The sequence below is a fragment of the Streptomyces sp. A1277 genome, assembly GCF_004795015.1.
GTDB lineage: Bacteria > Actinomycetota > Actinomycetes > Streptomycetales > Streptomycetaceae > Streptomyces.
Window position 1 is genome coordinate 1 of record NZ_SSBI01000046.1, and the last position, 57671, is coordinate 57671.

The following is a 57671-nucleotide window of genomic DNA, read 5'->3' on the forward strand; positions in this document are numbered from 1 at the left end:
GATCTGGCTGGCCGCCCGGCTCGACGGCCGGGCGGCCAGCCGGCGCAGCACCTCAGGCACCGGGCCCGGGCGGGCCGCCGCCGTCGCCAGGGCCTGCTGGGCGCGGGTCACCCGGCGCAGCTCGCGCTCCCGTGCGGCGGCCATCAGCCCCCACACCGCCCGCGCGATCGCGGTGAACGGGGTCCCGGGCGGGACCTCGACCAGCGCCATCCCGTGCCGGTCGCACGCCGCGACCAGCTCCGGCGGCACCGCCTCGTGGACCGGCCGCACCCCGAAACCGAGCGCCGCCGCCCCCGCCTCCACCAGCCGGGCCACGTACGCGTCCGGGTCCGTGAGCAGCACCCCGGCGCTCAGCAGCAGCTCCCCGCCGAGCAGGTACGGGTACGGGTCGGCCATCTCCGAGGCGTGCACCCACAGCAGCTCCGCCTCGCCCGGGCCCGCGATCAGCCGCAGCCCCAGCTCCTCGCGGGCCAGCAGCTCGGCCAGCGGCACGGGCGGGGCCGGGGGAGGGGACGGGGCAGCGGGGAAGGCCGGCATGGATGGTTCGTCCGTTCCTCGGGGCCTGAGTGGAGGAAACGTACACTTCAGTGCGGGCCCCGGGCCACCTAGCGTCGCCCTGGCACCCCGCACACCGAAGGAAAGGCCCCCACCATGAGCAGCAACGACACGCCGCGCGGCCCCGTCGACTCCTCCCGCGTCCCGCGGTACGCCGGGCCCGCGACGTTCGCGCGGCTGCCCCGCCTGGACGAGGTCGGCACGGCGGACGTCGCCGTCGTCGGGGTGCCCTTCGACTCGGGCGTCTCCTACCGGCCCGGCGCCCGCTTCGGCGGCAACGCGATCCGGGAGGCGTCGCGGCTGCTGCGCCCCTACAACCCGGCGCAGGACGCCTCGCCGTTCGCCCTCGCGCAGGTCGCCGACGCCGGGGACATCGCGGCCAACCCGTTCAACATCGAGGAGGCCGTGGAGACCGTCGAGGCCGCCGCCGACGAGCTGCTGTCCACGGGGGCCCGGCTGATGACCCTCGGCGGGGACCACACCATCGCGCTGCCGCTGCTGCGTTCCGTCGCCAAGAAGCACGGCCCGGTCGCCCTGCTCCACTTCGACGCCCACCTCGACACCTGGGACACCTACTTCGGGGCCGCCTACACGCACGGCACCCCGTTCCGCCGGGCCGTCGAGGAGGGCGTCCTCGACACCTCGGCGCTCTCCCACGTCGGCACCCGCGGCCCGCTGTACGGGAAGCAGGACCTCACCGACGACGCCAAGATGGGCTTCGGGATCGTCACCTCCGCCGATGTCATGCGGCGCGGCGCCGACGAGGTCGCCGACCAGCTGCGGCAGCGCATCGGGGACCGGCCGCTGTACATCTCCATCGACATCGACGTGCTGGACCCGGCGCACGCCCCCGGCACCGGCACCCCCGAGGCCGGCGGCCTCACCTCCCGCGAGCTGCTGGAGATCGTGCGCGGCCTGTCCTCCTGCCACCTGGTCTCCGCCGACCTGGTCGAGGTGGCCCCCGCGTACGATCACGCGGAGATCACCTCCGTCGCCGCCTCGCACACCGCGTACGAGCTGACGACGATCATGACCCGGCAGATCGCGGAGGCCCGGCACCAGTGAGTCACGACCACCACGACGAGCGGCCACCGCTCACCCCGGCGCAGATCGAGGCCGCGCTGAACCCCCCGCCCGGGCGGACCGGCGGCGACCTCGTCGTCGAGACGCTGCGGGGGCTGGGCGCGACCACCGTGTTCGGGCTGCCGGGACAGCACGTGCTGGCCCTGTTCGACGCGCTGCGCCGCTCGTCGCTGGAGTACGTGGGCCTGCGCGTCGAGAACAACGCGGGCTTCGCCGCCGACGCCTACGGGCGCATCACCGGCGAGGTCGCCCCGCTGTTCCTGTCGACCGGGCCGGGCGCCCTGACCTCGCTCGCCGCGCTCCAGGAGGCGGCGGCCGCGTCGGCGCCCGTGCTCGCGGTGTCCAGCCAGATCCCGGTCCGGGGGCTGGGCGGCGGCCGCCACGGCCATCTGCACGAACTGCGCGACCAGCAGGCGTCGTTCCGGGACGTGGTGAAGTCCGTCCACACCGTGCGGACCGCCTCGCAGATCCCGTCCGCGATCGGCGCCGCCTGGGAGTCCGCGCTGACGGCCCCGCACGGCCCCGTCTGGGTCGAGATCCCGCAGGACGTCCTGGAGGCCGCCACGGCGCTGCCCGTCGTCTCCGGCCTGGACGCCACCCCGCGCGCACTGCACGCCCGCCCCGAACTCATCGCCGTGGCCGCCGATCTGCTGTCGCGGGCCGAGCGCCCGGCGATCATCGCGGGCGGCGGGGTCGTACGGTCCGACGCGTCCGGCAAGCTGCGCGCGCTCGCCGAGCGGCTGGACGCCCCGGTCGTCACCACGTACGGCGGCAAGGGCGCCTTTCCCTGGGAGCACCCGCTCTCGCTGCGGTCCTGGGTGGAGGACCGGCACACCACCGACTTCCTGGAGGACGCCGACGTCCTGCTCGTCGTCGGCTCCGGACTCGGCGAACTCTCCTCCAACTACTACACGTTCGCCCCGCGCGGCCGGGTCGTCCAGATCGAGGCCGACGCCGGGAAGCTGGAGGCCAACCACCCGGCGCTCGGCATCCACGCCGACGCCCGCGACGCGCTCGCCGACCTCATCGAAGCGGTCGCCCCGCGCCGGGACCCGGCCGCCGCCGAGCGCGTCGCCGGGGTCCTCGCCCGCGTCCGGGACCGGATCGCCGGCCAGGGGCGCGACCTGGAACAGCACCTCCTGGCCGGCATCCGCACCGCCCTGCCCGACGCGTCGCCCAGCTTCTGGGACATGACGATCCTCGGCTACTGGGCCTGGGCCGCCTTCGACGCGCGCCGCCCGAACACCATGCACTCGGCCCAGGGCGCCGGAGGTCTCGGCTACGCGTTCCCGGCGGCGCTCGGCGCGGCGGTGGCCGACCCGGCCCGGCCGGTCCTCGCGGTCTCCGGCGACGGCGGCGCGATGTACTCGATCGCCGAACTGGCCACCGCCCGCCAGTACGGCCTGCCGGTCACCTGGCTGATCGTGGACGACGGCGGCTACGGCATCCTGCGCGAATACCTCACCGGCGCCTTCGGCGAGACCACCGCGACGGAACTGGCCCGCCCGGACTTCGTCGCCCTCGCCGAGTCCTTCGGCGTCCCGGCGGTCCTTACGAGCCCCGAGACGCTCGCCGCCGACCTGGCCGAGGCGTTCGCACGGCCGGGCCCCTCGGTCGTCGTACTCCCGGCCCTGCTGAAGATGTTCGAGCCGACCCACCTGTAGGACCCCCGCCACCCCGGTGCGTACAACCTTCCGGCCGCCCGTGAGTCATCTCTACGGGCCGGCCGGGGGGCCGCCCGCAGGAACCGTTCAGGGGGAACGCACCATGACCACATCCCGTATATCCGGGCGCGCCCGCGCCGCGCTCTGTGCCGCAGTCGCCACCGGGGTCCTCGCACCCGTGGCCCTCGGCGCGGCGCCCGCCTCGGCCGCCACCGCGCAGGTGAGCTGCACCTCCGGCCGGGCCGGGCTCGCGGCCAAGCTGTCGAAGGACATCACCGCCGCGCTCAAGGGCCGCAAGTCGACCGTGGCCGTCGCGCTCTACGACCGCACCACCAAGACCACCTGCACGCTGCGCGCCACCTCCAAGTACGACTCCGCGAGCGTCGTGAAGGCGACCGTGCTGGCCACGCTGCTGTGGGACAACGCCAAGCACAACCGCTACCTCACCCAGCGCGAGACCGACCTCAGCACCAAGATGATCACCAAGTCCGACAACGACGCGACCACCAGCCTGTGGAAGCAGCTCGGCGTCGCCAAGGTCAACGCCTTCCTGAAGGCGGCCGGGATGACCCACACCGTGCCCGGCTCCGGCGGCTACTGGGGCCTGACCCAGATCACCGCCCAGGACGAGCAGCGGCTGCTGACCCTGCTCACCTCGAAGAACTCCGTGCTCAGCGACAGAGCCCGCTCCTACGAACTCGGGCTGATGCACAAGGTCGTCTCCTCGCAGCGCTGGGGCACCCCGGCCGGCGCCCTGACCGGGACCACCGTCCAGGTCAAGAACGGCTGGCTGCAGCGCGCCACCCACGGCTGGCGGGTGCACAGCATCGGCGCCTTCACCGGCAACGGCCACGACTACGCGCTGACCGTCCTCACCCAGGACAACAAGACGATGAACGACGGCGTCAACACCATCCAGGCCGTCGCCCGGGCCGTCCACAAGGACCTCAACCCGCGCATCATGAAGGCGAGGGTCTTCACCGTGCCCGCCGCCCCGCAGGAGGCCGTCCCGCCGGTCCCGGAGGCCCCGGCCGGCCGGATGCTCACCGCCAAGCCGCGGTAGGCGCCGCCACCCCGGGACCTACGACCAAGGTCCCGTATTTGTTGACGCGGGATGAAATCCGCAGCCCACCGTGTTGGTGCCTTCCGTCGGATCAGGTCGAACGGGAGGCACCGGGTGGCGGACGCACGGGAGACGGAACGCGGGCAGCGGGGCGGCTGGGCGCGCAGACTGAGCGGCTACGCCTGGCGCTATCGGCGCAACGTCCTGCTGGCGCTCGGCTCCTCGCTCGGGGGCATGGCCGTGATGGCCCTCGTCCCGCTCGTCACCAAGGTGATCATCGACGACGTGGTCGTCGGCCACACCCGCTCCCTGGCCGTCTGGACCGGACTGCTGATCGCGGCGGCCGCCCTCGTCTACGCCTTCACCTACATCCGCCGCTACTACGGCGGCCGGCTCGCCCTCGACGTCCAGCACGACCTGCGGACCGGCATGTACGGGACGATCAGCCGGCTCGACGGCAAGCGCCAGGACGAACTGTCCACCGGGCAGGTCGTCGGACGCGCCACCAGCGACCTCCAGCTGATCCAGAGTCTGCTCTTCATGCTCCCGATGACCATCGGGAACGTCCTGCTCTTCCTGATCTCCCTGGTCATCATGGCGTGGCTGTCGCCGCTGCTGACCCTCGTCGCCGTCGCCGTCGCCCCCGCCCTCTGGTACATCGCCCGCCGCTCCCGCACCCGGCTCTTCCCCGCCACCTGGTACGCCCAGTCGCAGGCCGCCGCCGTCGCCGGGGTCGTCGACGGGGCCGTCTCCGGCGTCCGCGTCGTCAAGGGCTTCGGGCAGGAGGACCAGGAGACCGGCAAACTGCGCGAGGTCGGGCGCAAGCTGTTCGCCGGCCGGCTGCGCACCATCCGGCTCAACTCGCGCTACACCCCCGCCCTCCAGGCCGTCCCCGCCCTCGGCCAGGTCGCGATGCTGGCCCTCGGCGGCTGGCTCGCCACCCGGGGCGAGATCACCCTCGGCACGTTCGTCGCGTTCTCCACGTACCTCGCCCAGCTCGTCGGCCCGGTCCGGATGCTCGCCATGGTCCTCACCGTCGGCCAGCAGGCCCGCGCCGGCGTGGAACGCGTACTCGAACTCATCGACACCGAGCCGTACCTGACGAACGGCACCAAGGAGCTGCCCGCCGACGCCCCGGCGAGCGTTGAGTTCGAGGACGTGCGCTTCGGCTACGCCGGCGACGAGGACCTTGGAGGCGGAGCCGAGACGCGGCGCCCGGTCCTCGACGGCTTCTCGCTGACCATCGAGCCCGGCGAGACCGTCGCCGTCGTCGGCGCGTCCGGCAGCGGCAAGTCCACCGTCTCGCTGCTGCTGCCCCGCTTCTACGACGTCTCGCACGGCGCGGTCCTCGTCGGCGGCCACGACGTGCGTGAACTGACCCTCGACTCGCTGCGGGCCGCCATCGGACTCGTCCCCGAGGACAGCTTCCTGTTCTCCGACACCGTCCGCGCCAACATCGCCTACGGCCTCCCCGACGCCACCGACGAGCAGATCGCACAGGCCGCCCGCTCCGCCCAGGCCGACCGCTTCATCGCCGAGCTGCCGAACGGCTACGACACCAAGGTCGGCGAACACGGACTCACCCTCTCCGGCGGCCAGCGCCAGCGCATCGCCCTCGCCCGCGCCATCCTCACCGACCCCCGCCTGCTCCTCCTGGACGACGCCACCTCCGCCGTGGACGCCCGCGTCGAGCACGAGATCCACGAGGCCCTGCGCCAGGTGATGGCCGGCCGCACCACCCTGCTGATCGCCCACCGCCGCTCCACCCTGAACCTCGCCGACCGCATCGCCGTCCTGGACGACGGCCGCCTCGCCGACCTCGGCACCCACGAGGAGCTGGAGCGCCGCTGCGCGCTCTACCGGCGCCTGCTCACCGACCCGGACGAGCTCGGCACCACCTCACCAGGCCACCGGCCGGCCCCCGCGGCCGAAGACCCCGGACAGGAGCGCGCGCTCCTGGAGGAGATCGACGCCGAGTTCGACGCCGAGCGCGGCATCACCCCCGAACTGTGGGTCCGCAACGGCGAGGAGCGGAGCACCGACGCGGCCGGCATGCCCGCGACGCCCGAACTGCTCGCCCAGGTCGACGCCCTGCCCCCGGCGGACGACACCCCGGACGTGGACGAGGCCCGTGCCGTCCACGCCGAGGACTCCTACGGGCTGCGCAGGCTGCTGCGCGGCTTCGGGCTGCCGCTGCTGGTGAGCCTCGGCCTGGTGGCCGTGGACGCCGGGGCGGGGCTGCTGCTCCCGGTCCTGATCAGGAACGGCATCGACGACGGCGTCACCAAGCTGGCGCTGGGCGCGGTCTGGGCGGCGTCCGCCGTCGCCCTGGCCGTCGTCCTCGTGCAGTGGGCGGCCCAGATCGGCGAGACCCGCATGACCGGCCGCACCGGCGAGCGGGTGCTCTACTCGCTGCGGCTGAAGATCTTCGCGCAGCTCCAGCGCCTCGGCCTGGACTACTACGAGCGCGAGCTGACCGGCCGCATCATGACCCGGATGACGACGGACGTGGACGCGCTGTCCACGTTCCTCCAGACCGGCCTGGTCACCGCCTTCGTCTCCGTCGTCACCTTCTTCGGCATCATGGTCGCGCTGCTGGTCCTCGACGTGGAACTGGCCCTCGTCGTCTTCGCGACCCTGCCGGTCCTCGTCGTCGGGACCGTCTTCTTCCGCCGCAAGAGCGTCAAGGCGTACGAGCTGGCCCGCGAACGGATCAGCGTCGTCAACGCCGACCTCCAGGAGTCGGTCGCCGGGCTCAGGATCGTGCAGGCGTTCCGGCGCGAGCGGGACGGTGCCGACCGGTTCGCCGCCCGCAGCGACGAGTACCGCCAGGCCCGGGTCCGGGGCCAGTGGCTGATCTCGGTCTACTTCCCGTTCGTCCAGCTGCTGTCATCCGTGGCCGCGGCCGCCGTGCTGATCGTCGGCGCGGGCCGGATCGACAACGGCACGCTCACCACCGGCGCGCTGGTCGCCTACCTGCTCTACATCGACCTGTTCTTCGCCCCCGTCCAGCAGCTCTCCCAGGTCTTCGACGGCTACCAGCAGGCCGCCGTCTCCCTCGGCCGCATCCAGGAACTCCTCCAGGAACCGGCGTCCACCGCCGACCGGGGCGAGGCACGGGAGGTGGAGTCGCTGCGCGGCGAGATCGCCTTCGAGGACGTGTCGTTCGCGTACGGCGGCGAGGAGGCCGCGCTCAGCGGCGTCGACCTGCGCATCCCGGCCGGGCAGACCGTCGCGTTCGTCGGCGAGACCGGGGCCGGCAAGTCCACCCTGGTCAAGCTCGTCGCCCGGTTCTACGACCCGACGAGCGGCCGGGTCACGGCGGACGGCACCGACCTGCGCGACCTCGACCGCACCGCGTACCGGCACCGGCTCGGGGTCGTACCGCAGGAGGCGTACCTCTTCTCCGGGACGGTCCGGGACGCCATCGCCTACGGGCGGCCGGACGCCACCGACGCGCAGGTGGAGGCGGCGGCCCGGGCGGTCGGCGCACACGACATGATCGCCACCCTGGACGGCGGCTACCTCCACGAGGTCGCCGAGCGGGGCCGCAACCTCTCGGCCGGGCAGCGCCAGCTGATCGCGCTCGCCCGCGCCGAACTGGTCGACCCCGACGTCCTGCTGCTGGACGAGGCCACCGCATCCCTCGACCTCGCCAGCGAGGCCCAGGTCAACCGGGCCACCGACCGGCTCGCGGGGAGGCGCACCACCCTCGTCGTCGCCCACCGCCTGACCACCGCCGCGCGCGCCGACCGGGTCGTGGTGATGGACCACGGCCAGGTCGTGGAGGACGGCACGCACGACGAACTCCTCGCCCGCGACGGTCACTACGCGGCGCTGTGGCGCACCTTCATAGGGGAGGACGAGCCGGCGGGCGTGTGAACCGCCGGGCCTCTACTCCCTGATGCCGGAGATCTTCCCGGTCGCCAGGTCCGAACGCACGGACAGATAGGTGTACGTGGGGTTCGCCGGGGACCCCCAGGTGAGGCGGACCACGGACCAGGTGTGTCCGGCGCCGCTGTCGCCCGCGGTGACCCGGTAGGCGGCCGGGACGTCCTGGGCGCGCAGCACACCGTCGGCGTGGTTGGCCGCCTCCCAGTCGTCCAGCTCGGCGCTCAGGGCGGGCGTGAGGTAGAAGCCGCGGAGCGCGGCGGCGAGGGAGCCGCCGTCCTCGGCGGCCACGGCGTCGGTGTACGCGCCGTAGAAGTGGTCGACCAGCCGGGATTCCTGGGTGGCGACCTCGTCGTGGACCGCCGCCGCGGTGGCCTCGCGCGGGGCCGCCGCGGCGGCCGGCACGGCGACGGCCGCGGCCAGGAGCGCGGAGGCGAGCAGCGTACGGCCGACGGCGCGCCGGGCGCGGGGGCGCCGGGCGGAGCTGATGCGGGTCATGGCGGTTCCTGCCTTTCGTGGCGGTCTGTCCTGTCCGGCTCCATGGTGGGGCGCTTCGGCCGGCGGGGAGACCGAGCACGCCGGGTGCAACCTCCGGATGGCCTCCGGCGTCGTAGGGAGGTACACGCATGTGCGTCCAGGTGTCGGGTAGGGGCGCGATTGTTCGATGAGGCGATGGGGCTGCTGTGACCAGAGGGACCGAAGGACATGCCTGGGGCGTGCGGCGCGGGGCCTGCCGCCGCTTCGTGGCCCTGTCCCTGGCGACCGCCTTCGCACTGGTTCTCGGTGGGGCGGTGGCGGGCAGCGCGGACGCCGCGTCGGCCTGCGTGGGCCGGCCCCGTAAGACGGTGAAGTTCGCGACGGGCGAGCTGCGCGTGTACAAGTCGCGGGCCTATGCCTGCGCCACGGCCGTCGCCGCCAAGCCGGGCAAGCGCCGCTCCATGTCCGTGACCATCCAGCCGCGCGGCGGCCACCCCGTCACCGACAGCGGCAGCTTCACGCAGTTGGCGGGCCCGGTGACGGTGCACGCGCTGAACCGTTGCGTGCGGGTCTCCGGCTCGGTCGAGGGCAAGGGCGGCCGCACGAGCTGGATCCTGTGCTGACCGAGTGACATGTTCCGGGCCCCGGCGACGGGGTCTGGTGTCCCCGGTGCCGCCCCGCTAGGTTCACCGCGTCAGCTGTGAACCATGGGGTGTCTCGCGGGCCCGGTCGTGCTCGGCGGGACGCCTCCCAAGGGGAGGACGCGCATGCGCAAGGCGCTCAGAGGAATCCTGTCGCTCGCGGTGCTCATCGGCACGGTGAGTGCGACGGGTGCCTCCGCCGGGGCGGCCACCGCCGCCGAACCGGCCGCGCTCCGTACCGCCGTCGGCGACAGCGGAACGAGCACGGACATCAAGGACCGCATCCTGGCCATCCCGGGCATGAGTCTCATCGAGGAGAAGCCCTACGCGGGCTACCGCTACTTCGTCCTCGACTACACCCAGCCGGTCGACCACCGCCACCCGTCCAAGGGAACGTTCCAGCAGCGCATCACCCTGCTGCACAAGGACACCTCCCGCCCCACGGTCTTCTACACCGGCGGCTACAACGTCTCCACCAACCCCAGCCGTTCGGAGCCGACCCGGATCGTCGACGGCAACCAGGTCTCCCTGGAGTACCGTTTCTTCACCCCGTCGCGCCCCTCGCCCGCCGACTGGTCCAAGCTCGACATCCGGCAGGCCGCCGACGACCAGCACCGGGTGTTCACCGCGCTCAAGCGGATCTACTCCAAGAACTGGCTGACCACCGGCGGCTCCAAGGGCGGCATGACCGCCACGTACTACGAGCGCTTCCACCCGAAGGACATGGACGGCGTCGTCGCCTACGTCGCCCCCAACGACGTGGTCGACAACGAGGACTCGGCCTACGACCGGTTCTTCGCGAAGGTCGGCACCAAGGAGTGCCGCGACAAGCTGAACGGCGTGCAGCGCGAGGCACTGATCCGCCGCGCGCCGCTGGAGAAGAAGTACGCGCGGTACGCCGCCGACAACGGCTACACCTTCGACACCGTCGGCACTCTCGACAAGGCTTACGAGGCCGTCGTCATGGACTACATCTGGGCGTTCTGGCAGTACAGCCTGCTCGCCGACTGCGACTCGGTCCCGGCCGACGCCGAGCACGCGACCGACCAGGCGATCTGGGACTCGGTGGACTCCATCTCCGGCTTCTCCGCCTACGCCGACCAGGGCCTGGCCAACTACACGCCGTACTACTACCAGGCGGGCACCCAGCTCGGTTCGCCCGACATCGAACAGCCCTGGCTCGGCAAGCTGAGCCGCTACGGATACCAGCCGCCGCGCACCTTCGTGCCGCGTTCCATCCCGATGAAGTTCCAGCCCTCGGCGATGCGCGACGTCGACACCTGGGTCAGGCACCACGCCACGCACATGCTGTACGTATACGGCGAGAACGACCCGTGGGGCGCGGAGCGCTTCCGGCTCGGGGCGGGCGCCCGTGACAGCTACGTCTTCACCGTGCCCGGCGGGAACCACGGCTCGAACGTCGCGGGTCTCGTCCCGTCCGAGAACGCCACCGCCACCGCGGCGATCCTGCGCTGGGCGGGCGTCGCCCCGGCCGCCGTCCAGCAGGACGAGTCGAAGGCGAGGCCGCTCGCGAAGTTCGACGCGCGGCTCGACGACAAGGACCTGACGACCGAGCACCGGCTCGGCTTCCGGCGTCCGTAACGCGATCCCGACCCGGCGGCCGTACGACAACGGCCGCCGGGTCGGGGCGCCTCAGTACTTCAGCCCGTAGCCCACCGGGTACAGCACCTTCGCGGGGTCGTCCGCGCGCGGCACCGGCACCGGCAGCTTCCCCTCCGGCCGCGCCCGGCCCGCGATCACCCGGGCCGCCGCGCGCAGTTCGACGTCGGTCCAGGAGTACGCGGCCAGGTGCGCCGCATGCCCGGTGCCCGCCAGTTGCGCGATGTCGTACGGGTTGCGGATGGCGAGGGTGATCACCGGGACGCCCGTCGCGGCCAGCGCGCCGACCAGCGTCCGCTGCGAACTGGCCGCCGAGACGTTGTAAGTCCCCACGACCACCGCGTCCTTGCCCCGCGCCGCCGCCACCGCCGCGTCGATGGACGCCTGGGTGGGCGCGGTGCCGGTGGACAGGGCGGTCGCCTGGTACCCCAGCTCGTTGAAGGCATCCGCCAGCGTGGTCGTCGGCGGGCCCGTCGTGCCCGAGGGGGAGGCCGGGTCGGCGCCCACCACCAGCAGCTTCCGGTGCGAGCGGCGCGACAGCGGCAGCAGCCGGCCCTCGTTGGCCAGCAGGGTGGTGGTGTGCTCGGCGATCCGGTCGGCGGCGGCCAGGTGCGCCCGGGTGCCGACCGTACGGTCCACCCCGCGTCCGGTGACGAACGGCCGGTCGAAGAGCCCCAGCTTCGTCTTCAGGCGCAGGATGCGCAGGATCGATTCGTCGAGCCGGGCCTCGCTGACCTCGCCGCTCTTGACGGCCGCCAGCAGAGCGTTCCAGGAGACGTCCAGGCTCGGCGGGTTGAGCAGTTGGTCGACGCCCGCCCGGAGGGCCAGGACCGGCACCCGGTCGTCCCCGTACTTCGTCCGCACGCCCTCCATGCCCAGCGAGTCGGTGACCACGACGCCGTCGTAGCCCAGCTCCTCGCGCAGGATGCCGGTGAGGATCGGCCGGGACAGGGTCGCCGGGTCCTCGGACGGGTCGAGCGCGGGCACCACGATGTGCGCCGTCATGATCGAGTCGATGCCGGCGGCGATGGCGGCCCGGAACGGCGGCGCGTCCAGCTCCGCCCACTGCTCCCGGGTGTGGCCGATGACCGGCAGGCCGGTGTGGCTGTCGGTGCTCGTGTCGCCGTGGCCGGGGAAGTGCTTGGCCGTGGAGGCGATCCCGGCGCTCTGGTACCCCTTCACCTGCGCGGCGACCATCGCGGCCACGGACTGCGGGTCCGAGCCGAAGGACCGTACGCCGATCACCGGGTTGGCCGGGTTCACGTTGACGTCCGCGTCGGGCGCGTAGTTCTGGTTGATGCCGATCGCGGCCAGTTCGGCGCCCGCGATCCGCCCGGCCTCCCGGGCGTCGGAGCGCGAACCGCCCGCGCCCAGCGCCATCGCGCCCGGCATCAGCGTGGCGGGTTCGCCGACGCGGCAGACGATGCCGTGTTCCTGGTCGGTGGAGATCAGCAGCGGCAGGGGCGTCGGGCCCGCGAGGCCGGCGCGCTGGATGCCGTTGGAGAGGTCGGCGATCTGGTGCGGGTCGCGGGTGTTGTGCGCCCAGGAGAAGTAGATGATGCCGCCGACGTGGTACTTGGCGATCATCTCGGCCGCCGTGCGCACCCCGATCTCGGCGAGGTTGGCGTCGATGTCGGCCTGGTCCGGGTCGGTGGCGGAGTGCCCGTAGACCCGCATGACGAAGAGCTGGCCGACCTTCTCCTCCAGGCTCATCCGGGAGATGAGCCGCTTCAGCCGCCGGGTCGTGGCGGCGGAGGTGTGGCTGCTGTGCGCGGAGCCCTGGGAGGCGAGGGCGCCGGGGGCGGCCGCCACGCCCGTGGCCGCCGCGACGGCGGTGGCGGCGGTGGCGGTGAGAAGGGTGCGTCTGGAGGTGCGGTGGTGCACGTGAGCTCCTTCGGCCGTACTCGGTGACGAGGGGGTGGTGAAAGAAACTGCCAAGGAGCACGGATATCCAGAAAATAACTTCCGGTCAAGGGTGCGAACGATTTTGAGCGCGTCCCCGCGCCTCCCCGCGCAGCCCCACGGCCGCCCCGTGCGCCTGGAGCGCCGCGACCGCCGCCGTGATCGCGGGCCGGCGGGCCGCCTCCGTACGCCACAGCGCGTACAGCCGCCGCACCGGCACCGGGTCCATGCGCACCGCCACCACCCCGTCCGGCGGCGGACCGCGCCCCAGCCGGGGGATCATCGCGACTCCGAGGCCGGCGGCCAGCAGGGCGAGTTGGGTGTGGTTCTCCTCCGCCTGGTGCCTGACGTCCGGCTCGTACGAACGCCCGGGGCGCGTACGGTTCATGGGCATGGCGGTGGCGCTCGCCGGCATCGGGGTCGCGGCGGTGGACGAGGGGGCGAGCGGGCCCGTGCTCGCCTTCGTGCTGGTGATCGCGGCGGCGGCCTGCTGGGGCGCGTCGAACGTCCTGACCCGCAGGGCCGCCCCGCCCGACGCGCTCAACTCCATGGTCTGGGTCTCGACCGTGCCCGTGCTGCCGCTGCTCGGGCTCTCCCTCCTCTTCGAGGGCTGGGACCGCGACCGCGCGGCGCTGACCTCGCTCGACTGGAGCGGGGCCGGGATCATCGTCTACGTCGCCTGGATCACCACCGTCTTCGGCTTCGGCGCGTGGGGCTTCCTGCTGAGCCGCTACCCGGCCTCGTCGGTGGCCCCGTTCACCCTGCTCGTGCCCGTCTTCGGCATGTCGTCGGCCGCGCTGCTGCTGGACGAGCCGGTGAGCCCGCTGCGGTGGTGCGCGGCGGCACTGCTGGCCGGCGGGGTCGCGCTGACCTCGCTCGCCGGGACGCGCCGCCGCCCCGCCGCCCCCGCGCCGGAACCGGCCCCCGCCTGAGCCGGCCGCTACTGCTTGGGCGCGCCCAGCCGCAGCAGGTGCTCGCGCCCCGCGCCCAGCAGCCCCGGCAGCTCGGCCGCCTGCGGGTACCAGCGCTTCTCGTACTCCCAGCAGACCCAGTCGTCCGCGTCCAGCGTGTCCAGGCACGCCCGCAGCGGCAGCACCCCGGCGCCCAGCCCCACCGGCGTGGTGTCGTCCGCCGACACGATGTCCTTGACCTGTACGTATCCCAGGTGGGGGGCCAGCACCGCGTGACTGGCCACCGGCTCCTCGCCCGCCAGCCAGGTGTGCATCACGTCCCACAGCGCGCCGATGCTCTTGTGCCCCACGGTGCCGGCCACCCGGGCCACGTCGGCCCCCGCCCGGTGCGAGTCATGGGTCTCAAGGAGAAGCCGTACGCCCATATCGGCGGCGTACGGGGCGGCCGCGCCCAGCCGGCGCGCGGCGATCGCGTCGGCCGCCTCCGGGGCCTGGTCGCCGCCGCCGGGGAAGACCCGGACGTTCGGCGCGCCCAGGTCCCGGGCCAGCTCGATCAGCGCGGCCAGCTCGTCCAGGACCGGCTGGTCCTCGCCCTCGGCGGCGACCCGCGCGTATCCCGCCACGGCCAGGACCTCAACCCCGCGGCGCTCGAACTCCGCGCGCACGGCGGCCCGTTCGGAGGCCGTGGTGCCCAGGTTCACCGGCTCCTCGGGATGGGCGCGCAGCTCCACCCCGTGATATCCGTGCCCGGCGGCCAGCCGGACGACCTCGGGCATCGGCAGCCCCGGGACCCCGAGGGTGGAGAAAGCGAGCTTCACGTGCGTGTTCCTTCCGTCGGTCCGTGCCGCCGCAGCCTACGAGGCGCCGCCGCCCCTGACGCGTACCCCGCCCCCGCCGGGCTCACCCCCGGGGCCCGGCCGTCGACCCGCGCACCATCAGCTCGGCCGGGATCAGCGCGAGGCCGCCCGGCGGCGGGTTCTCCTTGCCCATGGCCAGCCTGCCCGCCCGCGCCCCCGCCTCGGCGAGCGGCAGCCGCACGGTCGTCAGGGCCGGGACCACGTCCACCGAGAACGGCAGGTCGTCGAAGCCGGCCACCGAGATGTCCTCGGGGATGCGCAGCCCCCGGTCGCGGAGCGCCGCCGCAGCGCCCAGCGCCACCGTGTCGTTCGCGGCGACGACGGCGGTGATCTCCGGTTCGCGGCGCAGCAGTTCGACCGTGGCGTCGTAGCCGGACCGGCGGTCGTAGGAGCCGTGCGCGGTCAGCCGGTCCTCGTCGCCGGCCGCCCCCGCCTCGCGCATCGCCTGGCGGTGGCCCTCCAGGCGGTGGCGGGTCGTGGTGCGCTCCAGCGGCCCCGCGACATAGCCGATCCGGCGGTGGCCCAGGGAGAGCAGGTGCCTGGCGAGGAGCCGGGCGCCGCCCTGGTTGTCGAAGGCGAGCGCGGCCACCACGGCCGCCCCGTCCGGCAGCGGCGGCCGCCCGCACAGCACGACCCGGGTGCCCGCGTCCGCGAGCTTGGCCAGCTTCGCGGCCACCGCCGCCTGGTGCGCCGGGTCCTCGACCGCGCCCCCGGTGAGGATGACGGCGGCGGCGCGCTGGCGCTGGAGCAGGGTGAGGTAGGTGAGCTCGCGGTCCGGGGAGCCGCCGGTGTTGCAGACGACGGCCAGCTTCTCGCCGCCGGCCCGGCCCGAACCGTCGCCCGGACCGCCGATCTCGGTCTGCGCCGCCCCCGCCATGATCCCGAAGAACGGGTCGGCGATGTCGTTGACGAGGATGCCGACCAGGTCGGAGGTGGCGGCGGCCAGGGCGCTGGCCTGCCCGTTGAGCACGTAGTCGAGGTCGTCCACCGCGCGCAGCACCCGCTCCCGGGTGGACGCCGCCACCGGGTAATTGCCGTTCAGCACACGGGAGACGGTGGCCGGGGACACCCGGGCGCGGGCCGCCACGTCCGCCAGGGTGACTGTCATCGCATTCCTCCGTGGAGTGGTGAGGGGCCCGGGCCGTGTCCGCGAAGTCCCGCCCGGCCCGGGACCAATCAGGGCGCCCCCTCTTGTCCGGGCCGCTGTCGGCAGGCTAGCGTCATCCCGTATAGAAAGCGCTTGCTACGGCTGTACGGAGGGAACTTTCGTGACACGCAGGACAGTGCGCATCGCCATGAACGGCGTCACAGGGCGCATGGGATACCGGCAGCACCTGGTGCGCTCGATCCTCGCGATCCGCGAGCAGGGCGGCCTCGATCTCGGCGACGGCGACGTGCTGTGGCCGGAGCCGGTCCTCGTCGGCCGCCGCGCCCACGCGCTGGAGGAGCTCGCCGCACGGCACGGGCTGACGGAGTGGTCCACGGACCTGGACGCGGTCCTCGCGGACGACACCGTCGACATCTACTTCGACGCCCAGGTCACCTCGGCCCGGGTGGAGGCGATCAAGAAGGCCGTCGCCGCCGGCAAGCACGTCTACACCGAGAAGCCGACCGCCACGGACGTCGAAGGCGCCTTGGACCTGGCCCGCCTGGCACAGGACGCCGGCATCAAGCACGGCGTCGTCCAGGACAAGATCTTCCTGCCCGGCCTGCTCAAGCTGAAGCGCCTCATCGACGGCGGCTTCTTCGGCGAGATCCTGTCCGTGCGCGGCGAGTTCGGCTACTGGGTCTTCGAGGGCGACTGGCAGGAGGCCCAGCGCCCCTCCTGGAACTACCGCGCCCAGGACGGCGGCGGCATCGTCGTGGACATGTTCCCGCACTGGGAGTACGTGCTCCACGAGCTGTTCGGCCGGGTCACCAGCGTCCAGGCACACGTCCAGACCCACATCCCCGAGCGCCGGGACGAGCACGGCAGGCCGTACGCCGCGACCGCGGACGACGCCGCCTACGGCATCTTCCAGCTGGAGGGCGGCGCCGTCGCCCAGATCAACTCCTCCTGGGCGGTCCGGGTCAACCGCGACGAGCTGGTCGAGTTCCAGGTGGACGGCACCCACGGCTCCGCCGTCGCGGGCCTGCGCAACTGCCGCGTCCAGCACCGCTCGGTCACCCCGAAGCCGGTCTGGAACCCGGACCTGCCGGTCACCGAGTCCTTCCGCGACCAGTGGCAGGAGGTCCCGGACAACGCGGCCTTCGACAACGGCTTCAAGGCCCAGTGGGAGCTGTTCCTGCGCCACATCGTGCTGGACGAGCCCTACACCTGGGACCTGATGGCCGGCGCCCGGGGCGTGCAGCTCGCGGAGCTGGGCCTGAAGTCCCACGCGGAGGGCCGCCGCCTCGACGTACCGGAGCTGTCGCTGTGACCAGCCGTCTCCACCAGGGATCACCGGAGGTGACCTCATGACCCTCCACCTCCCGCAGGGCCCGTACGAACCCCGGGCCACCCCGCTCGACCTGACCCCGTCCGGGGCCCCGCTCGCCTCCCGTACGGTCTTCTCCGCCGCCCATGTCGTCGCCGACCCGTACGCCGACTCCGGTCCGGACTCACCGGCCGCCGTCGACTGGGACGCCACGCTCGCCTTCCGCCGCCACCTCTGGTCGCACGGCCTGGGCGTCGCCGAGGCCATGGACACCGCGCAGCGCGGCATGGGCCTGGACTGGGCGGGCGCCGAGGAGCTGATCCGCCGCTCGGCCGCCGAGGCGAAGGCGGTCGGCGGCCGCATCGCCTGCGGCGTCGGCACCGACCAGCTGCCCCCGGGCCCGGCGACCCTCGCCGAGGTGCGCTCCGCGTACGAAAAACAGCTCGCCGTGGTCGAGGAGAGCGGCGCCCAGGCCATCCTGATGGCCTCCCGCGCCCTCGCCACCGCCGCGAAGGGCCCCCAGGACTACCTGGAGACGTACGCCCATCTCCTGCGCCAGGCCACCGAACCGGTCGTCCTGCACTGGCTCGGCCCGATGTTCGACCCGGCGCTCGACGGCTACTGGGGCTCCACCGACCTCGACCTGGCCACCGACACCTTCCTCCAGGTCATCGCGGAACACCCCGACAAGGTCGACGGCATCAAGATGTCCCTGCTCGACGCGGACCGCGAGATCGACGTGCGCCGCCGGCTGCCGGGCGGGGTGCGCTGCTACACCGGGGACGACTTCAACTACCCCGAGCTGATCGCCGGCGACGACCGGGGCTTCAGCCACGCGCTGCTCGGCATCTTCGACCCGCTGGGCCCGCTCGCCGCGCACGCGGTACGGGTCCTGGACACGGGCGACACCAAGGGCTTCCGAGAACTGCTCGACCCCACGGTCGAGTTGTCCCGGCACCTCTTCAAGGCGCCGACCCGGTTCTACAAGACGGGCGTGGTGTTCCTGGCCTGGCTGGCCGGCCACCAGGACCACTTCACGATGGTGGGCGGCCTCCAGTCGGCCCGCTCCCTGCCGCACCTGGCCAAGGCGTACGAACTCGCCGACCGGCTGGGCCTGTTCCCCGACCCGGAGCTGGCGGAGTCCCGGATGCGCGCGTTCCTCACGGTCAACGGAGGCACCCGATGAGCGACGGCCGTCTCTCCGTCAACCAGGAGACCGTCAAGCAGTGGTCGCTGCCCGAGCTGGCCGAGGGCTGCGCCAAGGCGGGCATCGACAAGGTGGGCCTGTGGCGGGCCCCGGTCCAGGAGTACGGAGTCGAGGCCACGGCCCGACTCCTCTCCGACCACGGCCTGTCCGTCACCAGCCTGTGCCGGGGCGGCTTCCTCACCGCCCTCGACCCGGCACAGCGGGCCCGCGCCCTGGACGACAACCGCGCCGCGATCGAGGAGGCGGCGGGCGTGGCCACGGACACCCTGGTCCTGGTCTCGGGCGGCCTGCCGGCGGGCAGCAAGGACCTGTACGGCGCCCGCGAGCGCATCGCGGACGCCCTGGCCGAGCTGGCCCCCTACGCGGCCGGGCGCGGGGTCCGCCTGGCCATCGAGCCCCTGCACCCGATGTTCGCCTCGGACCGCTGCGTGGTCTCCACCCTCTCCCAGGCCCTCGACCTCGCGGAGCGCTTCCCGGCCGAGCAGGTCGGCGTGGTGGTCGACACCTACCACCTCTGGTGGGACGACCAGGCCCCCGCCCAGATCGCGAGGGCCGGCGCGGGCGGCCGCATCCACTCCTTCCAGCTCGCCGACTGGATCACCCCGCTCCCGGCGGGCGTCCTGCTGGGGCGCGGCCAACTGGGCGACGGCAGCGTGGACTTCAGAGCCCTGCGTACGGCGGTGGAGGCGACCGGCTTCGACGGCCCGATCGAGGTGGAGATCTTCAACGAGGCGCTGTGGGCGCGCGACGGCGCGGAGGTCGTGGCGGAGGTGGCGGCCCGGTACGCGGAGCACGCCTGCTGAGGCCGGTGAGGCCGGTGAGGCCGGTGAGGCCGGTGAGGCCGGTGAGGCCGGTGAATCCGGTGAATCCGGTGAATCCGGTGAATCCGGCGAGTCCGGTGAGTCCGGTGAGTCCGGCTTGCTCCCCCGGGGCCCGGCTGTGCGGTCCGGGCCCCGGGGGAGGGGCGGCTCTACGCGGCGGGAGCCTCGATGGTGACCGGCTCGCCGAGGTCGTAGAAGTGCTGGGACACGGTCTTGGGCGCCCCTCCCGTGTGCGAGGTGGCCTGGGCGCCCACCGGGGTGCCGTCGTCCTCGATCCACAGGATGTACTCGGTCATCTCCGCGCCCTGGTAGTCGAAGTGCGCCGCGTTGGTGATGCGCCAGGCGTGGACGTCCTTGCCGTTCTCCAGCGAGATCAGGGCCTTCTCGGTGTCGACCTTCCAGGTCGCGAACGTCCCGACGATGTCCGGGACGACCTGCGGGTCGGAGAGCGTCCGGTACTTCCGTCCCAGCTCGGCGTCCACCGCCTCCTTGGAGTCGCTCTTCTCCCAGACCCCGTCGGACTTGATCCACTCCTCGCCGCCGAGGGAGACGAACGAGTTCTTGGCGCGTGACCCGTCCGCCCCGTCGACATCCCCCGCGAGCGCCGGATCGTCCCCGACCCGGAACCGCGTGGTGCCCGCCCGGTCCGCGTTGAGCATGTACTCGGTCCCCGTGCCGTAGGCCGCGAACGCGGCGGCCACGCAGGCCGCCAGGTCCTTGCCGGCGAGCTTCGCGTCCGACGCGAGCCCGAGGCTCTGGCACTCGGCGGGCTCGGCGTACTCGGTGGCCCCGGTCTCGGCCGGTGCGGGCGAGGACGCGGAGGCGGGCGCGGAGGGGGAGGCGGCGGGCGACGAGGCCGTCGGCCCCGCCGCGTCCGTGTCCGGGTCGTCGGACGAGCAACCCGTGAGGAGAGCGGCGCCGACCGTGGTGACCGTGAAGGCTGTTATGAGGTGCTTCGATCTACCCATGGCCGGGATGGTAGCGGGGAGTTGAGGCCCGTCCGCAGACGGCGATGCGGCGCCCTACATCCCGGCGACGCTCCCGCAGGTGATGCTGCCCTCGACGGTGATGGAGTCCCCCGTCGGGTCGGTCGGTCCGAGCTCCAGCCCGGCCACGGTGACGACCCAGGTGCCGCCGCTCTTGCTGCCGGTGATCCCGGGCGCGGCGGTGTGCAGATAGCTGTCGCCGCCCTCCGTGGTCAGCGTGGTCATCGCCTTGTCGTCGCTGATGACGGCGGTGAACGACGGCTTCGCGGGGGCGGAGCTGTCCGCGCTGTCCGGCGCGGTGATGGCGGTGAGCTTCCCGTCCATCACCGCGCACCCGACGCTCTTGATGGTGAACTCCCCACTGTCCCCGCCGCTGTAGGTGAGGTGCGCGGACCCCTTCCCGCCCCCCGATGCCTGGTCGTCCCCGTCCGGCACGCTCGCCGACGAACCGTCCTTGTCCTTCCCGGAGTCCTTGCTGTCCGACGAGCAGCCGGTGAGGGCCAGCGCGGAGGCGGTGAGAGCTATGAGGGGCAGGGCGAGGACGCGGGGTCTGCGCATGAGGAGCCTTTCAGCAAGCCGGGAAGACGCTCACCGTACAGGGGCCCCACTGCCGGATGACAGGGTTCCGGGCGAGGGTGCGGACAGGCGGCGCGGGTGGCCGGCTGCGCTCGGGGCCCGCGCTGCGGCCGGAGGGGGCGGTCAGGCGTGGTGCCAGCGGTTACGCCCGTCGGCGGCGGGGCCACAGACCATCGGTGTGCCGGCGGCGGTGACGCCCGTGGCGGGGGGAGAGCAGAACGCCCCGGGGTGCACGGTTCCAGAGCTGCCGCCCGAGGTGTCTCCGCCCGAGGTGCCTCCGCCGGAAGCGCCTCCGCCCGATGAACTGCCGCCGGAGGACGACCCGCCGGAGGAGCCGTCGCTCGGAGTGTTTCCGCCCGAAGGGCTCCCGCTGCCCCCGGAACTTCCGGACCGGGCGGCGCCGGATGAGTTCCCGTTCCCACCCGAGGCGCTTCCGCTTCCGTCCTCGTCCTTTTGACTGTCGGGAGCGTTGGCCGGGTCCTCGTAGGTGGTGTCCTTGGACTCGGGACAACTCCGCACGCTGCTGTCGTGGGTCCATCGCCCCAGATCGAGCCGGACCTCGGTGGTGGAGTCGACCTGCTTCCTGGCGTCCGGCGACTGGAAGCAGACATGCCACTCGTTGCCGTTCTTCGCCGCCTCCTCGGCTGTGGGGGCGTCGACATCGAGGTAGACGTCGTCGAGCGTCACGGGGCTGAGCGAGATGCCGGAGTGCGTCAGGGACTTGACCGCCGAGGCATAGGTGGCGCCGACGACATCCGGCATCATCGGCCACTCCAGCGGGCCCCCGTCCTCCTTCGGGCACGGCTCGCCGCTTCTGGCCGCCGCGAAGTCGATCGTCATCCTGGCCGTGTCGGCGTCCTGGAAACACACCCTCCAGTCCGCGCTGTTGTGGATGGCGCGGTTCTCCGTGGATGCGTCGTGACGGGCGGTGGTGAACCCGACGGACCGGGTCCGTCCCTCGGCCTCGGCCAGTGACCTGCCGGTGTAGTCGGCGATCTCCGGAGGCGCGGATGCGGTAGCGGACGACGTGGGTGTATGCCGCTCGTCCGCCGCTGCGGGAGCCTTGGCGTTGGCCTTGTCCGTGTTGCCGTCGTCGAGTTGGCCACCGATACCCGCGCCGATGCCGAGCAGCAGGAAGGCGCCGAACGTCGCGCCGAGCTTGGCGAACCAGCGCCACGGCGGAACGGTCCACATCGCCACCATCGCGGCCGTCATCGAGAGGAGGCCGAGGTAGAAATTGAGTGCACCGGTGAGAGCGACAAGAAGGAGAAGCCCCAGCGCGACCGGGGTGGACTTCCACCGAGGCCGAGGCCGAGGCCGAGGCGGAGGCGGAGACGGGACGTTGTACGGGTTCATCGACGTTTCGTTTCTCTCACCTGTGGGCGGTCGGCGTGCTTCCGGTGAAGTGGTGCCACGGCGGAGGCGAGATCCTGCGGCCGGACCGTGCCGTATCGGCCGGTCGGCGTGAGCGGAATTTCGGGAGTCCTCGCCGTGGGCGCCCGCCCGTGCTTGGAGTAACGATCATTCGGGCGTGACGCTACGGGCGGTGGATGTGCACGGCGTGCCGGGGAGGGATCCGGGGTGACGAGAAGCCCTGACCGGTGTCATGCCGCCACCCACGAGAGGGGTTCCAGGCATCTCATGTGCTGCGTACAACCCGTCACATCGCCTCGTACGGGGAGCCCCCACATGAGAGCTTGTTCCTCCGATCCGAGGAGGCGAAGGTGACCGGCACCGGCGCGCGGTGGCTCGTGGGCGCGCTGATCGCAGCCTGCGTGCTGCTGGCCGGCCCCAGCGCACCGGACGGTGCCTACATCGCCAAGCCGCTGCCGGCCGGCGCCCCCCCGGGAAGTCGTGCCGAACCGCGTCATGACGTGGAACATCTGCAATCCCTGCAAGGGGAGCGGCCGTAACGTCGGCCGGGCGGCGGAGATCGCCACGTACGCGCCTCAGGTCATCGGCCTGCAAGAAGCGCGCGTGGGTGATGCCGAGAGGATCCGGCATCATCTCCGGTATCTGTACGGGCTGTCTACCACGTCGAGTACGGACCCGTTCGGCGGAGTTGGAGCCGCTGCGGGGGAGTGCCATGGAGTCCGGGGGGCTTCGGCCGGGCAATCCTCTCGGCCGCTCCGATGACCGGCCCCGTGAACGTGGAGTTCCCCGAAGGAGGTTCCGAGGACCGCGGGTACATGGCCGTCACCACCCTCGTGGACGGCACGCCCGTCCGGGTCTTCAACGCGGCGCCGGATGCCGCTGAACTCGCCGTGATGTGGGGCCTGGCCGCGGACGCGGACCCCGAATGCGGTCCCTCGGCGGCCCGTACGTGCGGGCCGACCATCGATTGGCGCAGCAAGTTCGACTACATCCTTCTGCGCGGCTTCGCCCCACTCGACCACGGTACGCATCTCACTCCGCACTCCGACCACGATCTGGTGCGGGCCGATCCGAGGCGGACGTAGCGAGGTGCTTGTGCGGGCCGACCACAGGGAGGGGAAGGCGGGTTACGACCTGGTCAATCGGGTCGCCCCTGCCACCCGCAGCCGTGTCGTGCGGACGCAGAGGTGAACCGAGGCCGGTTCCCCGCGGGTGGGGCCGAGGATCCGACCCCGTCCGGCCAACCACTCAAAGGATCAGCACCGGACAAGGCTTAGGCTCGCGTTCATGCTGAGACTAGGAATTCCCGTCATCGGTGTCACGGACGTTCCCCGCGCAGAGGCTTTCTGGACCGCCGCCCTGAACTTGGTCGCCACCGATGAGTGGAGGTCCGAAACGTGGCGGACGCTCACCCACCCCGACGGCTCCGGCCGAGCCCTTGGCCTGTTGCGCAGCGCTTCCCCGGCCGAGCCGCGCCCCCGTCTCCACCTGGACCTCTTCACGGACACGGCCGAGGAACAACAGGCGGAAGTCCGGCGGCTGGTCGGTCTCGGCGCGCGAACCGTCGACTGGGACCACTACCCGCCCGAACCCGACTTCGTCGTTCTCGCCGATCCGGACGACAACATCTTCTGTGTCGTGGACCTGAGCCATGCACCCAGCGGCGGTGACCGGCCGACGCCCTGACGGTCCTGGCGACGGCCGGACCGGCGAGAGTCCTGCTGTCCCGGACGGGGGTCCCGGCGCCAGCGCACAGCGGCGCCCTCGGCCGGCGCTGCGGAGGCCGACTCCTCGTACTCCGCCCGCGCGTCCTGCGACTCCGGTAGATGCTCTGCCGCCCACACTGGAAACCGCTCCGGGAGTCGCGGTCCACGACGACGAGATCGAGTCCCCGAAGCGCCATCGCTCGCTCACAGCGGTGGCCGGCTGACCGCACTGCGCCCCGTCGCCCGGGCCGCCCGCCCCGGAGGTGCGGGGCCGGTCCTCGGGTGGATCCATGCCCGAAGCGTAAACCGGGAGCCGCCCCGCCCCGGCAGGCCGCTCACGGCCCCCAGGGCCCGGTGTCAGCCCCGCCCGGTACCGTCGGGCCATGTCCACCGCGTCCCACACACCGAACCTGGCGGTCCTCGAAGGGGTCCTGGAGAGGATCACGTACGCGAACGAGGAGAACGGGTACACCGTCGCCCGCGTCGACACCGGGCGCGGGGCGGGCGATCTGCTCACCGTGGTGGGCGCGCTGCTGGGGGCGCAGCCGGGGGAGTCGCTGCGGATGGAGGGGCGTTGGGGCTCCCACTCGCAGTACGGCAAGCAGTTCACCGTCGAGAACTACACGACGATCCTCCCCGCCACCATCCAGGGCATCCGCCGCTATCTCGGCTCCGGGCTGATCAAGGGCATCGGTCCGGTCATGGCCGACCGGATCACCACCCACTTCGGCGTCGACACCCTCGACATCATCGAGCGGGAGCCGAAGCGCCTGGTGGAGGTTCCCGGGCTCGGGCCGAAGCGGACGAAGATGATCGCCGCGGCCTGGGAGGAGCAGAAGGCGATCAAGGAGGTCATGGTCTTCCTCCAGGGCGTCGGCGTCTCCACGTCCATCGCCGTCCGCATCTACAAGAAGTACGAGGACGCCTCGATCTCCGTCGTGAAGAACCAGCCCTACCGGCTGGCCGCCGACGTCTGGGGCATCGGCTTCCTCACCGCCGACAAGATCGCCCAGGCGGTCGGCATCCCGCACGACAGCCCGGAGCGGGTCAAGGCCGGGCTCCAGTACGCGCTGTCCCAGTCCACCGACCAGGGGAACTGCTTCCTGCCCGAGGAGCGGCTGATCGCGGACGGGGTGAAGCTCCTCCAAGTGGACACCGGGCTCGTCATCGAGTGCCTGGCCGAGCTGGCCGAGGAGCCGGAGGGCGTCGTACGGGAGAAGGTGCCGTCGCCCGAGGGCGGGGAGCCGGTCACGGCCGTCTATCTGGTGCCCTTCCACCGGGCCGAGATCTCGCTCGCCGCGCAGGTGCGGCGGCTGCTGCGGACGCCCGATGAGCGGATGCCGGCCTTCGCGGACGTGGACTGGGACAAGGCCCTGAAGTGGCTCGCGGGGCGGACCGGCGCCAAGCTGGCGCCCGAGCAGGAGGCGGCCGTACGGCTCGCGCTCACCCGGAAGGTCGCCGTCCTGACCGGCGGCCCGGGCTGCGGCAAGTCGTTCACGGTCCGCTCCATCGTGGAGCTGGCCCGCGCGAAGAAGGCGAAAGTGGTCCTGGCCGCGCCCACCGGCCGGGCGGCGAAGCGGCTCTCGGAGCTGACCGGGGCCGAGGCGTCCACCGTGCACCGGCTCCTTGAGCTGAAGCCCGGCGGTGACGCGGCGTACGACCGGGACCGTCCGCTGGACGCCGACCTGGTCGTCGTGGACGAGGCGTCGATGCTGGATCTGCTGCTCGCCAACAAGCTCGTCAAGGCGGTGGCACCGGGTGCCCATCTGCTGCTCGTCGGCGATGTGGACCAGCTGCCCTCGGTGGGGGCGGGGGAGGTGCTGCGGGACCTGCTCGCGGACGGCGGCCCGGTCCCGGCGGTCCGGCTGACCACCATTTTCCGCCAGGCCCAGCAGTCGGGCGTCGTCACCAACGCGCACCGGATCAACTCGGGCGTTCCGCCCCTCACCCAGGGGCTCAGTGACTTCTTCCTCTTCGTCGAGGACGAGACGGAGGACGCCGGGGTGCTTGCGGTGGACGTCGCGTCCCGTCGTATTCCGGCCAAGTTCGGACTGAACCCGCGCCGAGACGTGCAGGTGCTGGCCCCCATGCACCGGGGTCCGGCCGGGGCCGGTCATCTCAACGGGCTCCTCCAGCAGGCGATCACCCCGGGGCGGCCCGGGGTGCCCGAGAAGCGGTTCGGCGGCCGGGTGTTCCGCGTCGGCGACAAGGTGACCCAGATCCGCAACAACTACGACAAGGGCGAGAACGGCGTCTTCAACGGCACGGTCGGCGTCGTCACCGCCCTTGACCTGGACGAACAGCGGCTGACGGTCCTCACCGACGAGGACGAGGAGATCGGTTACGACTTCGACGAGCTGGACGAGCTGTCCCACGCCTACGCCATGACGATCCACCGTTCCCAGGGCAGCGAGTACCCCGCCGTGGTCATCCCGGTGACGAAGAGCGCCTGGATGATGCTCCAGCGGAACCTGCTGTACACCGCCGTGACCCGGGCCAAGAAGCTCGTCGTGCTGGTCGGCTCCCGGCAGGCGATCGGCCAGGCGGTCCGCACGGTTTCCGCAGGCAGACGGTGTACGGCGCTGGATTACCGGCTGCGCGGAGGGCCCGAAGGAGGATCCGCGGAAAAAATGATCGATCAAATCGGTGGGAAACATCACGGAGGTCTTCCGGAACCGCAGTCAAGGGGGCAGGATGGCTAAGTTCGCGGCACTCAGTGCCGCGAGTAGGTCCAATGGACGACCCCGAGTGCACTCTCCTGAGCCAAATGGGGGAGGGTGGAGACAGTCAGGGAACCTCGAAGAAGAGGCACTACGTCGGTGAGGGATGACGTGAGCGAGCACACCAACAACGCTGTGGTACTGCGGTACGGCGATGGCGAGTACACCTACCCGGTGATCGACAGCACCGTCGGCGACAAGGGCTTCGACATCGGGAAGCTCCGGGCGAACACCGGCCTGGTGACGCTGGACAGCGGATACGGCAACACCGCTGCCTATAAATCGGCCATCACCTACCTCGACGGCGAGCAGGGCATCCTGCGGTACCGCGGCTACCCGATCGAGCAGCTCGCCGAGCGCTCGACGTTCCTCGAGGTCGCGTACACGCTGATCAACGGTGAGCTTCCCAAGGTCGACGAGCTGTCGGCCTTCAAGAACGAGATCACCCAGCACACCCTGCTGCACGAGGACGTCAAGCGGTTCTTCGACGGCTTCCCGCGCGACGCCCACCCGATGGCCATGCTGTCCTCGGTCGTCAGCGCGCTGTCCACGTTCTACCAGGACAGCCACAACCCGTTCGACGAGGAGCAGCGCCACCTCTCGACCATCCGGCTGCTCGCCAAGCTCCCGACCATCGCCGCGTACGCGTACAAGAAGTCGATCGGTCACCCGTTCGTCTACCCGCGCAACGACCTCGGCTACGTCGAGAACTTCCTGCGGATGACCTTCTCGGTCCCGGCCCAGGAGTACGAGCTGGACCCGGTCGTCGTCTCGGCGCTCGACAAGCTGCTCATCCTGCACGCGGACCACGAGCAGAACTGTTCGACCTCCACCGTGCGTCTGGTCGGCTCCTCGCAGGCCAACATGTTCGCCTCGATCTCCGCCGGCATCTCGGCGCTGTGGGGCCCCCTGCACGGCGGCGCCAACCAGTCCGTGCTGGAGATGCTGGAAGGCATCCAGGCCAACGGCGGCGACGTCGACTCCTTCATCCGCAAGGTGAAGAACAAGGAGGACGGCGTCCGCCTGATGGGCTTCGGCCACCGGGTGTACAAGTCCTTCGACCCGCGCGCCAAGATCATCAAGGCCGCCGCCCACGACGTGCTGTCCGCGCTCGGCAAGTCCGACGAGCTGCTCGACATCGCGCTCAAGCTGGAGGAGCACGCGCTCTCCGACGAGTACTTCGTCTCGCGCAACCTCTACCCGAACGTGGACTTCTACACGGGCCTGATCTACCGCGCCATGGGCTTCCCGACCGAGATGTTCACCGTGCTCTTCGCGCTCGGCCGCCTCCCGGGCTGGATCGCCCAGTGGCACGAGATGATCAAGGAGCCGGGTTCCCGCATCGGCCGCCCGCGCCAGATCTACACCGGCGAGGTCCTGCGCGACTTCGTCCCGGTCGAGGGCCGCTGAGCGTTCCCTCCCGCATCACCCCGGCCCTGACTGACGCCGGATTCCCTTCGCCCCCGACTGCCGCGCCCTCGCCCCGAGCGAGCGCGGAGTCCGGGGCGATGTGCGTTTCCGGGGGGCTTTGACGCCCGTCGTTCACGGGAGCGCTCCCGTGAAATGCGAGAAGCGCCCCGCCATCGATCCCCCCACGGGCCGACAGCGAGGCGCTTCCCATATCCCGGAGCGGATTCCCCCCACGGGATCCGGCCGGGCGTTCTGTGGGAGCCGAAGCTCCTGGGTCTTCCTCGGTCCTGCTTGTCCTGCGTTCCTGCCACCTGCTCCTGTGGTCTGCCGGGGTACGTACCGACGGGAGGGCCGCTCAAAGCTCCCCGGTGTACGTGCCCCGGCCCACGCTAGCCCGGAGCATCCCCCAAGACGCTCCGCCGGACGTCCCCCAAGACATCCTTGGCATCGCACTCTAAGACTCGCGAACCCATCGAATGGTTACCCTGAAACCGATGTGATCTGGATCTCATTGTGGAAATTACGTGAAGGACCGCAGGCGCAGGCTGTTCGTCACGACGAAGACCGATGAGAAGGCCATCGCCGCTCCAGCAATCATAGGGTTGAGCAGGCCAAATGCCGCAAGGGGTAGAGCGGCGATGTTGTAGCCGAATGCCCAGAAAAGGTTTCCCTTGATCGTGGTGAGGGTGCGCCGGGAGAGGCGGATGGCGTCAGCGGTCACCTTGAGATCTCCACGAACCAGCGTCAGATCGCTCGCCTCGATCGCCGCGTCCGTGCCGGTGCCCATCGCCAGGCCGAGGTCGGCGGTGGCCAGCGCAGCGGCGTCGTTGACCCCGTCGCCGACCATCGCCACCACCCGCCCCTGGGCCTGCAAACCCTCGATGACCTGCGCCTTCTCCTCCGGCAGCACCTCCGCGCGGACTTCCTCGATACCGACCTCGCGGGCCACGGATTCGGCCACCGCCCGGTTGTCGCCGGTCAGCAGGATCGGCGTCAGGCCGAGTGCTCGGAGCGCGGAGACGGCCTCCGCGCTGGACTCCTTGACCGCGTCGGCGACTTCGAGGACGCCGCGCGCCTCGCCGTCCCAGGCGACCGCGATGGCCGTACGCCCCTGAGTGGCGGCCTCGGTCAGTGCGGCGCCCAGCGTGTCGGGGAGGCCGATTCCGGCCTCCGCGAGCAGCCGGGGGCGCCCGACGAGGACGGTGCGGCCTTCGACGGTGCCCCGGACGCCGAGGCCGGGGATGTTGGTGAACTCCTCGGGGGTGGGGAGGGGTGTGCCGGTGCGGTCGGTGGCGCCGGTGGCGACGGCTTGGGCGATGGGGTGTTCGGAGGCGTGTTCCAGGGCGCCGGCGAGGCGCAGGACGTCGGTCTCGGTGGTGTCGGGTGCGGTGTGGACGGTCTGGAGGGTCATGCGGCCGGTGGTGACCGTGCCCGTCTTGTCGAGGACGATCGTGTCGACCTGGCGGGTGGATTCCAGGACTTCGGGGCCCTTGATGAGGATGCCGAGCTGTGCGCCGCGTCCGGTGCCGACCATGAGGGCGGTCGGTGTGGCGAGGCCCAGGGCGCACGGGCAGGCGATGATCAGGACGGCCACCGCCGCCGTGAACGCGGCCGTCACGTCGTCCGCGGTGAGCAGCCAGACGATCAGCGTGCCGAGGGCGATGAGCAGGACGACCGGGACGAACACCGCCGAGATGCGGTCGGCCAGCCGCTGCACCTCGGCCTTGCCGTTCTGCGCGTCCTCGACCAGCTTCGCCATCCGGGCCAGCTGCGTGTCGCCGCCTACCCGGGTCGCCTCGACGACGAGCCGGCCGGAGACGTTCACGGTGGCGCCGGTGACCTGGTCGCCGACGCCCACGTCGACCGGGACGGACTCGCCGGTGAGCATGGACGCGTCCACCGCCGATGCGCCCTCCACGACGGTCCCGTCCGTCGCGATCTTCTCGCCGGGGCGGACGACGAAGCGGCCGCCCACGGTGAGCCGGCCGACGGGAACGCGCACCTCGGCGCCGCCTCGTAGGACGGCCACATCCTTGGCGCCCAGGTGCATCAGGGCGCGCAGGGCCGAACCCGCCCTCCGCTTGGACTTCGCTTCCAGGTAGCGGCCCAGCAGGATGAAGGTGACGACGCCCGCCGCGACCTCCAGGTAGATGGTGGCCGGGGCATCGGTGCGGGAGGCCGTCAGGTCGAAGCCGTGCCGCATGCCGGGCATCCCGGCGTCACCGAGGAACAGCGCCCACAGGGACCAGCCGAAGGCGGCGAGGGTTCCGACGGAGACCAGGGTGTCCATGGTGGCCGCGCCGTGCCGCAGGTTGGTCCAGGTGGCCCGGTGGAAGGGCAGCCCGCCCCAGACGACGACGGGCGCGGCGAGGGTGAGCGAGAGCCACTGCCAGTTGTCGAACTGGAGGGCCGGGATCATCGCGAGGGCGACGACGGGGGCGGCGAGGACGGCCGAGACGATGAGCCGCTGCCGAAGGGAGTCGACCTCGGGCTCGGCGTCGGCTTCGGGCTCGGCGTCGGGCTCGGGCGCGGCTTCGGGCTCGGACTCGGCTTCGGGCTCGGCGCCGGGCGCGGACTCGGCTTCGGGCTGCGGCGTCCCCTCCGGTTCCGGTTCCGGTTCTGTGGTGTGCTGCTGGCGGGCGGCCTCGGGGGCCGCGGCGGCCTTCGGGGCGGGCCGGGGCACTGGCTTCGCGGTGTAGCCGGTCTTCTCGACCGTGGCGATGAGGTCCTGGACGGAGACGCCGGCGCCGTCGTAGCGGACGCGGGCCTTCTCGGTGGCGTAGTTGACGGTGGCGGTGACGCCGTCCATCCGGTTGAGCTTCTTCTCGACGCGGGCCGCGCAGGAGGCGCAGGTCATGCCGCCGATCACGAATTCGGCTTCCGAACCCGCCGCAGCGGGTTCGGCGTCTGTTGCGCTGTGCATGTCCGAACTCCTGGAACGCCGACCGGGCCGTACCCCACCAGTATCTGCTGGTCGGCCCGGCCCGGCGGAAAAGGGGGTGGTGCGGGTGAGGGGTGGTTCCCGAGGCGGTCAGGCGCGCCCGGCGAGCTCGTAACCGGCCTCGTCGACGGCGGCGCGTACGGCCTCGTCGTCCAGGGCGGCCAGGGAGACCACCGTCACCTGTCCGGTGGACGCCACGGCCTTCACCGAGGTGACACCCTCGATGGCGGAGATCTCCTCGGAGACAGCGCCCTCGCAGTGCCCGCAGGTCATGCCGGTCACCTGGTAGACGGTGGTCACGCCGGCCCGGCCGTCGTCCGCGCCCGCGCTGTCGTGGCAGGAACCGCTGGGCGAGCAGCAGGAGCCGGTCGCCTGGGGGAGCTGGGTCTCGGCGGTCATCGTGTTCTCCTCTTCGACGGGCACACAGGGATGGAGGGGCGCACGCAGGTGCGCCTCCACGTTCCCCACTTTATACCCCTAGGGGGTATGGTGCGAGTCAGCCCGTGCGGCTGTGTCGTCGCGGATCATCGGTTCGAGGTACCGGTGCAGGATCGTCTTCAGCTCCCGGGTGTACGCCTCCCGCTCGTCCCCCTCGTGCGCCATGATGACGTCGAGCCCGGCCTTGAAGAGGGTCAACTACCCGGCCCTGAAGGGCCAGGTTTGGAGGTAGAGCCCGGCTGGCTGCCGGGTGGGCTCCTCCGTCCAGCACCCTAAGCGGGCCCAGGGGCGCGTGACTCCGCCCCGCTTCGCCACAACTCCAGCGCTCGCGCGCGGACGTTGCGGGAGCCATTGCGGTCGGCGTGATCAACGAATCCGCACGACCGGCATGCGAACCGTCCCTGAGAGACACGGTTCAGCTTGTCTGTGTGCCCGCACTCCGCACCGCTGCGGAGGCTCCACCAGCGGTTCGGGCTGAGCGAGGCCGAGTCGGTGCGGCCGGAGGCCGAGGCCGTACCGGAGCCGGCCGCCGAGCCGGAAAGGATCGCCGGCGGGGCGTAGGGCGGGGACGGGGCAGGATGGGGGCCGGGTGGGGGCCGGACGGTGGACGGCGTACGGCCCCCGGACGGTCCTCGTCAGTCGCGCCGGCCCCGGTTGCCGGGGCGGGCGGCGACCCAGGCGCGGACCGTGTCCGCGTACCAGTAGGGCTTCCCGCTCTCCACCTGATCCGGCGCCGGCAGGAGGCCGTGCTTGCGATAGGAGCGGACCGTGTCCGGCTGAACCCGGATGTGCGCGGCGATGTCCTTGTAGGACCAGAGCCTTCTGTCCGTCATGGTGCCACCTCTCTGCACCGCGGCGGCGGCCTGGGAGCCGTCGGGGGGAACTGCGCCGCGGTCACTGACGAGCACTCAGCCTGTGCAGGGCGAACGAGGACCGGCGGCCCCGAGTCGGCAGCGGCGCGCACCCGGCCGACATCGCTGCCCGGGGCCGCCCAGTGTGTCACGGGGCCCGGTGTGTCAGGGGGCTCGGTGTGTCAGGGGGCTCGGTGCGGGGTGCCGCAGGAGCGGAGGAATTTCCGGGTGCGGCGGGCGATCGGGAAGGGGCGGTCGGGCGGGCACGGGTACATGTCCTGCTCGACGATCGCGAACAGGTCGACGCCGAGGCGGCGGGCGGCGGCGAGGACGGGCTCCAGGGCCGGGACCCCGCCCGGCGGTTCACACATGACGCCGCGCGCCACGGCCGGCCCGAACGGCACCTCGTCCGCCACCACCTCGGCCAGGATCTCCGGGTCGACCTGCTTGAGGTGGAGGTAGCCGACGCGCTCGCCGTAGGTCTCGATCAGCTCGACGCTGTCGCCGCCGCAGTAGGCGTAGTGGCCGGTGTCGAGACAGAGCGAGACGAGGTCCGGATCGGTGGCGTCGAGGAAGCGGCTGACGTTCTCCTCGGTGTCGATGTGGGTGTCGGCATGGGGGTGGACGACGATGCGCAGCTCGTAGCGGTCCCGGACCTCGCGGCCCAGGCGCTCGGTCTGGGCGGTGAGATGGCGCCACTGCTCGGCGGTGAGGGCGCGGTCCTCCAGCACCTCGCCCGTCCTGTCGTCGCGCCAGAAGGACGGGATGACCACGAGATGGGAGGCGCCCATCGCCCGGGTGAGCGCCGCGATGTCGGCGACATGCGCCCAGGTCCGGTCCCAGACGTCCGGGCCGTGGTGCAATCCGGTGAAAACGGTGCCCGCCGAGACGGAGAGCCCGCGGCTGCGGGTCTCGTCCGCGAGGCGGGCCGGATCGGTCGGGAGGTAGCCGTAGGGGCCCAGCTCGATCCACTCGTAGCCCGCGGTGGAGACCTCGTCGAGGAAGCGCTGCCAGGGCACTTGCCGCGGATCGTCGGGGAACCATACTCCCCAGGAGTCGGGCGCTGAGCCGATACGGATGCCGGCCGGGGCGAACGCGGAGGAGGAGGCCATGCGCCAAGCCTCACCACGCCGGAAGACGCATGTCAAGGATAGGTCCGTATGTCCGTACAAATGATTGACAGCGGTCGGGGGAACGGTTAGACCGGAGACCGGTCGCCGCCGCGGCGGCCGCCCCACCGGTAGCCCGAAGGGCGCCCAGCCGAAGGGACGCTGAATGCCTGAGCCGTACGATGTGATCACCATGGGGCGGATCGGGGTGGACCTCTACCCGCTCCGGACCGGTGTGCCGCTGGCCCGGGTCGACACCTTCGGGAAGTTCCTCGGTGGCTCTCCCGCCAACGTCGCCGTCGCCGCGGCCCGCCTCGGCCGGCGCACCGCCGTGGTGACCCGGACCGGGCGGGACCCCTTCGGCACCTACCTGCACGACCAGTTGCGGGAGTTCGGGGTGGACGACCGGTGGGTGACCCCCGTCGCCGCCTACCCGACCCCGGTCACCTTCTGCGAGGTCTTCCCGCCCGACGACTTCCCGCTCTACTTCTACCGGCAGCCCAAGGCCCCGGACCTGGAGATCCACGCGGCGGAGCTGGACCTGGAGGCGATCAGGGCCGCCCGGGTGTTCTGGATGACCGGCACCGGACTGTGCGCCGAGCCGAGCCGTACCGCCACGCTCGCCGCGCTGCGCGCCCGCGACCGGTCCGGCATCACCGTCTTCGACCTCGACTGGCGCCCGATGTTCTGGGAGCAGCCCGACGAGGGGGCCGGGGTGGCGAGCGGGACCACGGCCGCGCCGGCGAGCGGGGCCACGGCCGGAGCGGCGAGCGGGATCACGGCCGGAGCGGCGAGCGGGATCACGGCCGGAGCGGCGAACGGGGCTACGGCCGGGGCGGCGAACGGGATCACGGCCGCGACGGCGAGCGGGATCACGGCCGGAGCGGCGAACGGGACCACGGCCGCGCCGGCGAACGGGATCACGGCCGGAGTGGCGAACGGGATCACGGCCGGAGCGGCGAACACGGCCACGGCCGCGACGGCGAACGGGACCACGACGGCGAGCGCGGCCACCCCATCCGACCGCTACCGCGAGGCCCTCGCGCACGCCACCGTCGCCGTGGGCAACCTGGACGAGTGCGAGATCGCGACCGGCGAGCGCGAACCGTACGCGGCGGCCCGCGCCCTCATCGACGCCGGCGTCGAGCTGGCCGTAGTGAAGCAGGGCCCCGCAGGCGTCCTCGCCGTCCACCGGGACGGCACCGTCGCCGATGTGCCACCGCTGCCCGTCGAGGTGGTCAACGGCCTCGGCGCGGGCGACGCGTTCGGCGGCGCGCTCTGCCACGGGCTGCTCGCCGGCTGGGAGACCGCCCGCACCATGCGCTACGCCAACGCGGCCGGTGCCATCGTCGCCTCCCGGCTCGCCTGCTCCTCCGCGATGCCCTTCCCGCACGAGGTCGAAGCCGCCCTCGCCGAGGGCGCCGTCACCTCCCACGCCCCCGGAGCGGCCCGGTGAGCCCGGCCGCCTCCCGGGTCTCCGACCTGGTCCACCTGCGGATGCACCATCCGGAGGCCGTCGCCGAGGCCGCCGCCCGGCGCGCGAGGCGCCCGCTGGTCACCGGGCGCGGCCGGCTGATGATCGTCGCCGCCGACCACCCCGCCCGCGGCTCGCTCGCGGTCGGCGGCCGCGAACTGGCCATGGCCAACCGCTTCGAGCTGCTGGAACGGCTCTGCCTCGCCCTCTCCCGGCCCGGCGTCGACGGCGTCCTCGCCACGGCCGACATCCTGGACGACCTGCTGCTCCTGGGTGCCCTGGAACACAAGGTCGTCATCGGTTCGATGAACCGCGGCGGACTGGTCGGCGCCTCCTTCGAACTGGACGACCGCTTCACCGGATACCGCCCCGAGGACCTGGCCCGCCTCGGCTTCGACGCCGGAAAGCTCCTGCTGCGCATCGACCACCAGGACCCCGGCTCACTCGACACGATGCACGCCGCCGCCCGCGCCATCGACGCCATGGCCGCCCACCGGCTGCCCGTCTTCGTCGAGCCCTTCCTCTGCCGCCGCACCGCCGGCCGGCTCCGCAACGACCTGGGCGCCGCCGCCGTCAGCACCGCCATCGCCATCGCCTCCGGGCTCGCCGGCACCTCCGCGTACACCTGGCTCAAGGTCCCCGTCACCGAGAGACCCGGCGACATGGAGCGGGTCATGGAGAGTTCGACGCTGCCCGCCGTGCTGCTCGGCGGCGAGGTCGGTGACGACCAGGACGCGGCGTACGAGAAGTGGCGGGCCGCGCTGCGGCTGCCGACCGTCCGGGGCCTCGTGGTGGGGCGCTCGCTGCTCTACCCGGCCGACGGGGACGTGGCCGCCGCCGTCGACACGGCCGTATCACTGTTCGCACCGGGCGGCACAACCGGGGAAAGGACATGAGTATGCGAGGAGAACCGACGTACCACCCGCACCTGCCCGCGGGCCGCACCGCCCACGGTCCCTATGCCCTCGACATCGGCCCGGAGCAGGCCGGCTGGGAGCGGTCGAGCCTGCGAGTGGTGGAGCTGGAACCGGGAGGAGTCCACACACTTGTCGCCGGGGAGAGCGAGTGGATCGTACTGCCGTTGACCGGCAGCTGTACGGTGCACATCTCAGATGAGATCTTTGAACTGCTGGGCCGTAGGAGCGTGTTCAGCGGCGTATCCGACTTCGCCTATGTACCGCGCGACGCCCACGCACAGATCGCCTCCGGCGCAGGCGGCCGCTTCGCCCTGGCAGGAGCGAAGTGCGAGCGACGACTCCCCGCTCGCTACGGCCCCGCGCCGGAGGTACGCGTGGAACTGCGTGGCTCCGGCACCTGCTCCCGCCAGGTCAACAACTTCGCCGCCGCCGACGCCTTCGACTGCGACCGGCTGATCGCCGTCGAAGTCCTCACCCCGGGCGGCAACTGGTCCTCCTACCCGCCGCACAAACACGACGAGCACCACCCCGGCGAGGAATCCGTCCTGGAGGAGATCTACTACTTCGAGGTCGCCGAAGGCGGCCTCGGCTACCACCGCGTCTCCCCGTCCCGGCCCGGCGGCACCGACGTCCTGGCCGAGGTCCGCAGCGGCGACGCGGTCCTCATCCCCGACGGCTGGCACGGCCCCACCATCGCCGCGCCCGGCCGCACCCTCTACTACCTCAACGTCATGGCGGGCCCGGGCGAGCAGCGGGAGTGGCTGATCCGCGACCACCCCGACCACCGCTGGATCCGCGACACCTGGCCGTCCCAGCCGGTCGACCCCCGGCTGCCGCTCTACGGACCGGAGGACCGGGGATGACCGGGACGACCGGGACGACCGGGACGGCCGGGACGAGCACCCGCCGGCTCACCACCGCCCAGGCGCTCGTCGCCTTCCTCGCCCGCCAGTACACCGAGCGCGACGGCCGGCGCCACCGGCTGATCGCCGCCACCTGGGGCATCTTCGGCCACGGCAACGTCGCGGGCATCGGCCAGGCGCTCCTGGAGACCGGCCCCGCCATGCCCTACCTCCAGGGCCGCAACGAACAGGCCATGGTGCACGCGGCGGTCGGCTACGCCCGCCAGTCGGGCCGGCTTTCCGCGCAGGCCGTCACCACCTCCATCGGCCCCGGCGCCACCAACCTCGTCACCGGCGCCGCCCTCGCCACCGTCAACCACCTCCCGGTCCTGCTGCTGCCCGGCGACACCTTCGCGACCCGCCCCGCCGACCCGGTGCTCCAGCAGCTGGAGGTGCCGTTCGCGGGCGACGTCTCCGTCAACGACTGCCTGCGCCCCGTCTCCCGCTACTTCGACCGGATCGCCCGGCCCGAGGCCCTGATCCCGGCCGCGCTGCACGCCATGCGGGTCCTCGCCGACCCGGCGGAGACCGGCGCGGTCACCCTCGCCCTGCCGCAGGACGTGCAGGCCGAGGCGTACGACTGGCCGGCGGAGTTCTTCGCCGAGCGCGTCTGGCGCGTACGCCGCCCCGCCCCCGACCCGTACGAACTGGACCAAGCGGTACGGGCGGTGCGCGCCGCCCGCAGGCCGCTGATCGTCGCGGGCGGCGGGGTCCACCACAGCGCGGCCGAGGACGCCCTCGCCGCGTTCGCCGACGCCACCCGCATCCCCGTCGCCTCCACCCAGGCCGGCAAGGGCTCCCTGCGCCACGACGACCCCGCCGACGTCGGCGGCATCGGCCACACCGGCACCGCCACCGCCGACGACCTCGCCCGTGCCGCCGACCTCGTCATCGGGATCGGCACCCGCTACACCGACTTCACCACCGCGTCCGCGACCCTCTTCGAGAACCCGGACGTCCGCTTCCTCAACGTCAACATCACCGGTTTCGACGCCCACAAGCTCGCCGCCCTCCCGCTCGTCGCCGACGCCCGCACCGCCCTGGAAGCCCTCACCGCCGCCCTGGCCGGCCACTACCGCACCGACCTGGCGTACGAGGCCGAGTACACCGAGGCCAAGGTCCGCTGGGAGCGGCGGGTCGACGTCGCGTACGCCACCCCCGACCCGCACGCCCGCCCGACCCAGGCCCAGGTCCTCGGCCTTCTCGACGCACTCGTCACCGACGACGACATCCTCATCAACGCGGCCGGTTCCCTCCCCGGCGACCTGCACAGACTCTGGCGGGCCCGCTCCCCGCGCCAGTACCACGTGGAGTACGGGTACTCCTGCATGGGCTACGAGATCCCGGCCGCGATCGGCGTCCAGCTCGCCGCCCCCGGCCGCCCCGTGTGGGCGCTCGTCGGTGACGGCACCTACCTCATGAACCCGACCGAGATCGTCACCGCCGTCCAGGAGAACCTGCCCGTCAAGCTCGTCATCCTGCAGAACCACGGCTACGCCTCGATCGGCGGCCTCTCCGAAGCCACCGGCGGCGAACGCTTCGGTACGGCCTACCGCCACCGCGCCGCCGACACCCGCTTCACCGGGCCCCCGCTCCCCGTCGACCTCGCCGCCAACGCCGCCTCGCTCGGGATGCGGGTCCTGCGCGCCCGGACGGTCGGCGAACTGCGTGAGGCCCTTGCCGAGGCCCGTGCGGCGGACCGGCCCGTCTGCGTGCACGTGGAGACCGAAACACCCGGTGCGGGGCAGGGGCCCCCGGACGCACAGGCGTGGTGGGATGTCCCCGTGGCCGAGACGGCCACCCGCCCCGCGGCGGTCGCAGCACGGAAAGAGTACGAACGCCACAGCGCCGACCGACGCCGTCACCTCTGAAGGAGCCGCAGCATGAAGACCGTGAACCACTGGATCGGTGGCAAGACCGTCGAGGGCGCGTCGGGAACGTACGGCCCGGTCACCGACCCGGCCACCGGCGCCGTCACCACCCGGGTCGCGTTCGCCTCCCCGGACGAGGTCGACACGGCGGTGGCCGCCGCGAAGGACGCGTACGCGACGTGGCGCACCTCCTCGCTGTCCGCCCGTACGGCGGTCCTCTTCCGCTACCACGCGCTGCTGGACGCCCACCGGGACGAGATCGCCGCGCTCATCACCGCCGAGCACGGCAAGGTGCGCTCCGACGCGCTCGGCGAGGTCGCGCGCGGCCTGGAGATCGTGGAACTGGCCTGCGGCATCACCACCCAGCTCAAGGGGGAGCTGTCCACCCAGGTCTCGAACCGGGTCGACGTCTCCTCGATCCGTCAGCCGATCGGCGTCGTCGCGGGCATCACCCCGTTCAACTTCCCGACCATGGTGCCGATGTGGATGTTCCCGCTGGCCATCGCCTGCGGCAACACGTTCGTGCTCAAGCCCAGCGAGAAGGACCCCTCCGCGGCCAACCTGCTGGCCGAGCTGGCCGCCGAGGCCGGTCTGCCGGACGGCGTGCTGAACGTCCTGCACGGCGACAAGACCGCCGTCGACGGCCTCCTGAACCATCCGGACGTCGCCGCCGTCTCCTTCGTCGGCTCGACCCCCATCGCCCGCCACATCCACGCCACCGCCTCGGCCAACGGCAAGCGCGTTCAGGCGCTCGGCGGCGCGAAGAACCACATGCTGGTCCTGCCCGACGCGGACCTCGACGCCGCCGCCGACGCCGCGGTCTCCGCCGCGTACGGCTCCGCCGGTGAGCGCTGCATGGCGATCTCCGCCGTCGTCGCCGTGGGCGCGATCGGGGACGAGCTCGTCGCCCGGATCAAGGAGCGGGCCGCGAAGATCAGGATCGGCCCCGGCACCGACCCGGCCTCCGAGATGGGCCCGCTGATCACCGCCGCCCACCGCGACAAGGTCGCCTCCTACGTCACCGGCGCGGCCGCCCAGGGCGCCCAAGTCGTCCTGGACGGCACCGGACACACCGTCGAGGGCTTCGAGGACGGCCACTGGATCGGCCTCTCCCTCCTCGACCACGTCTCCACCGAGTCCGACGCGTACAAGGACGAGATCTTCGGCCCGGTGCTGTGCGTGCTGCGCGTCGGTACGTACGAGGAGGGCGTCGCCCTCATGAACGCCTCGCCGTTCGGCAACGGCACCGCGATCTTCACCCGTGACGGCGGCGCCGCCCGCCGCTTCCAGCTGGAGATCGAGGCCGGCATGGTCGGCGTCAACGTGCCGATCCCGGTGCCGGTGGGCTACCACTCCTTCGGCGGCTGGAAGGACTCCCTCTTCGGCGACCACCACATCTACGGCAACGACGGCGTGCACTTCTACACGCGCGGCAAGGTCACCACGACCCGCTGGCCCGACCCCGCCGACGCCCCGGCGGGCGTGGACCTGGGCTTCCCCAGGAACCACTGACCCCGTACGGGCCCCGGCTCCGGCCCGCGCTCAGCCGAGCTCCAGCACCCCGACCGTCTGGTCCCCGCTCGTCTCGCCCGTGGGCCGGAAGCCGAGCCCCAGGTAGAAGCCCTCCGGGCCGCCGGCGCCCGGGTGCCAGGTGACGTACATCCGGCTGCCGCCGCGCCGGCGGATCTCGGCGGCCACGGACTCCACCGCGAACCGGCCGTAGCCGCGCCCCTGTTCGTCCGCCGCTATGTTCAGGCGCCACAGCCCCGAGCGGATGTCGCGCCCCGTGCCGTCGCCCGCGAAATCGATGTCCAGGAAGGCCATGAGGAAGCCGACGAGCCGGTCACCGTCGAGGACGAGCCGGGGCCAGGCGGCCTCCCGGTGCACGTACGCCTCGGCGAGGGACGTCGCGACCGGCTCCACCAGGTGCTCCTGGTCGGGGCGGATCTTCAGGCCGATCGCGGCGTCGACGTTGTCGGCGGTGACCTCGGCCAGCCGTAGCGAAGTAGTCATGCGAGAACGGTAAACGGCGTGGTCAAACGCCTTTCGCCCACATGACCGCAGGGCCGCTCCCCCCGGAAGCGGCCCTGCGGAGTTCTACGGGACGGTCAGCGCTCCGCCGTACGGACCTCGTCCTCGATCATCCGCTCCATCGGCGCGACCGCGAACCGGCCCGAGACGACGAACGCCAACACCATCGCGACCATCAGGACCACGGTCCCGGCCCACACCATCGTCTCGACCGGCACGGTGTACGCCCCCACGGCCCGCACCGCGCACTCGGCGAGCAGCGCCCCGCCCCACACCGCCGAGAACCGCACCTCGGCCCGCCGGAACGCCGACGAACCGGCCGAAAGCCGCTCCCAGGCAGCCGACTTGGCGGCCTCACCGCGCGTCAGCCACGGCCGCAGACCCGCCGACATCATCGGCCGCCCCCGCAGCGCGGTCACCAGGAACGTCAGCCCGATGGTGCTGCTCACCGCGCTGTCCTTGAGGAGCATCAGCCGCGGGTCACCGGCCACCAGACCCAGCAGCAGCGAGACCGCGTTGACCGACACCATCAGCGCGGCAAGCCCGTTGAGCCGCCGCTCGCACACCACGCCCCACACGGCCCGCACCGCCGGCACCACGCTGCTCCAGGCCAGCGCGCCGAACGTGCCCAGACCCGCCGCCTTCAGCGCGTAGTAGGAGGCGAGCGGCACCCCGACGTCCACCAGGAGCGGCATCAGGCTGTCCAGGAGGGCCTTGCGGGGCGCGATCGGAGCGGCGGCGGGGGCAGTGGGGGCCGGGGCGGCGGCGACAGGTGCGGTGAGTGTGGCGGCCGGGCTGCTCATGTCGGTTCCTCCCGTTGCGGCGGCGCCTTCGTGGCTCCCGCTCTCGACACGTACAGACTCTCGCCCCGGCCCCCCTCCCCGGCAGAGCCGCGTGTACCGACCTCCGCATGACGAATGTCATTGCTTTCAGGCGCGGTTGTACGGCTCCGAGCGCGTGACCGGATCGTTGCCGTACGGCGTACAACCGTGAACGGCCCTTCGCGGTCCCACAGTCGGTACGGTTTTCAAGGAAAGAGTGAGCGCACCCATATGACGAAGAAGTTGTGGAACGCGGTGGTCGCCGGGGGAGCGGTGGCCGTGTTCACCGCGATGACGGCGGCGCCCGCCGATGCCGCGACGGGCGGGGTCTCGTACTCCCAGCTCTCGATCAACGGCGGCAAGCCGATCGTGATCGGCATCCAGGAGACGGTCAGGGTGCCGGTGACCTTCCGGATGACGACTTCGCGCACCTGGCGCTGGGCGCCGGTCGTCTACCTCTACCGGGGAAAGGGCGACTACTGGGAGTCGGACAGCCTGCGCAGCGGCTTCGGCGCTTCCGACGACTACTGCCCGACCAAGGGCAAGGGGAGCTGCGTGATCAATGACGGGTGGCTGTCCATCAGCCCGACGGTCCTCGACGCGAATGGGTTCGCCGGTACCTGGAAGAGCGGTGCGTACCTTTCCCTCCCCAAGGACGACGATGTCTCCACGGACCTGAAGCGCTCGGTCCAGGTCCAGCGCGCCACCCGCGTCACCGTCGATGCCGCGCCCGAGCCCGTCGTCAAGGGCAAGACGATCACCGTGACCGGCAAGGTCTCCCGGGCCAACTGGGAGACGCACTCGTACCAGGGGTACGGGGGCCGCACGGTCAGCCTGCAGTTCAAGGCGGACGGCGCGTCCTCGTACACGACGGTCAAGAAGGTGACGTCCGGGTCGACGGGGGCGCTCAAGACCACGGTGAAGGCCGCCAAGTCGGGCACCTGGCGGTGGAATTACTACGGGAACTCCACCTCCGGGGCGAAGGCGTCGACCGGGGACCACGTCATCGTGTGGTCCGGCGTCCGCGTGATGCACGCGCGGTAGGAAAACCCGTTCGCCGTCCCCCACCGCACGGTGCTGTGATGCCCGTATGACCGCATCCGCGACCACCGCGCCCGCGTACGAGATCCGCGCGCTCCACACCGCCACCACCGTGACCGTCTACCAGGCGTACACCCCGTCGCTCGGGCTGCCCGCGGCCCGCGACGGGCGTTTCCCGGACGCCTGGAAACGTGACCGCATGACGTGGATCAAGCCGAGCTTCCTGTGGATGATGTACCGCTGCGGCTGGGGGACGAAGGAGGGCCAGGAGACCGTCCTCGCCGTCGAGATCACCCGCGAGGGCTTCGACTGGGCCCTCGCCCACGCCGCACTCTCGCACTACGAACAGGGCGTGCACCCGGACCGCGCCACCTGGCAGCGCGACCTGCGCCGCGCCCCCGCCCGCGTCCAGTGGGACCCGGAGCGCGACCTGCACCTGAACCGGCTCCCGTACCGCTCGCTCCAACTCGGCCTGGCGGGCGAGGCGTCACGGCGGTACGCGGACGAGTGGACGGTCGCGATCCGCGATGTCACGCCGGCGGCCCGGGAGATCCACGAGCTGGTCCGGGCGGGCCGCACGGACGCGGCGGCCGCACTGCTGCCCGAGGAGACCGCGTACCCCCTCCCGGAGGGCACCCCGCTGCCCGTGGCACCGGCCACCGACCAGGCCGCCCTCCCCACCGCGGTCATGGAGCCGCCGTCCACGGCCGCGTGCGCCGCCTCGGCCTCCCGAAGCCGCGGCGACACCTCCCAGGCCGCCGTCGTCTTCCCCGCGCCCGCGCGTCCGCCGATCAGCAGTACCCCCGGTTGATCCATGGCGGCGGCGTTCCAGACCGCCGGGGCGGTACGCGACGCAATCGGCGCGGGCGCGAAGCCGCTGCCGTATACCGCGTGCGGAGTACGCGGGGGCGGTGGCGTACGCCTTGAGGAGGCCCGGGACTTCCGCCTGACGGCAGACCGGGCCAGGTGGCGGGCCGCATAGGCTCGACCCATGGAGACCCCTGTTGCGCGTACGTCCCGGTGGCGGCGCCCGCTGCCCCGCACCCGAGGCCGGTGGGCGGCGGGCGTGGCCGCGCTCCTCGTGCTGGCCGGCGCGGGCACCTGGACGGCGGTGGCCGACGACAGCGCGCCGGCCGTGCACCGCGAGGACCGGATGATGCGCGTCGACGGGGTGTCCCTCGACACCTCGTACTTCACCAGCGGCGGCACCGGGCGCCGCCCCGCCGTCCTCATCGGCCACGGATTCGGCGGCAGCAAGGCGGAGACCCGTGCTCAGGCCGAGGAGTTGGCCGCAGACGGGTACGCCGTGCTCACCTGGTCCGCGCGCGGATTCGGGAAGTCCGGCGGCAGGATCGGGCTCAACGCCCCCGACCGCGAGGTCAAGGACGTCTCCCGGCTGATCGACTGGCTCGCCGGCCGGCCCGAAGTACAGCTCGACGCCGAGGGCGACCCCCGGGTCGGCGTCACCGGGGCCTCGTACGGGGGCGCCATCTCGCTCCTGGCCGCCGGGTACGACCACCGCGTCGACGCCATCGCCCCGCAGATCACCTACTGGAACCTCGCCGACGCGCTGTTCCCCGACGGGGTGTTCAAGAAACTCTGGACCGGGGTCTTCATCAACAGCGGTGGCGGCTGCGGGAACTTCGAGAAGCAGCTGTGCGACCTGTACGAACGAGTCGCCGTCAGCGGCAGACCGGACACCGCCGCGCGCACCCTGCTCACCGAACGGTCCCCGAGCGCCGTCGCCGACCGCATCAAGGTCCCCGCGCTGATCGTGCAGGGTCAGACCGACTCCCTCTTCCCGCTCGGCCAGGCCGACGCCATGGCCAAGGCCATCGCGGCCAACGGCGCCCCCGTCTCCGTCGACTGGATCGCCGGCGGACACGACGGCGGCGACATGGAGACCGGCCGGGTGCGAAAGAGGATCGGGAACTGGTTCGACCGCTATCTGAAGAAGGAGAAGGGCGCCGACACCGGCCCCGCCTTCCGCGTCACCAGGACCGGCGGCATCGACTCCACAGACGGCGCCGCCCTCACCCGGGGCGCCACCAGCGACACCTATCCGGGACTGCACAGCGGCGGCGAGCCCGTCGAACTGCGCGGACGCACCCAGAAGGTGACCAATCCCGCCGGAGGCAACCCGCCGGCCATCTCCGCCGTCCCCGGAATCGGCGGCTCACTCGCCCAGCTCTCCACCCTCGGCGTCGGCGGCCTCTCCCTCGACTTCCCCGGCCAGTACGCCCGCTTCGACTCCGCCCCGCTGACCACCTCGCGCCGCATCACCGGCGCACCCACCGTGCGGGTGACCGTGCGCGCCGACAAGGGTGACGCGGTGCTGTTCGGCAAGGTGTACGACGTGTCCCCGGACGGCAAGCAGCAGGTGCTGCCCGCCCAGCTCGCCGCCCCCTACCGGATCACCCCCGCCCAGCAGGGCAAGCCCCTGGAGCTGACCCTGCCCGCCGTCGACCACGCACTCGACGCGGGCCACCGCCTGCGCCTCGTGCTCTCCGCGACCGACCTCGGCTACGCGTCCCCGGCCGAGCCGGCCACGTACACCGTCTCCCTCGACGGGCCCCTGACCATCCCCACCGCCCCCGCGCTCACCACCGCGTCGGCCGCGCTGCCCTGGTGGACCTGGGGGCTCCCGGCCGCCGCCGTCGTGATCGCCGCCGCCCTGCTGCTCACCGCCCGGCGCCGTACCGCCACCCCCGCGCCCGATCCCGCGCTCGCCGGCGTACCGCTCCAGATCACCGGCCTGTCGAAGAAGTACGCCAAGTCCGCCGACAGGTATGCGGTCCGCGACCTCTCCTTCCGTGTCGAGAAGGGGCAGGTCCTCGGCCTCCTCGGCCCCAACGGCGCCGGCAAGACCACCACGCTGCGCATGCTCATGGGGCTCATCACCCCCGACGACGGCGAGATCCGCGTCTTCGGGCGGGCCATCCGGCCCGGCGCGCCCGTGCTGTCCCGGGTCGGCTGCTTCGTGGAGGGCGCCGGATTCCTGCCGCACCTGACCGGCCGCGCCAACCTGGAGCTTTACTGGCAGGCCACCGGACGCCCCCACGCGGACGCGCGCATCGACGAGGCCCTGGAGATCGCCGGTCTCGGTGACGCCCTCGCCCGCGCCGTGCGCACCTACTCCCAGGGCATGCGGCAACGCCTCGCCATCGCCCAGGCCATGCTCGGCATGCCGGACCTGCTCATCCTGGACGAACCGACCAACGGGCTCGACCCGCCGCAGATCCGCGAGATGCGCGAGGTGATGATCCGGTACGCGGCCGGCGGCCGCACCGTCATCGTCTCCAGCCACCTCCTGGCCGAGGTCGAACAGTCCTGCACCCACCTGGTCGTCATGGACCGGGGCCGGCTCGTCCAGGCGGGCCCGGTCGCCGAGATCACCGGCTCCGGCGACATGCTCCTGGTCACCGCCGCCGACGCACTCGCCGAACCCCTCGTGGAGAAGATCGCCGCCCTGCCGGGCATCGGCTCCGCCGTCCGCACCGACGACGGGCACGGGCTGCTGGTCCGGCTCGACGGGGCGGCCCCGCCGCAGCTGATCGCCGAACTGGTACGCCTGGACGTGCCACTCACCGGGGTCGGCCCGCACCGCCGCCTGGAGGACGCCTTCCTCACCCTGATCTCCGGAGGCACCGCATGAGTACCGCAGCCGACCTCGCCGCGGCCCCCGAGGCTCCCGGCTACCGCGCCCGCCACACGCTCCCGCTGCGCGTCGAGGCGGTCCGGCAGCTGCGCAGGCGGCGCACCCTGCTCATGGGCGGGGTGCTGGCCGCGCTGCCGTTCGTCCTGATCATCGCGTTCGCGATCGGCGGCACCCCGGACGGCGGGCCCGGGGGCGCCGAGCGGATCACGCTGATGGACACCGCGACGGCGTCCGCCGCGAACTTCGCCGCGACCTGCCTGTTCGTCTCGGCGGGCTTCCTGCTCGTGATCCCGGTCGCGCTGTTCTGCGGCGACACCGTGGCCTCCGAGGCGAGCTGGTCCTCGCTGCGCTACCTGCTGGCCGCGCCCGTGCCCCGGGCCAGGCTGCTGTGGAGCAAGCTCGTCGTCGCGCTCGGATTCAGCCTCGCCGCGATGGTGCTGCTGCCGCTCGTCGCGCTCGCCGCCGGCGCGGCCGCGTACGGCTGGGGGCCGCTCGAACTGCCCACCGGGGGCGAGCTGGCGGCCGGGGACACGGTGCCGCGCCTCGCGCTCGTCGTCGCGTACCTCTTCGTCTCCCAACTGGTGACCGCCGGGCTGGCGTTCTGGCTGTCCACGAAGACCGACGCCCCGCTCGGCGCGGTCGGCGGAGCGGTCGGGCTGACCATCGTCGGCAATGTGCTGGACGCGGTCACCGCGCTCGGCCACTGGCGCGACTTCCTGCCCGCCCACTGGCAGTTCGCCTGGGCCGACGCGCTCCAGCCCGGCATCGAGTGGGGCGGCATGGTGAAGGGCGCGGCCGTATCGGTGACGTATGCCCTGATCCTGTTCGCTCTCGCCTTCCGGGGGTTCAGCCGTAAGGACATCGTGTCCTGACCTTGACATTCCACCGGTTTCCCGCTCGTCGTTGCCGCATCGAGATCGTTCCGCAACGCTTTCGACCGGTCCGCGCACCCCGTTCGCACGTCACATTCACCAGTGCTGGCATGACGACACAGGGGGTTACGGCATGGAACGCCGCACACGGAAGTACCGGGGAGCGCTGGGGCTGCTGCTCGCCGCGGGCGTGCTGCTCACCGGCTGCACGGGGGAGGCGGGCCGGGACACGTCGTCCGCCCGGCGGCGCGGGGGAGCACCCGCACCGGCCTCCACCGGAGGCGCCGCCGACGAGGCGAAGGGCGGGCAGGGGAACGAGGCGGACCGGCTGAAGGAGTCCGCCCCGCCCGACTACCTCTCCACCTTCGCGCTGGACGTGGACACCGCCTCGTACGGCTATGCGCGCCGCACCCTGGCCGACGGCCGGCTGCCCGGTCCGCAGACCGTACGGCCCGAGGAGTTCGTCAACAGCTTCCGCCAGGGCTACCGCCGCCCCGAAGGCAACGGCTTCTCGGTCTCCGTCGACGGCGCCCGGGCCGGCGGCGAGGACGGCGACTGGTCGCTGCTCCGGGTCGGCCTGGCCACCAAGGCCGCCCCCACCACCGCCGAACGGGCCCCGGCCGCGCTCACCTTCGTGGTCGACGTCTCCGGCTCGATGGACTCGTCCGACCGCCTCGGACTGGTGAAGACCTCGCTCGGCATCCTCACCGACGAGCTGCGCGACGACGACGCGGTGTCCCTGGTCACCTTCAGCGACGAGGCGAAGACCGTCCTGCCCATGACCCGGCTGCGCGGCCACCGCGGCGAGATCCACGACGCCGTCGACTCGCTGAAGTCCGCCGACTCCACCAACGTGGGGGCGGGCGTCAAGCGCGGCTACGAGGAAGCGGTGGAGGGCCGCCGCAAGGGCGCCAACAACCGGGTCGTCCTGCTCTCCGACGCGCTGGCCAACACCGGCGACACCGACGCCGACGACATCCTCGAACGGATCGACTCGGCCCGCCGCGAGTACGGCATCACCCTGTTCGGCGTCGGCGTCGGCAGCGACTACGGCGACGCCTTCATGGAACGGCTGACCAACAAGGGCGACGGCCACACCACGTACATCGCCGACGAGGAACAGGCCCGCAAGGTCTTCGTCGACCAGCTCCCCGCCCACCTCGAACTGACCGCCCGCGACGCCAAGGCGCAGGTCGCCTTCGACCCGAAGACCGTCGAGAAGTTCAAGCTGGTCGGCTACGAGGACCGCAAGGTCGCCGACGAGGACTTCCGCGACGACAGCGTGGACGGCGGCGAGGTCGGACCCGGCCACACCGTCACTGCCCTGTACGCGGTGCACCTGCGCGACGGCGCGTCCGGCCACGTGGCCACTGCGACCGTGCGCTGGCTCGACCCCAAGACCCGTACCCCGCACGAGAAGTCCGGCTCCGTGGAGACCGGCGCGATCGGCGGCGGGCTGTGGGGCGGCAAGAGCACCCGGCTCCAGGTGGCGGCGGTCGCCGCGTACTTCGCGGAGACCCTGCGCGGCGGCGGCCTGCCCGGCGCGCCCGGTCTCGGTGAACTCGCCACCCGCGCCCGGAAACTGGCCGCGACGACCGAGGACCCCTCGGTGACGAAGCTGGCCGACGCGATCGGCCGCGCCGACCGGCTCAAGAGCGGCGAGCGGGACGGCGGGGGAGACGACGGGGAGGGCGAGATGGACTGACGGGCACCCGGCGGCGGACCCGAGGGGAGCGGTTCGCACACATCTGCGAAATCCGGCGGTGCGGCCGCTTCCCGCAGGCCATCATGGCCCCATGGCCTCCCTGTTCCTCACCCTCGCCCTGATCGCGACCGGTCTCTACGCGGGCTTCCTGCTGACGTTCCTCATCGCGGTGATGCCCGGTCTGGCCGCCCTGTCCGACGAGGGTTTCACCACGGCGATGCGCCGCCTCAACGAGAAGGTGCCCGGCCCCGTCTTCCTCGTGCTCTTCCTCGGCGCGGTCGCCTTCCCGGTGGTCCCGGTCCTCACGGAGTCCGGCGAGCGGAGCTGGCCGCTGCTGACCCTGGCGCTGGCCTGCGCCGTCGTCTCCCACCTGGTCACGATCGCCGGCAACATCCCGCTGAACAAGGCGCTCGCCGACTCCGAGGGCGGCGACGACACCGCGGCCCGCGCGGCGTTCGAAACCCGCTGGAACGCCCTCCACTACTTCCGGACCGCGCTCTCGCTCCTGGCCTTCGTCCTGCTGGCGGTGGCCACGACCTGAAACCGGCAGGCGCCGAACCGGGTTTATGCCGCCACTACGCGGGCCTCGCCACCGTGCTGTGACCTGCCGCGCGAACCTGCCGCCGACAGGACGAAGGCCCTCCCGGGGGAGGGCCTGGTCGGGCTGGGCCGATGCGCCCCCGGCAGGACTCGAACCTGCGGCCAAGTGCTTAGAAGGGGCTTGCTCTTTCGGTTTCGTTGGGCCGGCACCAGTTTGGCCATGCTGTACGCCACCTACGCCCGCTGCATCGTCGGCCAGACCAAGGAACTGGAGGCCCGCATCGAGCCAGCGCAAAGCCTTTCGGCGCTGGAAGGCGCGGCGGCGTAGCGCGACTCGGCGGCGCCAGAAGTACGCACGGTCATTGCGTACGTCGGTAGGGATCCGTGTACGGCTCCATGGACTGGCGCACCTCTTCCCGGACCGGGGCCATGAGGGGGCCGGGAGCGTAGTAGCGGGCGCGGGCCTTGCCGTGGGGGACGAGCCAGCCGCGGGCCACGAGCTCCCGGATGTCGCGGATAGCTTGCTGGTCGCTGAGATCGGCGTCCTGCTGGTAGACGGTGCGGCGCACCTTCGCGTCCGAGAAGGCGGGCAGCAGGGCATAGACCACCCGCTCGTCCAAACCGGCGGCCTCGACGCCTTCGACCAGACGGGTCCAGGCCCGCGACATGACGTCGAAGCGGCGCTGGGCCTGCTGGGCCTGGCGATGGTGAGCGGTCAGGCAGAATCGGACCCAGGGGCGGGTATCCCGCTTGGGGCTCCAGTGCGGTCCGCCCACCTCCTCCAGGATCTGGTAGTAGGCGTACGTGTTCTGTCCCCGGCCGAGCCATTCCTCGATGGAGGAGAATTCGGGCGGCATCAGAGCCTCGCGGGAGAACACCAGGGTGGACAGAGCGCGGGACATACGTCCGTTGCCGTCTTTCCACGGGTGAATCTTGACGAGGTTGAGGTGGGCCATGGAGGCGCGGACGTGGACGGGTGTATCAAGGTCGCCCTCGTTGAGCCAGTCGATGAACTCCGTCATCAGGGCGGGGACGTCCGCCTGGTCCGGGGCGGTGTAGGCGGGGACCAGGGGGTCGTCGGGGCTGGTGACGTAGACGGGTCCGTCGCGCCAGCGGCCAGGGCGTTTGTCGAGGTGGTGGCCCTGCAGCATGAAGTGCAGGCCGTTGAGCAGGCCGGCATCGTACCGGAAGTCGTCTCCGGCGTCGGCGAGGGCCTGGATGTAGGTCATGCCTCGCTGGTAGCCCTCCAGCTCGGCACGCGTCTTATCCCCGGTCTCCAGTGGTTCCTCACCGGACATGAGGGCTTCCACGTCGTCGACCGTTGCTGCGTACCCCTCAATGGTGTTCGATCCGGCGATCGCGCGGGCGGTGAGGTTGCGGCGCAGCTGGCGGGTCCAGCGTGGGGTGGCCCGGAGCATGTGGCGCAGGGAGCGGCGCATACTATCGATTTCGTCGAGGGCGCGGCGGTCGTCGGCGTCCAGGGAGGGTGTTACGTACAGCATGACTCCATGACACGATAATTGTGTCGCGGAGTCAATCTGGCACCGATGTGATTCCTTCCCCTGGCCCGCAGCTCCGTTGCTGCTGTGGGCCTCCGGCTGTGGCGTGCAGTCTCCCCCTCTCCTGCGCCAGCGGCCGAGGCTGATGCCGTTGTGCGCACGGTGGGAGTGTGGGTGGTAGCAGGTGTCGCGCCGTGCGAGATCACTCACGCACAGAACAGCAGGCTTCATTGGCCATGGCTGTAGGACGCGGCCGGGTTGCGCGGGATCTGATTCGGACGGGCCACGCCCCCCCGCAAGCCGGCTCGACGACGAGCTCCGCCTTGTACGCGTCCGAGGACGCGGCGGGCGGGAGGCCGCGCAGTGGTGGGGCTTTGGCGGTACCCGGTAAGCCGTATGGCCAGCCGGCCGGCTTCTGGGCCCAGACCATCCCGCCGCAAGGCGGGGCCTTATTCGGGGACCGGATCTTCTGCACCACCACGGAACGCCCCGGTACCGACACCGTGTCGCCCGCCCTCGACCGCCTGGCCGCCAGGGTCAACGCCGCGGGCAACCTCACCTCGCAGGCGGGCACCGGCGCCTGGAACTCGACCTTGCTCGAGATCGCGGTGCTCGGCTGCCACGCGAACAACGACGCGGGCGCCCTTGCCCTGGGAAAGCCGGACGATGCCGAGGCTCTGGCCCTCGCCGTACACCAACTGCGCCAGGCACCGGACTATGCGGCGGCGCTGTCCCTGCCGCTCCCGCTTCACCTGGCCGGGCTGGCGCAGGCATACGTCCTCCCGATGCTCGTGGAGAGTGATGAGAATTCAGCAGGAGTGACGGCGGGGCCAACTGTGGAGCAGGAGCAGGGGGCGCGACGGACAACGATTCGGACCCGGACCTCATGGACGCGGCGGGGCTGACCACGGAACCCGAAGGGGGAGACGACGAGGGGTGAGGCTCGTCTCTGGCAGGGCCTTGGACCATGGGACGAAGCGCTTTTCCGGGGGAGCGGCCGATGCACAGCCGCTGGCTCCGCGACTTGTGTGGTTCGGCGGCGGTGCCACGTCGGGTGGTGGGCGCCGAGGATGGAGCAGCTTGAGTCAGCAGTCACGAACAGGGCAGGCGCCGCTTTGGCGCCCGCTCGCGCTCCTGGGTAACAAAAAAGCCCTCCGCAAGCGATCTTGCGGAGGGCTCGAAATGGCCTCTGACCTGAATAAACGTGCGCCCCCGGCAGGACTCGAACCTGCGGCCAAGCGCTTAGAAGGCGCCTGCTCTATCCACTGAGCTACGGGGGCCGGGTGGTGGCTGCGGTGGTCTGGAGCCCCGGGACCCGGGCGGTCCGTGACCTTGCCGGGACAAGGATAGGGCTCCGAATGGCTCGACCCGGTTGCTTCACCTGCGTGGCACGATGTGGAGGTTCGGTGAAGCGAGACGATAATCGCAGGTAGGTGCGAGTCACGCATCGCTTTTGACGTCTCACGCCCCGGGTGTTGTGCAGTCGTTATGCCTGCGCCCCACTCATCCCCTCTGTCCGGACGGGGGAACCGGCGCGCAGAGGTGGCTATACGCTTCAAAAAGGCGCCAAAATTGGGCATTCTTCGCATGTGGTGACCTTGGACGTACGGCCTCAGCTCATCGACGCACTTTCCGCCCTGCGCGACCGTGTCGCTGCCGTGCGTCTCCCACTCCCGCTCCCAGAGGCCCCCCGCGCCAGGCAGACCCGGATCGAGCTGCTCGCTCAGCTCGACGACTACCTGCTGCCCAGGCTGAAGGACCCCGAGGCGCCCCTGCTCGCCGTCATCGGCGGATCGACCGGCGCCGGCAAGTCGACACTCGTCAACTCCCTCGTGGGGCGCCGGGTCAGCGAGGCGGGGGTGCTGCGCCCGACCACGCGTACGCCCGTCCTGGTCTGCCACCCGGACGACCAGCACTGGTTCGCCGGCGTACGGGTGCTGCCGCAGCTCACCCGGGTCTGGCTGCCGCCCGAGGAGTACGCCGACCCCGGTCAGTGCGACGACCTCGACGGCCTCGACGGGAACGCGGCCGAGGAGGGCACCGCCCTGCGCGTCGAGACGGCCACCGGGCTGCCGCGCGGACTCGCCCTGCTGGACGCCCCCGACATCGACTCCCTCGTCGTACGCAACCGCGTCCTGGCCGCCGAACTCATCTGCGCGGCCGACATCTGGGTCATGGTCACCACCGCCTCCCGGTACGCCGACGCCGTGCCCTGGCACCTGCTGCGTACGGCCAAGGAGTACAACGCCTCGCTCGTCACCGTCCTGGACCGGGTCCCGCACCAGGTGATCGCCGAGGTCTCCCGGCAGTACGGCGCCCTGCTCACCAAGGCCGGCCTCGGCGAGGTGCCCCGCTTCACCATCCCCGAACTGCCCGAATCGGCCGGCGGCGGCAGCGGACTGCTGCCCACCACCGCCGTAGCCCCGCTGCGCGCCTGGCTCACCCACCGCGCCCAGGACCCGGCGGCCCGCCAGCAGGCGGTCGGCCGGACCGCCGCCGGGGTCATCGACTCCCTGGACGTACGGATGCCCGCCCTCGCCGGGGCCGTCGCGGCGCAGTACGCGGCCGCCGTGCGGCTGACGGGCGTGGTCGAGGACGCGTACGGGAAGGAGGGCGCCCGGGTGCGGCGCAGGCTGAAGAACGGCGGCGCGCTCGCCGGTGACGCCCGGACCCGGTGGCGCGGCTACCCGCTGTACAGCACCTCCGAGGAAGTGCTCGACGCGCTCGTGGAGAGCCTGGCAGCGCTCCTGGAGTGCGCCGTCGCCGCCGCCGACGAGCAGATCCGCACCACCTGGCGGCGGGAGCCGGCCGCGGCGGCGTTCGCCTTCGAGGCGGCGGGCCGCGAGGAGGGTGGCTGGGGACCGGCCGAGGACGTCCGGGGCCGGATCGACATGACCGTACGCCGGTGGCGCCGGATCCTGGAGGAACTGGCCGAGGAGGAACTGCGCCTGATGGAGCGCAACACCGCCCCGGACCCCGAGACCGTCGCCGCCCTGCTGGCCGCCGCCCTGCTCGGTGGCCGCCGCGCCCGCACCGCGGGGGAGCAGCTCGCCGAACGGATCGGGGCGCAGGGCGCGCTGCGGCTGCGCGACAAGGGCGGCGCGCTGCTCACCACCTATCTCGACCATGTGCTGAACGGCGAACGCGACCGGCGGCTCGCGCCCCTGGACGCCCTCGACGTGGCCCCCGAACCGCAGGCCGAACTGATCGCCGCGCTGTCCCTACTGCAGAAGGAGAGGTGGCAGCGATGACTGCCGTCACTGACGAGAATCCGGGACAGGGCCACGGCAGGATCCGCAGCCGCGGCCGCCGCTCCGATGCGGTGGGGTGTTCGCAGGAGGCGTCCGGGCCCGGCGCGGGCTGGGACGACGGGCTGATCGCCCGCCGGGCCCGGGCCGCCCGCGAGGAGACCGCCCCCGAGGACACCCCGGAAGCCGCGGCGGACCTGGACGACGACGGACGGCCCCAGGTCGAGGCGTACGTGTCCTCCGGCAGCCCGCTCCGCCCCCGCCTGGACGCCCTGCGCGAACTCGTCGGACTCTCCAGGGCCCGCCTGGACCGGGCCGCCCTCGCCGAGGCGGGCCGGGTGCTCGACGAGGCGGCGGCCCGCCAGCGCCTCTCCTCCCGGCACACCGTCGTCGCCATCGCCGGTGCGAGCGGCAGCGGCAAATCGACCCTCTTCAACGCGTTGGCCGGCGCGCAGCTCTCCGAGACCGGGCTGCGCCGCCCCACCACCGCCCAGCCCCTGGCCTGCTCCTGGACGGACGGGGCGGCCGGCCTCCTCGACCGGCTGGCCGTGCCCGGACGGCTGAGGCGCAGGCCGCAGCCGGGCGGCGCGGCGGCCGACGAGGCGCTCCAGGGCCTGGTCCTGGTCGACCTGCCCGACCACGACTCGGCGGCGAGGGGCCACCGCGACCAGGTGGACCGGGTGCTGGCGCTGGTGGACGCGGTGATCTGGGTGGTGGACCCGGAGAAGTACGCGGACGCGGCCCTGCACGAGCGCTACCTGCGGCCGCTCGCCGGCCACGCGGAGGTCACCTTCGTCGTCCTCAACCAGATCGACCGGCTGCCGGGCGAGGCCGCCGACCAGGTCCTGGACGACCTGCGCCGGCTGCTGGACGAGGACGGCATGGCGCTGGGCGAACACGGCGATCCGGGGGCGACCGTGCTGTCCCTGTCCGCGCTGACCGGCGACGGCGTGGGCGAACTGCGCGAACTGCTCGGCCGGTTCGTCCAGGACCGCACGGCGGCCACCCGGCGGCTGGCCGCCGACGTGGACGCGGCGGCGGCCAGGCTCCGCCCGGTGTACGTCGCCGAGGGGCGGCCGGGGCTCGGGGAGCGGGCCCGTGAGGAATTCGCCGACCGGCTCGCGGAGGCCGTGGGCGCGGCGGCGGCGGGACAGGCGGCCGAGCGCGAGTGGCGCCGCAACGCCGGACGGGCCTGTGGCACGCCGTGGCTGCGGCTGTGGCGCTGGTACGAGTCCGCGCGGCAGCCCGGGAGCCGGGACCGCGCGCCCCTCGCCGCCCCGCCCGAGGAACGGCTCACCGCACGCCAGCGGGTCGAGCAGGCCGTGCGCACGGTGGCCGACGACGCCGCCGCCGGGCTGCCCGGACCCTGGGCGCAGGCGGTGCGCGAGGCGGCGGTGCACGGGGCGCGGGGGCTGCCCGACGCGCTGGACGAACTGGCCGGGGCGGCGGAGGGCCGGGGAGCGGACCCGAAAGCGGACCCGGGAGCAGCGGGAGCGCAGGCCGCGGGCGGTGCGGCCGGTGCGGTGCCGGGCGGTGCGGTGCCGGGCGGCCCCGCGCCCCGCCTGGTGGCCGGCGGCCGTCCTGGCGCAGGTGGCGATGACGCTGCTGCAGATCTTCGGCGGCCTGTGGCTGGCCGGTCAGATCATCGGGGTGCTGGAGCCGGGGCTGCTGACGCCCGCTCTGGTGATGCTCGCGGGGATCATCGGCGGCCCACTGGTGGAGTGGGCGTGCGCGGCGGCGGCCAGGGGGCCCGCACGACGGTACGGCCAGGAGGCCGAGCGGCGGCTGCGCGAGGCGGCGGCGGCCTGCGGGCGGGCCCGGGTGCTCGACCCGGTCTCGGCCGAGCTGGTGCGCTACCGCGAAGTGCGCGAGCGCTACGTGGCGGTGACGGAGTTCTCCACAACGGGCCGTTAGTCCACAGCCCCCAGCGGGATTTCCGCCTCCCCTCCAGCATGGGATCAGTGACCGGACGCACGGTGCGGTCACGGAGACCGGGCGAAGGGGAGGCGGAGTCATGAACGAGACCTTGGTGACGCTGGTGGGCAACGCGGCGACGGCCGTGGAGTTCCGGGAGACGGCGACCGGGGGGATGGCCCGGTTCAGGTTCGCGGTGACGCCGCGGCGGTGGGACCGGGCGAAGGAGCTCTGGGCCGACGGACACACCAGCTTCTACACCGTGTGGGCGTGGCGCGCGCTGGCGATGAACCTGTCGGGTTCGGTCGCGGTGGGCGAGCCGCTGGTGGTGCACGGCAGGCTGAAGGTGCGTGAGGAGGAGAAGGACGGGCAGCGCCGGACATTCGTGGACATCGAGGCGGTGGCGGTGGGTCACGACCTGACGCGGGGCACGGCGGCGTTCCGCCGGGTGGTCAGGGGCGAGCCGGCGCTGACCACCCGGTTCGGCCCGGCACCCGTCGCCGCCGGGGCCGATCCGTGGGCGGTGAGGGAGGCGCCTGAGGAGCGGGGCGGGGCCGAGGAGGAGGGGGTGGGCGCGGAGCCGGGCGGGCCCGAGGAGCAGCCGGCGGTGCGGCCCGAGGAGCCCCCAGTGGAGCGGCCGGTGGCGCGGCGGCGGACGGTGCGTCAGAAGAGCGGCGGTTCGCCCCGGAAGGCCGAGTCCGAGCTGGTGACCGCGTCATGAAGAGGTGGGCGGGACGGACGGTGTCCCTCCGGCGGCCGGGAGTTACCGGGGATAACGATTGCGAGTCGGAATGGTTGTCCGACGGTATGACGGGGGACTGTGTGGGGCTCCCTCCATAGGATTCCCCAGTGCCCACAGGGCACTTGAGTAGGCAGGCGGGACATTCCCCACACGCGTTACCGGGCGCGAGGGTCTCGCCCGGAGGGGAAATCTGTGTTTTCTGCTTCTTCAGCGACCGCCTCGTCATCCACGGCGACGGCCCACTCCGGACGGGGCCGGCGCATGGCCCGGCTGACCGCCTCGGTGGTGGCGTCCGGCCTCGCCGTGGCCGGGGTTCTCGTCGGCGCGGGCGGTGCGGTGGCCGACGAGGCGCCGCAGCACCAGGGCGGGGCGACCGCCGTGCTGGACGGGCTGAAGACCTATGACACCGCCGTCCTGCACGCGGACGGCAAGAAGCAGAGACTTCCCGCCGGGCTGTTCGAGATGACCGTCGACGGCGGCGGCAAGCTCAAGACGTACTGCATCGACATCCACAACCCCACCCAGGACCAGGCGAAGTACCTGGAGACCCCCTGGAACCAGACCTCGCTCGGCAGCAACAAGGACGCCGGCCGCATCCGCTGGATCCTGGAGCACTCCTACCCGCAGGTCGACGACCTCTCACAGCTCGCGAAGGAGGCCGGCACCGGGCCGCTCACCGAGAAGACCGCGGCGGCCGGCACCCAGGTCGCGATCTGGCGCTTCTCCGACAAGGCGGACGTGACCGCCTCCGACAAGCAGGCGGAGAAGCTCGCCGACTGGCTGGAGAAGACCGCCGCCGAAACCGCCGAGCCCAAGGCGTCCCTCGCGCTCGACCCGGTCGCGGTCTCCGGGCGCTCCGGCGAGCGGGTCGGTCCGGTCACCGTCCGCACCAACGCCGGCCAGGTCTCGGTGGCCCCGCCCGCCGACTCGGCCAGCGGCGTCGGGATCACCGACAAGAAGGGCAAGCCCGTCACCACGGCCGCAGACGGCGACCAGCTCTACTTCGACGTGCCGGCCGACTCCCCGGACGGCTCCGCCGCGCTGACCGTCCAGGCCACCACGTCCGTTCCGGTCGGCCGGGCCTTCGCCGGGGTCACCCGGAGCCAGACCCAGATCCTGGCCGGCTCCAGCGAGTCCACGGTCTCCGCGAACGCCACCGCGGCCTGGGCCGAGAAGGGCGCGGTCCCCGCGGCCACCGCCCGGAAGAACTGCGACA

General features: G+C 72.4%; 43 protein-coding genes, 1 tRNA gene and 6 pseudogenes (1 of these 50 running past the window's edge). 31 read left to right on the forward strand and 19 right to left on the reverse strand.

Annotated elements, in window-relative coordinates; translation table 11 throughout:
• Positions 1–537 (reverse strand): PucR family transcriptional regulator ligand-binding domain-containing protein (locus tag E6R18_RS26395; protein ID WP_206308434.1); only part of this gene is annotated, 537 nt, incomplete at its 3' end.
• 114 nt (positions 538–651) lie between these two features.
• Here E6R18_RS26395 and speB point away from each other — a divergent pair.
• From speB to E6R18_RS26415, 4 genes are all read left to right on the forward strand, one after another.
• Positions 652–1620 carry an agmatinase gene (gene speB / locus E6R18_RS26400; RefSeq protein WP_136319405.1) on the forward strand — a complete coding sequence of 323 codons (969 nt, stop codon included), beginning with the start codon at positions 652–654 and terminating at the stop codon, positions 1618–1620.
• Positions 1617–3302, forward strand: coding sequence for a thiamine pyrophosphate-binding protein (locus E6R18_RS26405; RefSeq protein ID WP_136319406.1), 1686 nt, complete (start codon positions 1617–1619; stop codon positions 3300–3302). Before speB ends, E6R18_RS26405 begins: the two co-directional genes overlap by 4 nt.
• 103 nt (positions 3303–3405) lie before the next feature.
• The gene (locus E6R18_RS26410) at positions 3406–4365 is read left to right on the forward strand and encodes a serine hydrolase (protein WP_136319407.1); all 960 of its coding nucleotides are present in this window, start codon (positions 3406–3408) and stop codon (positions 4363–4365) included.
• Positions 4366–4479: 114 nt separating this feature from the next.
• Positions 4480–8247, forward strand: coding sequence for an ABC transporter ATP-binding protein (locus tag E6R18_RS26415; RefSeq protein WP_136319408.1), 3768 nt, complete (start codon positions 4480–4482; stop codon positions 8245–8247).
• Positions 8248–8259: 12 nt separating this feature from the next.
• On the opposite strand, the gene E6R18_RS26420 is transcribed toward E6R18_RS26415, so the two are convergent.
• Positions 8260–8754 (reverse strand): hypothetical protein, encoded by a 495-nt coding sequence (locus E6R18_RS26420; RefSeq protein ID WP_136319409.1) that lies wholly within the window; start codon positions 8752–8754, stop codon positions 8260–8262.
• Positions 8755–8939: 185 nt separating this feature from the next.
• Between E6R18_RS26420 and E6R18_RS26425 the strand changes: the two genes are divergently transcribed.
• Positions 8940–9356: a hypothetical protein gene (locus tag E6R18_RS26425; RefSeq protein ID WP_136319410.1), complete on the forward strand. Its 417-nt coding sequence runs from the start codon at positions 8940–8942 to the stop codon at positions 9354–9356.
• Positions 9357–9500: 144 nt separating this feature from the next.
• On the forward strand, positions 9501–10976 hold the full coding sequence (locus tag E6R18_RS26430; RefSeq protein ID WP_136319411.1) for a S28 family serine protease: 1476 nt from the start codon (positions 9501–9503) through the stop codon (positions 10974–10976).
• Between the two features lie 51 nt (positions 10977–11027).
• Here the strand turns inward: E6R18_RS26430 and E6R18_RS26435 are convergent, their stop codons facing one another.
• Together E6R18_RS26435 and E6R18_RS26440 are read right to left on the reverse strand one after the other, a co-directional pair.
• Complete coding sequence (locus E6R18_RS26435) at positions 11028–12878, reverse strand: glycoside hydrolase family 3 protein (protein WP_136319412.1); 1851 nt, start codon at positions 12876–12878, stop codon at positions 11028–11030.
• An 85-nt stretch (positions 12879–12963) separates the two neighbouring features.
• A pseudogene (locus E6R18_RS26440) lies at positions 12964–13257 on the reverse strand (LysR substrate-binding domain-containing protein); the annotation flags it as partial.
• 1 nt (position 13258) lies between these two features.
• Here E6R18_RS26440 and E6R18_RS26445 point away from each other — a divergent pair.
• Positions 13259–13828 (forward strand): annotated as a pseudogene (locus E6R18_RS26445) (EamA family transporter); the annotation flags it as partial.
• 8 nt (positions 13829–13836) lie between these two features.
• Here the strand turns inward: E6R18_RS26445 and E6R18_RS26450 are convergent.
• Both E6R18_RS26450 and E6R18_RS26455 read right to left on the reverse strand, forming a co-directional pair.
• Positions 13837–14625: a sugar phosphate isomerase/epimerase family protein gene (locus tag E6R18_RS26450; protein WP_136319413.1), complete on the reverse strand. Its 789-nt coding sequence runs from the start codon at positions 14623–14625 to the stop codon at positions 13837–13839.
• An 82-nt stretch (positions 14626–14707) separates the two neighbouring features.
• Positions 14708–15772, reverse strand: a complete 1065-nt coding sequence (locus tag E6R18_RS26455; protein WP_136319414.1) for a LacI family DNA-binding transcriptional regulator — start codon at positions 15770–15772, stop codon at positions 14708–14710.
• Positions 15773–15932: 160 nt separating this feature from the next.
• On the opposite strand from E6R18_RS26455, the gene E6R18_RS26460 reads away from it, so the two are divergent.
• The 3 genes from E6R18_RS26460 to E6R18_RS26470 are packed head-to-tail and all read left to right on the forward strand — an operon-like array spanning position 15933 to position 19091.
• Positions 15933–17084, forward strand: a complete 1152-nt coding sequence (locus tag E6R18_RS26460) for a Gfo/Idh/MocA family oxidoreductase (protein ID WP_136319415.1) — start codon at positions 15933–15935, stop codon at positions 17082–17084.
• 37 nt (positions 17085–17121) lie between these two features.
• On the forward strand, positions 17122–18267 hold the full coding sequence (locus tag E6R18_RS26465) for a dihydrodipicolinate synthase family protein (RefSeq protein WP_136319416.1): 1146 nt from the start codon (positions 17122–17124) through the stop codon (positions 18265–18267).
• Positions 18264–19091 carry a sugar phosphate isomerase/epimerase family protein gene (locus E6R18_RS26470; RefSeq protein ID WP_136319417.1) on the forward strand — a complete coding sequence of 276 codons (828 nt, stop codon included), beginning with the start codon at positions 18264–18266 and terminating at the stop codon, positions 19089–19091. The genes E6R18_RS26465 and E6R18_RS26470 overlap by 4 nt, the downstream gene beginning before the upstream one ends.
• 167 nt (positions 19092–19258) lie before the next feature.
• Here the strand turns inward: E6R18_RS26470 and E6R18_RS26475 are convergent, their stop codons facing one another.
• The 3 genes from E6R18_RS26475 to E6R18_RS26485 all read right to left on the reverse strand — a co-directional run bounded on the left by E6R18_RS26475 (position 19259) and on the right by E6R18_RS26485 (position 21886).
• On the reverse strand, positions 19259–20077 hold the full coding sequence (locus tag E6R18_RS26475) for a hypothetical protein (RefSeq protein WP_136319418.1): 819 nt from the start codon (positions 20075–20077) through the stop codon (positions 19259–19261).
• Positions 20078–20131: 54 nt separating this feature from the next.
• Entirely contained in the window at positions 20132–20653 is a 522-nt protein-coding gene (locus E6R18_RS26480; protein WP_136319419.1) for a hypothetical protein, read from the reverse strand.
• A 141-nt stretch (positions 20654–20794) separates the two neighbouring features.
• Positions 20795–21886 carry a PASTA domain-containing protein gene (locus E6R18_RS26485; protein ID WP_240799861.1) on the reverse strand — a complete coding sequence of 364 codons (1092 nt, stop codon included), beginning with the start codon at positions 21884–21886 and terminating at the stop codon, positions 20795–20797.
• 509 nt (positions 21887–22395) lie between these two features.
• On the opposite strand from E6R18_RS26485, the pseudogene E6R18_RS26490 reads away from it, so the two are divergent.
• The 4 genes and pseudogenes from E6R18_RS26490 (at position 22396) to E6R18_RS26505 (ending at position 27881) form a co-directional block, all read left to right on the forward strand.
• Positions 22396–23130 (forward strand): annotated as a pseudogene (locus E6R18_RS26490) (endonuclease/exonuclease/phosphatase family protein).
• A gap of 202 nt (positions 23131–23332) precedes the next feature.
• Positions 23333–23731 (forward strand): VOC family protein, encoded by a 399-nt coding sequence (locus tag E6R18_RS26495; RefSeq protein ID WP_136319420.1) that lies wholly within the window; start codon positions 23333–23335, stop codon positions 23729–23731.
• A gap of 403 nt (positions 23732–24134) precedes the next feature.
• Entirely contained in the window at positions 24135–26453 is a 2319-nt protein-coding gene (locus tag E6R18_RS26500) for an ATP-dependent RecD-like DNA helicase (protein ID WP_136319421.1), read from the forward strand.
• A gap of 129 nt (positions 26454–26582) precedes the next feature.
• On the forward strand, positions 26583–27881 hold the full coding sequence (locus tag E6R18_RS26505) for a citrate synthase (RefSeq protein WP_018552758.1): 1299 nt from the start codon (positions 26583–26585) through the stop codon (positions 27879–27881).
• Between the two features lie 520 nt (positions 27882–28401).
• Here the strand turns inward: E6R18_RS26505 and E6R18_RS26510 are convergent.
• The 4 genes and pseudogenes from E6R18_RS26510 to E6R18_RS26525 all read right to left on the reverse strand — a co-directional run bounded on the left by E6R18_RS26510 (position 28402) and on the right by E6R18_RS26525 (position 31679).
• Positions 28402–30804, reverse strand: a complete 2403-nt coding sequence (locus E6R18_RS26510; protein ID WP_136319422.1) for a heavy metal translocating P-type ATPase — start codon at positions 30802–30804, stop codon at positions 28402–28404.
• 108 nt (positions 30805–30912) lie between these two features.
• Positions 30913–31221 (reverse strand): heavy-metal-associated domain-containing protein, encoded by a 309-nt coding sequence (locus E6R18_RS26515; RefSeq protein ID WP_168712444.1) that lies wholly within the window; start codon positions 31219–31221, stop codon positions 30913–30915.
• 78 nt (positions 31222–31299) lie between these two features.
• Positions 31300–31452 (reverse strand): annotated as a pseudogene (locus E6R18_RS26520) (TetR/AcrR family transcriptional regulator); the annotation flags it as partial.
• Positions 31453–31532: 80 nt separating this feature from the next.
• Entirely contained in the window at positions 31533–31679 is a 147-nt protein-coding gene (locus tag E6R18_RS26525) for a zinc ribbon domain-containing protein (RefSeq protein ID WP_346765006.1), read from the reverse strand.
• Between the two features lies 1 nt (position 31680).
• Here E6R18_RS26525 and E6R18_RS34180 point away from each other — a divergent pair, with 1 nt between their 5' ends.
• The gene (locus E6R18_RS34180) at positions 31681–31821 is read left to right on the forward strand and encodes a hypothetical protein (RefSeq protein WP_168712442.1); all 141 of its coding nucleotides are present in this window, start codon (positions 31681–31683) and stop codon (positions 31819–31821) included.
• A gap of 74 nt (positions 31822–31895) precedes the next feature.
• Here E6R18_RS34180 and E6R18_RS26530 read toward each other — a convergent pair whose 3' ends face one another.
• Both E6R18_RS26530 and E6R18_RS26535 read right to left on the reverse strand, forming a co-directional pair.
• Positions 31896–32093: a MarR family transcriptional regulator gene (locus E6R18_RS26530; RefSeq protein WP_136319424.1), complete on the reverse strand. Its 198-nt coding sequence runs from the start codon at positions 32091–32093 to the stop codon at positions 31896–31898.
• 200 nt (positions 32094–32293) lie between these two features.
• Positions 32294–33223 (reverse strand): sugar phosphate isomerase/epimerase, encoded by a 930-nt coding sequence (locus E6R18_RS26535; RefSeq protein WP_136319425.1) that lies wholly within the window; start codon positions 33221–33223, stop codon positions 32294–32296.
• Between the two features lie 163 nt (positions 33224–33386).
• Here E6R18_RS26535 and iolC point away from each other — a divergent pair, with 163 nt between their 5' ends.
• From iolC to E6R18_RS26560, 5 genes are read left to right on the forward strand one after another with little or no spacing between them, the layout of a single operon-like run.
• The gene (gene iolC / locus E6R18_RS26540) at positions 33387–34676 is read left to right on the forward strand and encodes a 5-dehydro-2-deoxygluconokinase (RefSeq protein ID WP_136319426.1); all 1290 of its coding nucleotides are present in this window, start codon (positions 33387–33389) and stop codon (positions 34674–34676) included.
• Positions 34673–35590 (forward strand): deoxyribose-phosphate aldolase, encoded by a 918-nt coding sequence (locus E6R18_RS26545; protein ID WP_136319427.1) that lies wholly within the window; start codon positions 34673–34675, stop codon positions 35588–35590. The genes iolC and E6R18_RS26545 overlap by 4 nt, the downstream gene beginning before the upstream one ends.
• Positions 35587–36474, forward strand: a complete 888-nt coding sequence (iolB, locus tag E6R18_RS26550; protein WP_136319428.1) for a 5-deoxy-glucuronate isomerase — start codon at positions 35587–35589, stop codon at positions 36472–36474. The genes E6R18_RS26545 and iolB overlap by 4 nt, the downstream gene beginning before the upstream one ends.
• On the forward strand, positions 36471–38384 hold the full coding sequence (gene iolD / locus E6R18_RS26555; protein WP_136319429.1) for a 3D-(3,5/4)-trihydroxycyclohexane-1,2-dione acylhydrolase (decyclizing): 1914 nt from the start codon (positions 36471–36473) through the stop codon (positions 38382–38384). The genes iolB and iolD overlap by 4 nt, the downstream gene beginning before the upstream one ends.
• Positions 38385–38396: 12 nt before the next feature.
• Entirely contained in the window at positions 38397–39896 is a 1500-nt protein-coding gene (locus tag E6R18_RS26560) for a CoA-acylating methylmalonate-semialdehyde dehydrogenase (RefSeq protein ID WP_136319430.1), read from the forward strand.
• Positions 39897–39926: 30 nt separating this feature from the next.
• Here the strand turns inward: E6R18_RS26560 and E6R18_RS26565 are convergent, their stop codons facing one another.
• Entirely contained in the window at positions 39927–40397 is a 471-nt protein-coding gene (locus tag E6R18_RS26565) for a GNAT family N-acetyltransferase (RefSeq protein WP_136319431.1), read from the reverse strand.
• A gap of 95 nt (positions 40398–40492) precedes the next feature.
• On the reverse strand, positions 40493–41218 hold the full coding sequence (locus E6R18_RS26570) for a VC0807 family protein (RefSeq protein WP_136319432.1): 726 nt from the start codon (positions 41216–41218) through the stop codon (positions 40493–40495).
• A gap of 249 nt (positions 41219–41467) precedes the next feature.
• Here E6R18_RS26570 and E6R18_RS26575 point away from each other — a divergent pair, with 249 nt between their 5' ends.
• From E6R18_RS26575 to E6R18_RS26600, 6 genes and pseudogenes are all read left to right on the forward strand, one after another.
• Complete coding sequence (locus E6R18_RS26575; protein ID WP_136319433.1) at positions 41468–42280, forward strand: hypothetical protein; 813 nt, start codon at positions 41468–41470, stop codon at positions 42278–42280.
• A 46-nt stretch (positions 42281–42326) separates the two neighbouring features.
• A pseudogene (locus tag E6R18_RS26580) lies at positions 42327–42890 on the forward strand (DUF4291 domain-containing protein); the annotation flags it as partial.
• A 378-nt stretch (positions 42891–43268) separates the two neighbouring features.
• Positions 43269–45932 (forward strand): alpha/beta fold hydrolase, encoded by a 2664-nt coding sequence (locus E6R18_RS26585; protein ID WP_168712445.1) that lies wholly within the window; start codon positions 43269–43271, stop codon positions 45930–45932.
• A complete protein-coding gene (locus tag E6R18_RS26590) occupies positions 45929–46807 on the forward strand; it encodes an ABC transporter permease (protein ID WP_136319434.1) in 879 nt (292 codons plus the stop codon). The genes E6R18_RS26585 and E6R18_RS26590 overlap by 4 nt, the downstream gene beginning before the upstream one ends.
• Positions 46808–46940: 133 nt before the next feature.
• The gene (locus tag E6R18_RS26595) at positions 46941–48512 is read left to right on the forward strand and encodes a von Willebrand factor type A domain-containing protein (protein WP_136319435.1); all 1572 of its coding nucleotides are present in this window, start codon (positions 46941–46943) and stop codon (positions 48510–48512) included.
• A 91-nt stretch (positions 48513–48603) separates the two neighbouring features.
• Complete coding sequence (locus tag E6R18_RS26600) at positions 48604–49053, forward strand: DUF1772 domain-containing protein (protein WP_136319436.1); 450 nt, start codon at positions 48604–48606, stop codon at positions 49051–49053.
• 358 nt (positions 49054–49411) lie between these two features.
• On the opposite strand, the gene E6R18_RS26605 is transcribed toward E6R18_RS26600, so the two are convergent.
• Entirely contained in the window at positions 49412–50554 is a 1143-nt protein-coding gene (locus E6R18_RS26605) for a Fic family protein (RefSeq protein WP_168712446.1), read from the reverse strand.
• 371 nt (positions 50555–50925) lie between these two features.
• On the opposite strand from E6R18_RS26605, the gene E6R18_RS35050 reads away from it, so the two are divergent.
• Positions 50926–51456, forward strand: a complete 531-nt coding sequence (locus E6R18_RS35050; protein WP_240799862.1) for an RNaseH domain-containing protein — start codon at positions 50926–50928, stop codon at positions 51454–51456.
• A 302-nt stretch (positions 51457–51758) separates the two neighbouring features.
• On the opposite strand, the gene E6R18_RS26615 is transcribed toward E6R18_RS35050, so the two are convergent.
• Positions 51759–51831, reverse strand: a tRNA-Arg gene (locus E6R18_RS26615).
• A 318-nt stretch (positions 51832–52149) separates the two neighbouring features.
• Here E6R18_RS26615 and E6R18_RS26620 point away from each other — a divergent pair.
• The 4 genes and pseudogenes from E6R18_RS26620 to E6R18_RS26635 form a co-directional block, all read left to right on the forward strand.
• Positions 52150–53802 (forward strand): dynamin family protein, encoded by a 1653-nt coding sequence (locus tag E6R18_RS26620; RefSeq protein ID WP_136319449.1) that lies wholly within the window; start codon positions 52150–52152, stop codon positions 53800–53802.
• Positions 53799–55713, forward strand: a pseudogene (locus E6R18_RS26625) (GTPase). Before E6R18_RS26620 ends, E6R18_RS26625 begins: the two are co-directional and overlap by 4 nt.
• A gap of 100 nt (positions 55714–55813) precedes the next feature.
• Entirely contained in the window at positions 55814–56434 is a 621-nt protein-coding gene (locus tag E6R18_RS26630) for a single-stranded DNA-binding protein (RefSeq protein WP_136319437.1), read from the forward strand.
• Between the two features lie 213 nt (positions 56435–56647).
• Positions 56648–57671 carry the 5' portion of a Cys-Gln thioester bond-forming surface protein gene (locus tag E6R18_RS26635; RefSeq protein WP_240799863.1) on the forward strand. Its footprint extends 428 nt past the window's final position, so only the first 1024 of its 1452 coding nucleotides appear in the window; the start codon lies at positions 56648–56650; its stop codon lies beyond the right edge, outside the window.

Coding starts and splice junctions, on each gene's coding strand:
- speB (WP_136319405.1), top strand. CDS start 652: ATGAGCAGCAACGACACGCCGCGCGGCCCCGTCGACTCCTCCCGCGTC.
- E6R18_RS26410 (WP_136319407.1), top strand. CDS start 3,406: ATGACCACATCCCGTATATCCGGGCGCGCCCGCGCCGCGCTCTGTGCC.
- E6R18_RS26420 (WP_136319409.1), bottom strand. CDS start 8,754: ATGACCCGCATCAGCTCCGCCCGGCGCCCCCGCGCCCGGCGCGCCGTC.
- E6R18_RS26430 (WP_136319411.1), top strand. CDS start 9,501: ATGCGCAAGGCGCTCAGAGGAATCCTGTCGCTCGCGGTGCTCATCGGC.
- E6R18_RS26455 (WP_136319414.1), bottom strand. CDS start 15,772: ATGACAGTCACCCTGGCGGACGTGGCGGCCCGCGCCCGGGTGTCCCCG.
- E6R18_RS26465 (WP_136319416.1), top strand. CDS start 17,122: ATGACCCTCCACCTCCCGCAGGGCCCGTACGAACCCCGGGCCACCCCG.
- E6R18_RS26470 (WP_136319417.1), top strand. CDS start 18,264: ATGAGCGACGGCCGTCTCTCCGTCAACCAGGAGACCGTCAAGCAGTGG.
- E6R18_RS26475 (WP_136319418.1), bottom strand. CDS start 20,077: ATGGGTAGATCGAAGCACCTCATAACAGCCTTCACGGTCACCACGGTC.
- E6R18_RS26480 (WP_136319419.1), bottom strand. CDS start 20,653: ATGCGCAGACCCCGCGTCCTCGCCCTGCCCCTCATAGCTCTCACCGCC.
- E6R18_RS26485 (WP_240799861.1), bottom strand. CDS start 21,886: ATGACGGCCGCGATGGTGGCGATGTGGACCGTTCCGCCGTGGCGCTGG.
- E6R18_RS26495 (WP_136319420.1), top strand. CDS start 23,333: ATGCTGAGACTAGGAATTCCCGTCATCGGTGTCACGGACGTTCCCCGC.
- E6R18_RS26500 (WP_136319421.1), top strand. CDS start 24,135: ATGTCCACCGCGTCCCACACACCGAACCTGGCGGTCCTCGAAGGGGTC.
- E6R18_RS26510 (WP_136319422.1), bottom strand. CDS start 30,804: ATGCACAGCGCAACAGACGCCGAACCCGCTGCGGCGGGTTCGGAAGCC.
- E6R18_RS26515 (WP_168712444.1), bottom strand. CDS start 31,221: ATGACCGCCGAGACCCAGCTCCCCCAGGCGACCGGCTCCTGCTGCTCG.
- E6R18_RS26530 (WP_136319424.1), bottom strand. CDS start 32,093: ATGACGGACAGAAGGCTCTGGTCCTACAAGGACATCGCCGCGCACATC.
- E6R18_RS26535 (WP_136319425.1), bottom strand. CDS start 33,223: ATGGCCTCCTCCTCCGCGTTCGCCCCGGCCGGCATCCGTATCGGCTCA.
- iolC (WP_136319426.1), top strand. CDS start 33,387: ATGCCTGAGCCGTACGATGTGATCACCATGGGGCGGATCGGGGTGGAC.
- iolB (WP_136319428.1), top strand. CDS start 35,587: ATGAGTATGCGAGGAGAACCGACGTACCACCCGCACCTGCCCGCGGGC.
- iolD (WP_136319429.1), top strand. CDS start 36,471: ATGACCGGGACGACCGGGACGACCGGGACGGCCGGGACGAGCACCCGC.
- E6R18_RS26560 (WP_136319430.1), top strand. CDS start 38,397: ATGAAGACCGTGAACCACTGGATCGGTGGCAAGACCGTCGAGGGCGCG.
- E6R18_RS26565 (WP_136319431.1), bottom strand. CDS start 40,397: ATGACTACTTCGCTACGGCTGGCCGAGGTCACCGCCGACAACGTCGAC.
- E6R18_RS26570 (WP_136319432.1), bottom strand. CDS start 41,218: ATGAGCAGCCCGGCCGCCACACTCACCGCACCTGTCGCCGCCGCCCCG.
- E6R18_RS26575 (WP_136319433.1), top strand. CDS start 41,468: ATGACGAAGAAGTTGTGGAACGCGGTGGTCGCCGGGGGAGCGGTGGCC.
- E6R18_RS26585 (WP_168712445.1), top strand. CDS start 43,269: ATGGAGACCCCTGTTGCGCGTACGTCCCGGTGGCGGCGCCCGCTGCCC.
- E6R18_RS26590 (WP_136319434.1), top strand. CDS start 45,929: ATGAGTACCGCAGCCGACCTCGCCGCGGCCCCCGAGGCTCCCGGCTAC.
- E6R18_RS26595 (WP_136319435.1), top strand. CDS start 46,941: ATGGAACGCCGCACACGGAAGTACCGGGGAGCGCTGGGGCTGCTGCTC.
- E6R18_RS26600 (WP_136319436.1), top strand. CDS start 48,604: ATGGCCTCCCTGTTCCTCACCCTCGCCCTGATCGCGACCGGTCTCTAC.
- E6R18_RS26605 (WP_168712446.1), bottom strand. CDS start 50,554: ATGCTGTACGTAACACCCTCCCTGGACGCCGACGACCGCCGCGCCCTC.
- E6R18_RS26630 (WP_136319437.1), top strand. CDS start 55,814: ATGAACGAGACCTTGGTGACGCTGGTGGGCAACGCGGCGACGGCCGTG.